55 protein-coding genes and 1 riboswitch (2 of these 56 cut by a window edge) are annotated in these 56067 nt (G+C 67.2%); of the genes, 26 read left to right on the plus strand and 29 right to left on the minus strand.

From position 1 onward, the window contains the following. The 12 genes from purD to G474_RS0110620 all read right to left on the minus strand — a co-directional run. On the minus strand, positions 1-215 hold the beginning of the coding sequence (gene purD, locus G474_RS0110570) for a phosphoribosylamine--glycine ligase (RefSeq protein ID WP_026686948.1). The gene continues 1063 nt to the left of window position 1, outside the view; the window shows 215 of its 1278 coding nt (coding positions 1-215); its start codon is at positions 213-215; its stop codon lies off the left edge, out of view. A gap of 19 nt (positions 216-234) precedes the next feature. Further along, the gene (locus G474_RS24430; protein WP_084513708.1) at positions 235-513 is read right to left on the minus strand and encodes an excalibur calcium-binding domain-containing protein; all 279 of its coding nucleotides are present in this window, start codon (positions 511-513) and stop codon (positions 235-237) included. 9 nt (positions 514-522) lie between these two features. Further along, on the minus strand, positions 523-2115 hold the full coding sequence (gene purH, locus G474_RS0110575; RefSeq protein WP_026686949.1) for a bifunctional phosphoribosylaminoimidazolecarboxamide formyltransferase/IMP cyclohydrolase: 1593 nt from the start codon (positions 2113-2115) through the stop codon (positions 523-525). Between the two features lie 11 nt (positions 2116-2126). Continuing rightward, positions 2127-2363 (minus strand): helix-turn-helix domain-containing protein, encoded by a 237-nt coding sequence (locus G474_RS0110580; RefSeq protein ID WP_026686950.1) that lies wholly within the window; start codon positions 2361-2363, stop codon positions 2127-2129. Then, positions 2360-3376 (minus strand): tRNA dihydrouridine synthase DusB, encoded by a 1017-nt coding sequence (gene dusB, locus G474_RS0110585; protein WP_026686951.1) that lies wholly within the window; start codon positions 3374-3376, stop codon positions 2360-2362. Before dusB ends, G474_RS0110580 begins: the two co-directional genes overlap by 4 nt. Before the next feature lie 216 nt (positions 3377-3592). Beyond that, the gene (locus G474_RS0110590; RefSeq protein ID WP_026686952.1) at positions 3593-5137 is read right to left on the minus strand and encodes a hypothetical protein; all 1545 of its coding nucleotides are present in this window, start codon (positions 5135-5137) and stop codon (positions 3593-3595) included. 108 nt (positions 5138-5245) lie between these two features. After that, positions 5246-6403: an FAD-dependent oxidoreductase gene (locus G474_RS0110595; RefSeq protein ID WP_026686953.1), complete on the minus strand. Its 1158-nt coding sequence runs from the start codon at positions 6401-6403 to the stop codon at positions 5246-5248. Next, on the minus strand, positions 6396-7685 hold the full coding sequence (locus G474_RS0110600) for an aminopeptidase P N-terminal domain-containing protein (RefSeq protein WP_026686954.1): 1290 nt from the start codon (positions 7683-7685) through the stop codon (positions 6396-6398). The genes G474_RS0110595 and G474_RS0110600 overlap by 8 nt, the downstream gene beginning before the upstream one ends. After that, entirely contained in the window at positions 7682-7900 is a 219-nt protein-coding gene (locus tag G474_RS20430) for a hypothetical protein (protein WP_043464036.1), read from the minus strand. Before G474_RS20430 ends, G474_RS0110600 begins: the two co-directional genes overlap by 4 nt. Further along, entirely contained in the window at positions 7897-8166 is a 270-nt protein-coding gene (locus G474_RS24155; protein WP_245589345.1) for a hypothetical protein, read from the minus strand. The genes G474_RS20430 and G474_RS24155 overlap by 4 nt, the downstream gene beginning before the upstream one ends. Positions 8167-8498: 332 nt before the next feature. Then, positions 8499-9164 (minus strand): N-acetylmuramate alpha-1-phosphate uridylyltransferase MurU, encoded by a 666-nt coding sequence (gene murU, locus G474_RS0110615; RefSeq protein WP_211228106.1) that lies wholly within the window; start codon positions 9162-9164, stop codon positions 8499-8501. Positions 9165-9181: 17 nt separating this feature from the next. Continuing rightward, a complete protein-coding gene (locus G474_RS0110620) occupies positions 9182-10207 on the minus strand; it encodes an aminoglycoside phosphotransferase family protein (protein ID WP_051282213.1) in 1026 nt (341 codons plus the stop codon). 97 nt (positions 10208-10304) lie between these two features. Between G474_RS0110620 and G474_RS20440 the strand changes: the two genes are divergently transcribed. Genes G474_RS20440 through rsmA form a run of 4 tightly spaced genes read left to right on the plus strand, consistent with a single transcriptional unit; the run spans position 10305 to position 15928 of the window. Next, positions 10305-12809 (plus strand): LPS-assembly protein LptD, encoded by a 2505-nt coding sequence (locus tag G474_RS20440; RefSeq protein ID WP_051282214.1) that lies wholly within the window; start codon positions 10305-10307, stop codon positions 12807-12809. A gap of 4 nt (positions 12810-12813) precedes the next feature. Next, on the plus strand, positions 12814-14115 hold the full coding sequence (locus G474_RS0110630; protein ID WP_026686957.1) for a peptidylprolyl isomerase: 1302 nt from the start codon (positions 12814-12816) through the stop codon (positions 14113-14115). Next, positions 14112-15113, plus strand: coding sequence for a 4-hydroxythreonine-4-phosphate dehydrogenase PdxA (gene pdxA, locus G474_RS0110635; protein ID WP_026686958.1), 1002 nt, complete (start codon positions 14112-14114; stop codon positions 15111-15113). Before G474_RS0110630 ends, pdxA begins: the two co-directional genes overlap by 4 nt. Beyond that, positions 15110-15928, plus strand: a complete 819-nt coding sequence (rsmA, locus tag G474_RS20445) for a 16S rRNA (adenine(1518)-N(6)/adenine(1519)-N(6))-dimethyltransferase RsmA (protein ID WP_051282215.1) — start codon at positions 15110-15112, stop codon at positions 15926-15928. Before pdxA ends, rsmA begins: the two co-directional genes overlap by 4 nt. A gap of 46 nt (positions 15929-15974) precedes the next feature. On the opposite strand, the gene G474_RS0110645 is transcribed toward rsmA, so the two are convergent. The 6 genes from G474_RS0110645 to hemC form a co-directional block, all read right to left on the minus strand. Further along, complete coding sequence (locus tag G474_RS0110645) at positions 15975-16169, minus strand: YgaP family membrane protein (RefSeq protein ID WP_026686959.1); 195 nt, start codon at positions 16167-16169, stop codon at positions 15975-15977. 88 nt (positions 16170-16257) lie between these two features. After that, positions 16258-16497 carry a hypothetical protein gene (locus G474_RS0110650; RefSeq protein WP_026686960.1) on the minus strand — a complete coding sequence of 80 codons (240 nt, stop codon included), beginning with the start codon at positions 16495-16497 and terminating at the stop codon, positions 16258-16260. A gap of 24 nt (positions 16498-16521) precedes the next feature. Then, positions 16522-17706, minus strand: a complete 1185-nt coding sequence (locus tag G474_RS0110655) for a heme biosynthesis HemY N-terminal domain-containing protein (RefSeq protein ID WP_026686961.1) — start codon at positions 17704-17706, stop codon at positions 16522-16524. 4 nt (positions 17707-17710) lie between these two features. After that, positions 17711-18754 carry a uroporphyrinogen-III C-methyltransferase gene (locus G474_RS0110660; RefSeq protein ID WP_043464039.1) on the minus strand — a complete coding sequence of 348 codons (1044 nt, stop codon included), beginning with the start codon at positions 18752-18754 and terminating at the stop codon, positions 17711-17713. Next, positions 18751-19557: a uroporphyrinogen-III synthase gene (locus G474_RS0110665; RefSeq protein ID WP_043464042.1), complete on the minus strand. Its 807-nt coding sequence runs from the start codon at positions 19555-19557 to the stop codon at positions 18751-18753. The genes G474_RS0110660 and G474_RS0110665 overlap by 4 nt, the downstream gene beginning before the upstream one ends. A 52-nt stretch (positions 19558-19609) precedes the next feature. Continuing rightward, positions 19610-20545, minus strand: coding sequence for a hydroxymethylbilane synthase (hemC, locus tag G474_RS0110670; protein ID WP_026686964.1), 936 nt, complete (start codon positions 20543-20545; stop codon positions 19610-19612). Here hemC and G474_RS0110675 point away from each other — a divergent pair, their 5' ends adjacent. Further along, positions 20546-21049: a thioredoxin domain-containing protein gene (locus tag G474_RS0110675; RefSeq protein ID WP_051282216.1), complete on the plus strand. Its 504-nt coding sequence runs from the start codon at positions 20546-20548 to the stop codon at positions 21047-21049. Here G474_RS0110675 and G474_RS0110680 read toward each other — a convergent pair whose 3' ends face one another. Together G474_RS0110680 and G474_RS0110685 are read right to left on the minus strand one after the other, a co-directional pair. Further along, complete coding sequence (locus G474_RS0110680; protein ID WP_026686966.1) at positions 21050-21844, minus strand: LytR/AlgR family response regulator transcription factor; 795 nt, start codon at positions 21842-21844, stop codon at positions 21050-21052. Beyond that, a complete protein-coding gene (locus tag G474_RS0110685) occupies positions 21814-22836 on the minus strand; it encodes a sensor histidine kinase (protein ID WP_245589346.1) in 1023 nt (340 codons plus the stop codon). Before G474_RS0110685 ends, G474_RS0110680 begins: the two co-directional genes overlap by 31 nt. A 68-nt stretch (positions 22837-22904) precedes the next feature. On the opposite strand from G474_RS0110685, the gene argH reads away from it, so the two are divergent. The 5 genes from argH (at position 22905) to G474_RS0110710 (ending at position 28116) form a co-directional block, all read left to right on the plus strand. Then, positions 22905-24296: an argininosuccinate lyase gene (gene argH / locus G474_RS0110690; protein ID WP_026686968.1), complete on the plus strand. Its 1392-nt coding sequence runs from the start codon at positions 22905-22907 to the stop codon at positions 24294-24296. Continuing rightward, complete coding sequence (locus G474_RS0110695) at positions 24289-25581, plus strand: protein kinase domain-containing protein (protein ID WP_026686969.1); 1293 nt, start codon at positions 24289-24291, stop codon at positions 25579-25581. Before argH ends, G474_RS0110695 begins: the two co-directional genes overlap by 8 nt. Before the next feature lie 229 nt (positions 25582-25810). Further along, positions 25811-26356, plus strand: coding sequence for an RNA polymerase sigma factor (locus tag G474_RS0110700; protein ID WP_211228102.1), 546 nt, complete (start codon positions 25811-25813; stop codon positions 26354-26356). After that, complete coding sequence (locus G474_RS0110705; protein WP_026686971.1) at positions 26347-27108, plus strand: hypothetical protein; 762 nt, start codon at positions 26347-26349, stop codon at positions 27106-27108. Before G474_RS0110700 ends, G474_RS0110705 begins: the two co-directional genes overlap by 10 nt. A gap of 261 nt (positions 27109-27369) precedes the next feature. Further along, on the plus strand, positions 27370-28116 hold the full coding sequence (locus tag G474_RS0110710; RefSeq protein ID WP_026686972.1) for a hypothetical protein: 747 nt from the start codon (positions 27370-27372) through the stop codon (positions 28114-28116). 319 nt (positions 28117-28435) lie between these two features. Here G474_RS0110710 and G474_RS0110715 read toward each other — a convergent pair whose 3' ends face one another. After that, positions 28436-29281, minus strand: a complete 846-nt coding sequence (locus G474_RS0110715) for a glycosyltransferase family 2 protein (protein WP_245589347.1) — start codon at positions 29279-29281, stop codon at positions 28436-28438. Positions 29282-29324: 43 nt separating this feature from the next. On the opposite strand from G474_RS0110715, the gene waaC reads away from it, so the two are divergent. Both waaC and waaA read left to right on the plus strand, forming a co-directional pair. Further along, positions 29325-30299 (plus strand): lipopolysaccharide heptosyltransferase I, encoded by a 975-nt coding sequence (gene waaC, locus G474_RS0110720; protein WP_026686974.1) that lies wholly within the window; start codon positions 29325-29327, stop codon positions 30297-30299. Positions 30300-30339: 40 nt separating this feature from the next. After that, positions 30340-31596, plus strand: a complete 1257-nt coding sequence (waaA, locus tag G474_RS0110725; RefSeq protein ID WP_026686975.1) for a lipid IV(A) 3-deoxy-D-manno-octulosonic acid transferase — start codon at positions 30340-30342, stop codon at positions 31594-31596. On the opposite strand, the gene G474_RS0110730 is transcribed toward waaA, so the two are convergent. Genes G474_RS0110730 through G474_RS22780 form a run of 7 tightly spaced genes read right to left on the minus strand, consistent with a single transcriptional unit; the run spans position 31577 to position 40131 of the window. Continuing rightward, positions 31577-32887, minus strand: a complete 1311-nt coding sequence (locus tag G474_RS0110730; protein ID WP_026686976.1) for a TolC family outer membrane protein — start codon at positions 32885-32887, stop codon at positions 31577-31579. The genes waaA and G474_RS0110730 overlap by 20 nt on opposite strands. A 10-nt stretch (positions 32888-32897) precedes the next feature. Beyond that, positions 32898-33221 (minus strand): rhodanese-like domain-containing protein, encoded by a 324-nt coding sequence (locus G474_RS0110735; RefSeq protein ID WP_026686977.1) that lies wholly within the window; start codon positions 33219-33221, stop codon positions 32898-32900. After that, positions 33221-33874, minus strand: a complete 654-nt coding sequence (locus G474_RS0110740; protein ID WP_026686978.1) for a protein-L-isoaspartate O-methyltransferase family protein — start codon at positions 33872-33874, stop codon at positions 33221-33223. The genes G474_RS0110735 and G474_RS0110740 overlap by 1 nt, the downstream gene beginning before the upstream one ends. Positions 33875-33934: 60 nt before the next feature. After that, positions 33935-37057, minus strand: coding sequence for an efflux RND transporter permease subunit (locus G474_RS0110745; RefSeq protein ID WP_026686979.1), 3123 nt, complete (start codon positions 37055-37057; stop codon positions 33935-33937). After that, entirely contained in the window at positions 37054-38094 is a 1041-nt protein-coding gene (locus G474_RS0110750) for an efflux RND transporter periplasmic adaptor subunit (protein WP_043464046.1), read from the minus strand. Before G474_RS0110750 ends, G474_RS0110745 begins: the two co-directional genes overlap by 4 nt. Continuing rightward, the gene (locus G474_RS0110755) at positions 38091-38756 is read right to left on the minus strand and encodes a TetR/AcrR family transcriptional regulator (RefSeq protein ID WP_026686981.1); all 666 of its coding nucleotides are present in this window, start codon (positions 38754-38756) and stop codon (positions 38091-38093) included. The genes G474_RS0110750 and G474_RS0110755 overlap by 4 nt, the downstream gene beginning before the upstream one ends. Positions 38757-38814: 58 nt before the next feature. Further along, positions 38815-40131, minus strand: coding sequence for a carbonic anhydrase (locus G474_RS22780; RefSeq protein WP_245589348.1), 1317 nt, complete (start codon positions 40129-40131; stop codon positions 38815-38817). A gap of 126 nt (positions 40132-40257) precedes the next feature. Continuing rightward, positions 40258-40359, plus strand: a riboswitch (TPP riboswitch). 73 nt (positions 40360-40432) lie between these two features. Between G474_RS22780 and thiC the strand changes: the two genes are divergently transcribed. After that, positions 40433-42349: a phosphomethylpyrimidine synthase ThiC gene (thiC, locus tag G474_RS0110765; protein ID WP_026686983.1), complete on the plus strand. Its 1917-nt coding sequence runs from the start codon at positions 40433-40435 to the stop codon at positions 42347-42349. Positions 42350-42418: 69 nt separating this feature from the next. Here the strand turns inward: thiC and G474_RS20455 are convergent, their stop codons facing one another. After that, a complete protein-coding gene (locus tag G474_RS20455; RefSeq protein ID WP_043464049.1) occupies positions 42419-44698 on the minus strand; it encodes a hypothetical protein in 2280 nt (759 codons plus the stop codon). A gap of 242 nt (positions 44699-44940) precedes the next feature. Between G474_RS20455 and G474_RS0110775 the strand changes: the two genes are divergently transcribed. The 13 genes from G474_RS0110775 to G474_RS0110835 form a co-directional block, all read left to right on the plus strand. After that, positions 44941-45645, plus strand: coding sequence for an NAD(P)H-dependent oxidoreductase (locus G474_RS0110775; protein WP_026686984.1), 705 nt, complete (start codon positions 44941-44943; stop codon positions 45643-45645). Positions 45646-45716: 71 nt separating this feature from the next. Next, positions 45717-46277 carry a YqgE/AlgH family protein gene (locus tag G474_RS0110780; RefSeq protein ID WP_026686985.1) on the plus strand — a complete coding sequence of 187 codons (561 nt, stop codon included), beginning with the start codon at positions 45717-45719 and terminating at the stop codon, positions 46275-46277. 4 nt (positions 46278-46281) lie between these two features. Further along, complete coding sequence (gene ruvX, locus G474_RS0110785; RefSeq protein ID WP_026686986.1) at positions 46282-46719, plus strand: Holliday junction resolvase RuvX; 438 nt, start codon at positions 46282-46284, stop codon at positions 46717-46719. Continuing rightward, positions 46691-47203: a bifunctional pyr operon transcriptional regulator/uracil phosphoribosyltransferase PyrR gene (gene pyrR, locus G474_RS0110790; RefSeq protein ID WP_026686987.1), complete on the plus strand. Its 513-nt coding sequence runs from the start codon at positions 46691-46693 to the stop codon at positions 47201-47203. Before ruvX ends, pyrR begins: the two co-directional genes overlap by 29 nt. Further along, positions 47196-48155 carry an aspartate carbamoyltransferase catalytic subunit gene (locus G474_RS0110795; protein ID WP_026686988.1) on the plus strand — a complete coding sequence of 320 codons (960 nt, stop codon included), beginning with the start codon at positions 47196-47198 and terminating at the stop codon, positions 48153-48155. The genes pyrR and G474_RS0110795 overlap by 8 nt, the downstream gene beginning before the upstream one ends. Before the next feature lie 2 nt (positions 48156-48157). Beyond that, positions 48158-49411, plus strand: coding sequence for a dihydroorotase (locus tag G474_RS0110800; protein ID WP_026686989.1), 1254 nt, complete (start codon positions 48158-48160; stop codon positions 49409-49411). A gap of 141 nt (positions 49412-49552) precedes the next feature. Next, a complete protein-coding gene (locus tag G474_RS0110805) occupies positions 49553-50935 on the plus strand; it encodes a sigma-54-dependent transcriptional regulator (protein WP_026686990.1) in 1383 nt (460 codons plus the stop codon). After that, the gene (locus G474_RS20460; RefSeq protein WP_051282217.1) at positions 50923-53049 is read left to right on the plus strand and encodes a cache domain-containing protein; all 2127 of its coding nucleotides are present in this window, start codon (positions 50923-50925) and stop codon (positions 53047-53049) included. Before G474_RS0110805 ends, G474_RS20460 begins: the two co-directional genes overlap by 13 nt. Positions 53050-53310: 261 nt before the next feature. Continuing rightward, positions 53311-53748, plus strand: coding sequence for a hypothetical protein (locus tag G474_RS20465; RefSeq protein WP_043464053.1), 438 nt, complete (start codon positions 53311-53313; stop codon positions 53746-53748). Positions 53749-53873: 125 nt separating this feature from the next. Further along, the gene (locus G474_RS0110820) at positions 53874-54620 is read left to right on the plus strand and encodes an SAM-dependent methyltransferase (RefSeq protein WP_026686991.1); all 747 of its coding nucleotides are present in this window, start codon (positions 53874-53876) and stop codon (positions 54618-54620) included. A 189-nt stretch (positions 54621-54809) separates the two neighbouring features. Then, a complete protein-coding gene (locus G474_RS0110825) occupies positions 54810-55277 on the plus strand; it encodes a hypothetical protein (protein ID WP_026686992.1) in 468 nt (155 codons plus the stop codon). Positions 55278-55407: 130 nt separating this feature from the next. Next, positions 55408-55815, plus strand: a complete 408-nt coding sequence (locus G474_RS0110830) for a PilZ domain-containing protein (RefSeq protein ID WP_026686993.1) — start codon at positions 55408-55410, stop codon at positions 55813-55815. 12 nt (positions 55816-55827) lie between these two features. After that, on the plus strand, positions 55828-56067 hold the beginning of the coding sequence (locus G474_RS0110835) for a peptidoglycan DD-metalloendopeptidase family protein (RefSeq protein WP_026686994.1). 570 nt of this gene lie beyond the right edge of the window; the window shows 240 of its 810 coding nt (coding positions 1-240); its start codon is at positions 55828-55830; its stop codon lies off the right edge, out of view.

Consider the following 56067-nt stretch of genomic DNA (forward strand, 5'->3'; position numbering starts at 1 on the left):
GCTTCCGGGCCGACCACGGTGAGGTGCACCCCGTTCTGTTCGGCAAAGTCAGCCAGCGCCACCGGATCGGTGATATTCACGTTTTCCAGCTCATCTTCCCGGGCCGTGCCGGCATTGCCCGGCGCCACATAAACCCGTTGCAGGCCCGGCGTCTGCGCCAGGCGCCAGGCCATGGCGTGCTCGCGGCCGCCGGAACCAATGACCAGTAGTTTCATGGAGAAATCCTTATTTTTGTTACCTGCACCACTGCTTTTCGCAGGGAATACCGTCGTTATTGCCATCCATTTTGGTGCCAGGACAATGCTGAAGAAACCACGTTGCTTCAGCGCAAGATGTCATTTGGGAGCAATGCGTACGGCCATCGCAGCTATAACTACTACTTGCTGCTGTATCCAACTGTTGCCCAGCAACAGGAAGGGTATCGCCAGCCCACGCTTCCTGCTTGTCCCGAAATTTGCCATAGGTTTGCCATCCTATGGCTCCAATAATCAACAAAACGACCAGCTTCCTCATCGCAGTAAATTAATGCCTGAAGTGGCGAGCACCAGTAAACACCATGGCGATGCCGTGTTCGTCGGCCGCGGCGATGACTTCCTCGTCGCGCATGGAGCCGCCCGGCTGGATCACGGCGACGGCGCCAGCTTCGGCGAGCACATCCAGGCCGTCGCGGAACGGGAAGAAGGCGTCCGACGCCACGACCGAACCCTTGAGCTCCAGGCCGGCGTTCTGGGCCTTGATGCAGGCGATCTTGGTGGAATCGACGCGGCTCATCTGGCCGGCACCGACGCCCAGGGTCATGCCGCCGCCGCAGAAGACGATGGCGTTGGACTTGACGAACTTGGCGACGCGCTCGGCGAAGAGCAGGTCTTCGATCTGGCGCAGGGTGGGCTGCACCTTGGTCACCACCTTCAGGTCCTTGACCTGGGCGGTGAAGTCATCGGCGGTCTGCACCAGCAGGCCGCCGCCGACGCGCTTCAGTTCCAGCTTGTTCAGGTCACGGCCCAGGGGCACGACCAGCACCCGCAGGTTGGCCTTGGCGGCCAGGGCGGCCTTGGCTTCGGCGGTGAAGGAGGGGGCAATCAGCACTTCGACGAAGTGCTTGCGCTCGTTCATGGCTTCAACGACTTCGATGCCCACTTCGCCGTTGAAGGCGATGATGCCGCCGAAAGCGGAGGTGGAATCGGTCTGGAAGGCCTTTTCGTAGGCGCCGAGCAGGTTGGCGTCGATGGCCACGCCGCAGGGGTTGGCGTGCTTGATGATGACGCAGGCGGGGGTGTCGAAGGCCTTGACGCATTCCCAGGCGGCGTCGGAATCGGCGATGTTGTTGTAGGACAGTTCCTTGCCCTGCAGCTGGGTGTAGTTGGCGATGCTGCCCGGCAGCGCGATGGTGTCGCGGTAGAAGGCGGCTTGTTGGTGCGAGTTTTCGCCGTAGCGCAGGGTTTCGACGCGGTCGAAGGCCAGTTGCAGCTTGGCCGGGAACACGGCCGGGATCGGCGCGGCGGCTTCCGGTTGGGCTTCCGCGCCTTCGTCGAGGCCGGTCAGCCAGTTGGCGATCATGCTGTCGTAGCGGGCGGTGTGCGTGAACGCCTTCTTCGCCAGGTTAAAGCGGGTGCCGAGTTGCAGGGCGCCGCCGTTGGCCTTCATTTCGTCGAGCAGCGGGGCGTAGTCAGCCGGATCGGTGACGATGGCCACACCAGCGTAGTTCTTGGCCGAGGAACGGACCATGGCCGGGCCGCCGATGTCGATGTTCTCGATGGCGTCGGCCAGCGTTACGCCGGCCTTGGCGATGGTGGCGGCGAAGGGGTAGAGGTTCACGCAGACCAGGTCGATCATCGGAATGCCGTGCTGTTCGATGGTCGCCATGTGTTCGGCGAGATCACGCCGGGCGAGGATGCCGCCATGCACCTTCGGGTGCAGGGTCTTGACGCGGCCGTCGAGCATTTCCGGGAAGCCGGTGTAGTCACCGATTTCGGTGACGGCGAGGCCGGCGTCGCGCAGCATCTTGGCGGTGCCGCCGGTGGACAGCAGCTTGACACCCTGGGCGGCGAGGCCCTGGGCGAATTCGAGAACACCCGTCTTGTCGGAGACGGAAATCAGCGCTTGCTTGATGGTCATGGCGTGAGTCTTCAGATCAGTTGGAATTCGGTGAGTTTCTTGCGCAGGGTGTTGCGGTTGATGCCGAGCATCTCTGCTGCCTGGGTCTGGTTGCCGCCGGCCTGTTTGAGCACCACTTCAAGCATGGGCCGCTCGACGCTTTTCAGGACCATGTCGTAGATGGCCGTGGGCTTTTCCCCGTCCAGATCGCGGAAATATTTTTCCAGGGCCCCCAGGACGCAGGCCGCGATGTCTTGTTGCTGGCTCATGCTGCCAGTTCCTCCTCTGCTTCGTATTCGAGATGTTCGGACCGCTCTGCCAGGTGGTGGAAGAAGTCGTTCACTGCCTGCTGCTGCAGGTCTAGGTCGGGCAACTGGTTCATGGCCTTCCGGAAGGCGGCCGAACCAGTGAGGCCCTTGGTGTACCAGGAGATGTGCTTACGGGCCACCTTCACGCCCGTATCTTCCCCGTAGAAAGCGTACAGCTCCTGCAGGTGGCCCATGAGGATGGCGTGAATTTCATCCACCCGGGCCGGGGCCAGCTTTTCACCGGTCTTCAAGTAATGTTCGATTTCCCGGAACAACCAGGGCCGGCCCTGGGCGGCGCGGCCTATCATCACCCCATCGGCCTTGGTGTAGTCGAGCACGAACTTGGCCTTCTCGGGGGTGGTGATGTCGCCGTTGGCGATCACGGGGATGCGGATTTCGGACTTCACCTGGGCGATGGTGTCGTACTCGGCCTCGCCGGTGTACTGGTCGGCCCGGGTACGGCCGTGGATGGCCACGGCGCGGATGCCCGATTCCTGGGCGATGCGGGCGATGGTGGGAGCGTTCTTGTTCTGGCGGTTCCAGCCGGTGCGGAACTTCAGGGTCACCGGGGTATCGGGGACGGCGCCCACCACGGCTTCCAGAATGCGCGCCACCAGGGCTTCGTCCTGCATCAGGGCGGAGCCGGCCATGACGTTGCAAATCTTCTTGGCCGGGCAGCCCATGTTGATGTCGATGATCTGGGCGCCGTTGTCCACGTTGTGGCGGGCCGCCTCAGCCATCATGGCCGGGTCGGCCCCGGCGATCTGCACGGAAATGGGCTCCACTTCCCCGTCGTGATTGGCCCGGCGTATGGTCTTGGCGCTGCCGTACAGGAGCGAGTTGGACGTAACCATCTCGGACACGGCCAGACCCGCGCCCAGCTGCTTGCAGAGCTGCCGGAAAGGCCGGTCGGTAACGCCCGCCATGGGGGCGACGAACAGGTTGTTGCGCAGGGTAAAGCCGCAGAATTCCATCAGGATGGCGCCGGTGATGCAGGTGGGGAAGGGGGCGGATTGTACCCCAGCGGGCGCCTAAAAAATAGTCAGAAACCCTTCAAGCAGAAAACCCCGTTTGAACCCCCAAGACCCGGATAACACCGGAGGAAGCCCCTGCCCGGGGCGGCGACCCACTCCGGCTATCGGGTCAGGCGGGCTTGCCTGGCCCGATAGCCACAGGGGCGAGGATTAGGTTTAGTCCCGGTAGCTGACCCGCTCGAAGTCCGCCCCGGACTGCAAGCGCCCCACCAGCCGCAGACGCCGGCTGCTGCCGTCGTAGAGCTCCAGCATCTGCTCCCCCTGGGTCTGGTAGAGCCCCACGGGCAGGACCAGGCTGGGGGGAGCCCCCAGAGCCTCCATGCCCGGCAGCAGGAAGGCGCGCTGGAAGAAGGCCTGGCGCCCCTGGGAGCGGACGGCCACGGCCCGGGGCCTGCCGGGCAGCAGGGTCAGCCCCACCATCAGGCTGCCGTCCTGGCACTGGATCAGCCACTGGACCTGGGCCAGGAGGAAATCGCAGCCATCGTGGGGGCGCAGGGTCAGCAGCTGGCCGTGGGCCACCTTGGCGAACGGCGGCTGCAGCAGCAGGCGGAAGCCGGTGGGGGAATGATCCAGCAGGAGCCCCGCATGGGCCGGGGCCAGCTCCTGGTCCCAGAGCAGGAAATCGATGTCTTCCCGATTCCAGTTCACCCCGCCATCCGCCCTGATCAGGGCATGAATCTGCTGCAGCCCCATGCCCACTTCGACCACCCCCGAATCCATGGAGCGGGGAAAGCGGCGCCCCAGGGGGCGCGGGAACCAGGCCTTGAGCAGGTGATGACGCAGGGTTTCCAGACGCTGCCGGTCCAGCTCTCCCAGCCCCGGGGGCAGCAAGGCCGAGTCCCGGCCGCTCTGCTTGAGCTGGCAGATGAGCTCGGTGCATTCCAGGACCCGGTAGCGCCCGGCCTCACCCTCCAGCTCGGACAGGAACTGCAAGGGCAGATCCGCCTGCAGATCCACCAGGGCATGGGGCAAGCCGCCCTGATCGGCCCCCAGGGGCTGCAGACTCACCAGGGGCGCCCAGTGGTCGGCCAGCATCCAGATCAGGTTGAAATCCCCCAGGCTGCGCCCGTAGGGACTGGCCAGATCCAGCAGCAGCAGGGTCACATAGGCATCGATGCAGCGCTGGCTGCGCCCTTCGATCTCCGCCAGGGGCTTTTCCACCCGGGCTTCGGCCACGCCCAGGGCCTCGGCCCGGGCATAGAAGTCATTAGCCTGGCGCCAGAATCCTTCGGGCAGCTGGCGCCGGGCCAGGAAGTGGTCCCGGCCACAGAGGGCCAGGTAATGCAGGCAGCGGTGCAGGAGGCTGGCCACCCGTTCTTCCTGCAGCCGGGAATCCAGCTGCTCCCCGAGCACCCGACCGAGACAGGCGCCATAGGCATCCACCACCTTCTGCCAGATGCCGGAACCGCGCCGGAAGTGGGTTTCTTCATCCTCGTTGAGCTGCAGGGCCTTGCCCTGATAGAGCCTGGCCTGGGCTTCGCGCACGAAATACAGGGGTTCGGCCGCATGTTCGAGGAGCACGAACAGGGGTTCGGCCCCCAGTTCGGAATGCAGCAGGCCATCCAGGAATCCATGCAGCAGCACCTCGGCCCGGGGCGGGTCCCCCAGGGGCAGCTGCGCCAGGAAATCCAGGCCCTCGTCCAGGTCGCTGAACAGAGGATCTCCCGGGGGGGTATCGATGGCAGGCAGGGCTTGGAGCATGGTGTCGGCGGGTGCAAACCCGGGGAGCAGGAATGGACCGATGCTAAACCCATGCAAAGCGACTATGCAATATGGCTTTCTGCCTATGCACCAGGCCCCAGGCCGGATTCAGGGCCAGGCCCGGGCGCCCCAGATCATGCGCCGTGCCACGAAATCCCGGGCCGGCGGCAGCAGGTCCAGGGCCAGCAATCCCAGCCCCCGGACCCAGCGCAGGGGCGGCAGGTTGTTGGAGAACAGGCGCACCACCTGGTCGGTAAAGAAGGCGCCACCGCTCCGGTCCAACCTGCGGCTGGCGGCATAGGCGGCCAGGGCGGGCGCGGCACCGGGATCGTCGCCCCCGGCGAACAGGCATTCAGCCAGCTGCCAGGCGTCCCGCAGGCCCAGGTTGAAACCCTGTCCGGAAACCGGGTGCAGGGTCTGGGCGGTATTGCCGATCCAGACTTCGCGTCCCTGAACCAGTTCGCGCCGCTGGCGCAGGGCCAGGGGAAAACGATCGCGCCGGCCCACGGCGGTGAAGCCGAAGCGGCTGCCGAACTGCTGCGCCAGGGCCAGGAGGAAGGCTCCGTCATCCAGAGCCATCAGGGCATCCGCCTTGGCAGGGGGCACGGTGAACACCACCGAGAAGCCCTGCTCCAGGGGCAACAGGGCCAGGGGGCCGTCCGGGGTGAAGCGTTCCCAGGCCCGGTGACCATGGGGCTGGTCCGGAATGGCATCGCAGATGATGGCCTGCTGGCCGTAATCATCCACCTGCACGCCGGGGTCATCCCCGGGGGTGCCCTCCGCATGGACCACCAGCCGGGCGCGGATGCGCCGGGTCTGCCCCTGGCGTTCCAGGGTCGCCACGGCTCCGTCGACCTCGGGCTCCAGGCTGACCAGCCCCGTTTCGTCCAGGCATGCACAGGCGGGCAGTTCCCCCACCCCAGCCTGCAGGCGGGCGGCCAGGTCCTTGTAGCGCACCACGTAACCCAGGGCCGGCAGGCCGTATTCGGCCCGGTCCATCAGGGTGCGGCCAAAGCCGCCTTTCTGGGAAACATGGATGGTCTCGATGGGCGTGGCGGCCCGGGCCGGCCAGGCGTCCAGGGTTTCCAGCAGCTGGCGCGCCCCGTGGGACAGGGCCAGGGCCCGGGGGTCGGCGGCCTGGGCGGCCAGGGGCCGCTTGTCCACCAGGGTCACCCGCCAGGGGCTGTCCCGGAGCGCCAGGGCCAGGGTGGCCCCCACGGGGCCGGCGCCGATGATCAGGATGTCCGTCTGTTCCAGTTCAGCCATGGGCCATGACCTCCTCGATTTCCGCCACCGTCTTCGGGGCGCTGGTATAAACCCGGCAGCCCTCGGGAGTGACGATCACGTCGTCCTCGATACGGATGCCGATGCCGTGCAGGTGTTCCGGCACATCGGCCCCGGGGCGGATGTAGAGACCGGGTTCCACGGTCAGCACCATGCCCGGGGCCAGGGGCATCCAGTCCTCGCCGGACTTGTATTCCCCCGCGTCGTGCACGTCCAGCCCCAGCCAGTGGCCGGTACGGTGCATGTAGAAGCGCTTGTAGGCGCCGGATTCGATGATCCCGTCCACGCTGCCCGTGAGGAGCTGCAGGTCCGCCATGCCCTGCACCAGCACCCGCACCGCCGCATCATGGGGCGCCATGAACCCGGCTCCGGGCCGGGTGGCGGCGATGGCGGCGGCCTGGGCCGCCAGGACGATCTCGTAGCAATCCTTCTGGGCCGCGCTGAAGCGGCCATTGACCGGGAAGGTGCGGGTGATGTCGGCGGCGTAGCCCTCCAGCTCGCAGCCCGCGTCGATCAGCACCAGACTGCCGTCGGCGAGCAGCTTGTCGTTCTCCACGTAATGGAGGATGCAGGCGTGGGCGCCGCCAGCGACGATCGGGTTGTAGGCGTGGGCGGAGGCGCCCCGACGGCGGAATTCATAGGTGAGCTCGGCTTCCAGCTCGTACTCGGCCAGGCCCGGCCGGCAGGCGGCCATGGCCCGGGCATGGCCGGCGGAGGCGATGTCGGCGGCCCGCTGCATGATCTCCAGCTCCGCCTCGTCCTTGGTGAGGCGCATGGCGTCGAGGACCTGGCGCAGGTCATGGATGGCCGTGGGCGGCCGCTTGCCGGCCCGGGCCTGGCTGCGCACCGCGTTCAAGGCCTGGCCGATGCGGGCGTCCCAGTCCGGATCATGGCCCAGGGCGTGCCAGAGGACGGGACGGTCCGCCATCAGCTGCGGCAGCTTCTCCTCCAGGCTGGTGATGGGCCAGGCTTCGTCGAAGCCGAAGGCCAGCCGCGCCGCCTCGGGACCGTAACGGAAACCGTCCCAGATTTCCCGCTCCTCGTCCTTCTCCCGGCAGAACAGGATGGACCTGCCGCCCGCCAGCACCAGCACCGCCTCGGGCTCGGGAAAGCCGGTCAGGTACCAGAAATAGGAGTCGAACCGGTAAGGGTGGTGGGTATCCCGGTTACGCACCTGCTCCGGGGCCGTAGGAATGAGGGCGATGCCATCACCTACCTGCGCCAGGAGGCGTTGGCGGCGGGCAAAAAAATGGGCGTGTGTCATGAAGTTTTGTGGTCCGCAGCGTGTTCTTGCTCGGACGTGACAGGCGTTGAAATTTGATCGGGTTGCAACAACTCAAGCACTCCGTTTTGACTGATGACCAGCGCCGTGGCTGTTTGGCGGGCAATTTCCCGGGCGCGCAGCGCGGCGCGCTGCATCGCACCAACGGAAAGACGCAGGTCTTCATCCAGGGCAGTTTCAATCGAGGCTCGGTTCATGGGGTTTTTTCGCTCCAATCCAGCAGGGTGGGAGTCAAGCCGCTGTTATCGTAAAGCATCCAGGCATCGACCCGAGGCGCGTAATGGTGATGAAAGTTTTCCAGGCCGGCGTGATAGCGACGACGGATCACCGGCTCGGGAATATGGTGCCCACCCTGGCGAACCCGTTGCGCAACCCGGGCGACAGCCTCCTCCGGACTCTCGAGACGCAGGAATATGAGCTTGACGCGATAGCCTGCCGCCTGCCAGGCGCTGATGTAACGCAAGTAAATGCGCCCCGACAGGGTCGGTTTCAAAGGCAAAGCTTGCCCGCGCCGCAAAATGGCGGGCCAGCCCCTGCAGCATCAGGCGGGCCGCCGGCAGGGCTGCAGATTCGGGAGAAAAAGGGGCAAGCCCTGCTGCAATCAAGTCTGCATTGACGAAAACAGGGCAGCTGGCCTCATTGGGCAAAAACTCCCGGGCAAAAGTCGTTTTCCCCGCCCCGTTTGGCCCGGCAATGATCAGGACTCGTGGCGCCCGGCTCACCGCGCACACACCGAAAACCTCCGCAGAGGTGCCGCTCCGCAGACAACATCCACCTGGCGCCGGCTCGGGGAAATCATTTTGAAAGCAGCTCTTGATCGAGCTCCCTCAGCCGTTCCGGCGTGCCCACATCCACCCAGCGGCCCCCGTGCCGTTCGCCGCTCACCTGGCCCGCGTCGGCGGCTGTCCGCAGCAGGGGCGCCAGCTTGGCGGGTTGGTCCGGGTCCAGGCCGGCGAACAGGGCCGGGACATAGATGCCGATGCCGGCAAAGGTGAGGCGGCCAGCCTCCTGGTTGCCCACCCGCCCATCCACCAGGGCGAAGTCGCCGGCCGGGTGGTGGGGAGGGTTATCCACCAGCACCAGGTGCGCGAGCCGGCCCTGCATGTCCAGGGCCAGGGCGGCGGCCGGGTCCCAGTCGCAGAAGATGTCGCCATTGAGCACCAGGAAGGGCTCATGCCCCAGGAGCGGCAGGGCCCGGGCGATGCCGCCGGCGGTTTCCAGGGCCCCCGGGGGTTCAGGCGAGTAGCGGATATCCAGGTCCCAGGCGCCGCCGTCACCGAGGGCGGCGGGAATCTGCTCCCCCAGGTGGGCGTGGTTGATCACCACCTGACGGCAGCCGGCCCGGGCCAGGCGCTCCAGGTGCCAGACGATCAGGGGTTTGCCGCCCACGGGCAGCAGGGGTTTGGGCGTGTGGTCGGTGAGGGGCCGCATGCGTTCGCCGCGGCCCGCTGCCAGGATCATGGCGCGCATGTGTGGGCTCAGAAGGTCAGCCCGGCTTCCAGGGGCTTGTCTTCCAGTTCGTCCAGGAGGATCAGCAGGGGCTTCAGGGCGATGTAGCGCCCCGCCACCTTGCGGGCATAGCCGATGAAACGGGGCAGGTCGGTGCTGTAGTTTTCCTTGCCGTCCCGGTACTTGAGGCGGCAGAAGATGCCCAGCACCTTCAGGTGGCGCTGCAGGCCCATCCACTCGTAGGCCTGCCAGAATTCGCCGAAATCCTCGGGCACCGGCAGGCCGGCGGCCCGGGCCTTTTCCCAGTAGCGCACCACCCAGTCGATTTCCTGCTCCTCGTCCCAAGAGATGAAGGCGTCCCGGAACAGGGAAACCACGTCATAGGTGATGGGGCCATAGACCGCGTCCTGGAAATCCAGCACGCCGGGCACCAGGCTGGCCTCGCTCTCCACGACCATCAGGTTTCTCGGCATGAAGTCCCGGTGCACGAACACCCGTGGCTGGGCCAGGGCAGAATCCACCAGCAGCTGGAAGGTGTTGTCCAGGGTCTGGCGCTGCTTGTCAGTAAGCTCCCGGCCCAGGTGGCGGCCGATGTACCACTCGGGAAACAGGTTCATCTCCCGGCGCAGCAGGGCCTCGTCATAGGGGGGCAGCACGTCCGGGCGGGAGGCCAGTTGCCAGCGCACCAGCACGTCCAGCACCGGACGCATCAGGGTGTCGGCCAGGGCCGGCTCGGCGTTGAAGGCGGCCAGGTAGCCGATGCGCCCCAGGTCGGTGAGCACCAGGAAACCGCTCTCCAGGTCCTCGATCTCCACCTTCGGGCCATGGATACCGGCCTCGGCCAGGAGCCCGGCCACCTGCACGAAGGGGCGGCTGTTCTCCTTGTCGGGCGGCGCATCCATCAGGATGCGGGTGCTGCCGTCCGGCAGGGTGAGGCGGAAATAACGGCGGAAGCTGGCGTCGGCGGAGGCCGGGGCGATGCCGATTTCGGCACCGGGATACAGGGGGGCGACGCGGGCGGCCACCCATTCTTGCAGTTGTTTGTCGCGGGACATGTGGACCGGAAGGGTTCGATGTAAAATGCTGCGATTCTAGCACCGGGCAACGCCCGTTCTGCCCCAGGCCCACGCTCCCTGCCCTGAACCTTTGCCCATGACCGGACATCCCCGCCGCCGCCTCGCCCTCCTGCTCGCCTGCCTGTTTTCCGGCGGCCAGCTGGCCCAGGCGGCGCCCTCGATGGCCTCCAGCCTCTCCCTCACCAGCCCCCAGCCCGAACTGCCGTCCGGGGACGAGCCTTCGCGCCTGGTCCCCGTCATGCCCGACCGGCTGCCGGACCGCTTCCGGGACCAGGCCGTAGCCGCCCCCCTGGCCCTGCGCCAGAGCCGCAGCCTGCAGGCGCCGCCCCCGGGGCAGCGCCCCGCCCAGATCAGGCTGGCCAGGGCCGGAGACAGGAAGAAAGACAAGGAGAGCCGGCCCTCCTTCATCATTGCCGACCGGATCGAGGGCCAGACCGACACGGCCACCCGGGCCGAAGGCAATGCGGAGCTGCGCAAGGCCGACACCCTGCTGTTTGCCGACAAGCTCACCTACCGCCCCCTGGAAGACGAAATCGAGGCCGAAGGCCAGGTACGCCTGACCCAGGAAGGCGCCGAGGTGAGCGGCCCCTACCTGAAGCTCAAGCTGGCAGACCAGGTGGGCTACTTCGACCAGGCCGAGTACCAGATCAGCCGCATGGTCAGCAACACCAACAACGAGAATTCCCCAGCCCCCGGCCTGGCCACGCCCCTGCCGGCCCTGCCCCAGCGCCTGAGCACCGCCTACGGTCAGGCGGAACGCATCAATTTCGAGGGGGAGAACCAGTTCCGCATCGAACAGGGCACCTACTCCACCTGCAAACCCGGGGAGATGGACTGGTTCGCCAAGAGCAGCGAGATCAAGCTCGATTACGACCGCAACCGGGGCGAATCCAGCCATACCGCCGTGTATTTCAAGGACGTGCCCTTCATCTACACGCCCTACCTGGATTTCCCCCTCAACAACCAGCGCAAGTCGGGGATCCTGGCTCCCTCCTTCGCCTCATCCACCCGTACCGGTTTCGACTTCTCGATTCCCTACTACTGGAACATCGCCCCCAACTACGACGCCACCTTCACCCCCCGGGCCATGGTCAAGCGCGGGATGCAGCTGGGCACGGAGCTGCGCCACCTGGGGGAATACAGCAACACCGAGGCCCAGTTCGAGTACATGTCCCGGGACAAGGAGTTCGGCGACCGGCGCTATGCCTACAGCCTCAAGCACGCCCAGGCCCTGGGCTACGGCTTCAGCACCAGCATCAACTGGAACGGGGTTTCCGACGACGACTACTTCACCGACCTGTCCTCCCGGGTGGTACAGACTTCCAAACGGCAGCTGCCCAAGGAATTCAACCTGGGCTATGGCCAGGCCTGGTGGAGCGCTGGCCTGCAAACCCTGCGCTACCAGACCCTGAACCCCAGTGACAAGGATGCCATCAACCAGCCCTATTTCATCGAACCCCGCATCAACTTCAATGCCCGGGTGCCTGAATGGAACGGACTGGACCTCCAGGCCATCGGCCAGTACACCAAGTTCACCCATCCCACTGCCGAGCAGGGGGAGCGCACGGTCTTTTACCCCCAGCTGTCCCTGCCCTACATCCAGCCGGGCTACTACATCACCCCCAAGATCGGCGTGCATGCCACCCGCTACCAGCTCTCCCAGCGGGCCGAGGGCCTGCCCGACAGCCTGCAGCGCACCCTGCCCATCTTCAGCCTGGATGCGGGGCTGATCTTCGAACGGGACACCGAGCTGGCGGGCAGCAACTGGACCCAGACCCTGGAGCCCCGGCTCTACTACCTGCACGTCCCCTACAAGGATCAGAGCCGCTACCCCCTGTTCGACACCAGCCTGGCCGATTTCAATTTCAGCCAGATCTTCAGCGAGAACCGCTTCAGCGGCTATGACCGGGTGGCCAACGCCAACCAGCTCACCGCCGCCCTCACCAGCCGCCTGATCGATCCCAGCACCGGGGCGGAACGCCTGCGGGCCATGATCGGCCAGCGCTACTACTTCTCTGACCCCAGGGTGGGGCTGCCCGGGGAAACCCTGCTGCAGGACAAGTTCTCCGACTTCCTGGCCGCCTTCTCCGGCCAGGTGGCGCCCAAGACCTATGTGGACATGGCCTGGGAGTACGACTTCAACCGTTCCAGCAACGAACGCTTCTCCCTGGGCGCCCGCTACCAGCCGGCCCACGGCCAGGTGATCTCCGCCGCCTACCGCTACAACCGGGGCGCCGTGGAGCAGAACCAGGGCACCATGGATCAGATCGACCTGGCAGCTCAATGGAACCTCTCGGGCCGTTGGCACGTGGTGGGCCGCTACAACTACGCCTTCGACAGCTCGCGGCTGGTGGAAGGCATTGCCGGGCTGGAATACAACGCCGGCTGCTGGGTCGGCCGCTTCGTGGCCCAGCGCCTGGAGTCCACCGCCGGCTCCCCCAACACCAGCTTCTTCTTCCAGCTGGAACTCAACGATTTCGGCCAGATCGGCTCCAATCCCATCCAGATGCTGCGCCGCAGCGTTCCCGGTTACAGCAAGATCAACGAACTGCCCTCGGGCAGCCTCCTGAGTGACGAGTAAACCCATGCGCAAACCCCTCAGCACCGCCCTGTTCCTCCTGGCCGGCCTGCTTGCCGCCCCCCAGCTCCAGGCCCGCTCCCAGGTGGTGGAAGCCGACCGGATCGTGGCCGTGGTCGGCAGTGACGCCATCACCTTCTCAGAGCTCCAGGCCCGGCTCCAGTCGGCCCTGGCCCAGCTGCAGCGCCAGGGCACGCCGCTGCCCCCTCAGGAGGTGCTGGAACGGCAGATGCTGGAACGCATGATCATCGACCGGGCCCAGCTCCAGGCGGCAGCGGAACTGGGACTGCGGGTGGACGACCAGCAGCTGGAACAGACCATTGCCCGCATTGCCGCCAACAACAAGCTGACCCTGGCCCAGTTCAAGGCCGCCCTACAGAAGGACGGCATCCCCTACGCCCGGTTCCGGGAAGAAATCCGCGATGAAATCACCATCTCCCGCCTGCGGGACCGGGAAGTGGACAGCCGCCTGGTGATTTCCGACGCCGAGATCGACAACTTCCTGACCCAGGCCGGGACCTCCGGCAAGCTGGAGGAGTACCAGGTCGCCCACATCCTCATGCGCGCCCCCGAATCGGCCAGTCCGGAGCAGCTGCAGAAGCTCAAGACCAAGGCGGAAGGGGTGTTGAAGCGCATCCGCAACGGTGAGAACTTCGCCGAACTGGCCGCCGCCTATTCCGACGCCCCCGACGCCCTCCAGGGCGGCAACCTGGGTTGGCGCACCCTGGACCGGATGCCCGGCATGTTTGCCGAAGCCGCCGCCAAACTGCAACCGGACGGGGTCAGCGAACTGCTGCGTTCCCCCAACGGTTTCCACATCGTCAAGCTGGTAGCCAAGCGGGGCGGCGACAAGGCCGACGGCGGCGTGCGCCAGACCCGGGCCCGGCACATCCTGATCCGGGTCAGCGAGGTGGTTTCCGAAGCCGACGCCCGGCGCCGCCTGGAAGACCTGCGCGAACGGCTCAAGCATGGGGAAGACTTCGCCGAACTGGCCCGCCTCTATTCCCAGGACGGTTCCGCCGCCAAGGGCGGAGAACTGGGCTGGGTCAATCCCGGCGACACGGTGCCCGAATTCGAACGGGGCATGGATGCCCTGCAAGAAGGGGAAGTGAGCCCGGTGATCCAGTCCCCCTTCGGTTTCCACATCATCAAGGTGGAAGAGCGCCGCACCCAGGACATGAGCCAGGAAAAGCAGCGGCTGGCCGCCCGCCAGGCCCTGCGCGAACGCAAGATGGACGAGGCCTATCAGGACTGGCTGCGTCAGCTGCGCGACAAGACCTACGTGGAATACCGCCTGGAAGAACAATGACCCGCCCCCTGATCGCCGTCACCTCGGGGGAACCGGCGGGCATCGGCCCCGACCTCTGCCTGCGCCTGGCGGAAACCGACTGTGGTGCCCACCCCCTGGTGCTCTGCGACCGGGACCTGCTGGCGGCCCGGGCGGCCCAGCTCAAGCTGCACGTGGCCCTGCGCGACTATGTGCCCGGCCGCGCCTACCTGCCCGGGGTCCTGGACGTGCTGCACCGCCCGCTGGTGGCGCCCTGCCAGGCCGGCCACCTGGATCCGGCCAACGGCCCCTACGTCCTGGGCCTGCTCAACGCCGCCCTGGGAGGCTGCCTGCATGAGGAATTCGATGCCATGGTCACCGCCCCAGTGCATAAGGGAGTGATCAACGAAGCCGGCATCCCCTTCACCGGCCACACGGAATACCTGGCCGAAAAAACCCGCACCCCGAAAGTAGTCATGATGCTGGCCGGCGACACCGGCCGCGGCCCCCTGCGGGTGGCCCTCGCCACCACCCACCTGCCCCTGCGGGAAGTGGCCGACGCCATCACCCCGGCCAGCCTGACCCAGGTGATCCGCATCCTGCACAAGGACCTGCAGCGCAAATACGGGCTGGCCACCCCGCGCATCCTGGTCACCGGCCTCAACCCCCACGCCGGCGAAGGGGGGCACCTGGGCCGGGAGGAACTGGACGTCATCGCCCCGGTGCTGGAACAGCTGCGCCAGGAAGGCCTGCAGCTCATCGGCCCCCTGCCCGCCGACACCCTGTTTACCCCGCCCATCCTGGCCCAGGGGGACGCAGTGCTGGCCATGTACCACGACCAGGGCCTGGCGCCCCTCAAGTACGCCACCTTCGGTAAGGGCATCAACGTCACCCTGGGGCTGCCCGTCATCCGCACCTCGGTGGACCACGGCACCGCCCTGGACCTGGCCGGCAGCGGCCGCGCCGACCCGGGCAGCCTGTTCGAGGCGCTCCGGGAAGCCGCCCGGATGGCCCAATGCGCCCCGCGAAAGACTTCATGAAATCAGACAAGCACCGCCCCCGCAGCCCCTCCGCCCAGGCAGGCCACGCGCCGCGCAAGCGCTTCGGCCAGAACTTCCTGGTGGACCGGGGCATCATCGCCGCCATAGTCCAGGCCATAGACCCCCGCCCCCAGGACACCCTGGTGGAAATCGGCCCCGGCCTGGGGGCCCTCACCGAACCGCTGATGCAGAGGCTGGAGCATCTGCACGTGGTGGAAATCGACCGGGACCTGATTGCCCGCCTGAAGAAACTCCACAGCCGGGAGCGCCTCACCATCCACGAAGGTGACGCCCTGGCCTTCGACTTCGGCAGCCTCGGCCCCCGCCTGCGGGTGGCCGGCAACCTGCCCTACAACATCTCCACCCCCCTGCTGTTCCACCTGGCCTCCTTCGCCGAACAGATCTGGGACATGCACTTCATGCTGCAGAAGGAAGTGGTGGAACGCATGGTGGCCGCACCGGGGGATTCCGCCTATGGCCGCCTGTCCGTGATGCTGCAGTACCGCTTCTACCTGGACTGGCTCATCGACGTGCCGCCGGAAAGCTTCGACCCGCCGCCCCAGGTCCAGTCCGCCGTGGTGCGCCTGATGCCCAAACCAGCCGCCGAACTGGAAGCCCGGGATCCGGACTGCCTGTCCCGAGTGGTCAGCGCCGCCTTCTCCCAGCGCCGCAAGATGCTGCGCAACACCCTGAAGCCCCTGTTCAGCGACACCGAACTGGAACAGCTGGGCATCCCCCTCACCAGCCGCGCCGAGGAACTCCCCCTCTCCAGCTTCGTGGCCCTGGCCAACCTTCTGGCCGCCCGACAGCCATGAAAAAACCCGCCATCAGGCGGGTTTTTTCATGGCAAGAAGAAAAACTTCAGTCCTTCTTCAGGGGGCAGGTGTTCAGGCCCAGGAGGGGATACAGGGGGCACCAGCCCATCAGGCCGGTGGCCAGGGGGACGATGCCGATCCAGGCCCAGATGGGGCCGCCCAGGGCTGCGGCCCAGACGATCAGGGCCAGGCCCACGACGATGCGCAGGATTTTGTCGATACCGCCAACATTGGGTTTCATGCAAGACTCCTCGGAAAATGGGTTGGGAAGCTGCAATGTACGCGCCGGCCTGCACCATGGTCTGTAACCTGGGTTACAGAGCCCGATCCTACTTCAGCTTGCCCCGCACCACCCGCACCCGGGTTGCATCCTTGATGCTGACCTGGCCACCGTTGCCGCTCAGGTTGCCGCAGGTGCAGGCCGCCTTGATGTGGGGCACGGAACTGACGATGCCGGTGCAATCCAGGCATTCGTAGTAGATGTCACCGCCGGTGGGCAGGGCATCGGGGGCCGGTGCCGGCTCCAGGGCGTAGAAATTGTAGATCTTGCGCATGTCGATGTTGAGCATTTTGTCCCCTCCTTGTTGAATTATTCAGTGGCCGTCCAGTTCCGCCGCCAGGCGGAACTGGCGGTTGGCCGCCTCGGTCTCCCCCAGGCCATCGAGCAGGCGGGCCAGGGCCAGATGCCCGGCGCGGCTGGGGCCCAGGGCCAGGGAAGCTTCCAGATAGCTCCTGGCCTTGCCCCACAGCTTCTGGCGTTCGCACATGCGCCCCAGGGCCAGGAGCAGCCGGCTGTCGTCCGGATGCTGCAGCAGCCAGGCGTCAGCCCTGGCGATGCGGGCCGTCAGGGCCCGGCCTTCGGCACAATCCAGGCGGCCGTAGAGATCGGCCAGTTCCGGCGACCATTCCGGGCCGGACAGAGCCTCTTCCACCAGACCGGCGGCCGCATCGTCCTGGCCCAGGGCCTGCAGGCTCCGGGCCGTGGCCAGAACTAGGCGCGGGTCCCGCTCTTCCCGGGGCAGGGCCTGGAAATACTCGAGCAACTGGGCCCCGTCCCCCTGGCGCTGGCGCAGGGCTTCCTGGTGGGTCTTGCGGCGGATTTCCCGGGCCGGCTCCGGCTGCAAGCCGCCCCGCTTTTCCAGCTGGCGCAGCAGCTTCAGCACGCCGGCCACATCCCCCAGCCCCTGGCGGGCGCGCAGTTCCAGGCGCAGGGCGGCGATGTGGCGCCCATGCTGTTGCTGCAACTGCTGCAGATGGGTGAGGGCGAGCTGGAAATCCCCCAGCTCCACGGCCATCTCCGCCCCCAGCATCAGGGCCGCCGCTTCGCTGCCGGGCGCCGCTTCCCGGGCCCGCTGCAGCCAGAGCTCCACCTTTTCCGCCTCGCGCATGCGCTGGGCGGCGCGGGCCGCGATCAGGGCTGCCGTACCCGGAGCATGGCCCGCCTGCCAGGCGGCATCGGCCCGGCGCAGGGCATGACCGAAACGGCCTTCAAAGAGCAGGCGGATGGCCTCTTCCAGCACCCGGGCCACCTGCTCCCGCTGCCGCTGTGCCCGGTAGGCCCGGGCCCGGGCCGGCAGGCCCAGGGTCAGCCCCAGGCCGCGCACCAGCGCGTAGCCCAGGGTAAATAGCAGCAGCAGGCCGAGCACCAGCAGGTTGAGGCTCAGCTCCACCCGCCAGGGAGGCAGCACCAGGAGGGCGAAACCGTCGTTGTGGCGGGCCAGCAGGGAAGCCGCCACCGCCAGGAAAGAGAGGCCAAGGAACCAGAACAGGCCGCGCATGGGCTTACCGCTTTTCCCGGCCGGCCTTGAGGGTCTGCAGGGCAGACAGGCTGTCGTTGAGGCTGGGGAATTCCACCGCGATGTCGGTGGCGGAAAGCTGCTTCAGGGCCGCCAGGGCCGCCTGCACGGATTTTTCCTCGGTGTTGAAGTACTGCTCCAGCCAGCCGTGGGCCACCTTCAGTTCGTTGCGGAAGGTCCACTGGTCCCGGGAGAGCAGGGCCAGCCGGGCGTTGAGCAGGCGCAGCTTGATGTTCTCGCGCAGGATCAGGCTCTGGTCCACCGACAGCAGCACCGGCTCCTGGCGGTCGAAGCGCTGGATGCGCACCAGCCCTTTCAGCTCCTGCCAGCCTTCCTGCAGCAGTTTCGCCCACCAGGAGGCCGGCTCCTGGGGCGCGCCATCGGCGGCCGGCGCCTTGCTGCGGGGTAGCAGCTCCATGGCCAGGGGCAGCTTGTCCACCCCGACGATGACATTTTCCAGGCGCAGGTTCATGCCCGGCACATCCACGAAGGGAGTGGCCCGCAGACGCTCCAGGTCCCGGGCCAGGGTGCGCCGCAGGGGCAGAAACTGGGGCCGCTCCAGACGCGCCAGGCGCTCGTCGGCGGCCTGCAGGGCGAGGATGGCGGCCTGGACGTTGCCGGACAGCTGCAATTGCTGCACGGCGATGTTGATGCCCTGTTCCGCCTCGGCCAGCAGGGCGTCGTCCCGGCTGATGGCGGCTTCCTGGTAGAGCCCCCGCAAGGCGTCGGCCTGTCCCTGGAATTCCCCCAGGCGCGCTTCCAGGGCGCCGTACTTGCGCTGCAGTTCGGCCGTCTGCTCCATGGCCTTGCCCACCAGGGTGGCGCTCTCCTTCACCGTCTGCTCACTCTCGGCCAGGCGCCGGGCCAGTTCCTGCTGGGTGTCGGCAAGGCGGGAACGGGTTTCGAACCACTGCCAGAAAGCCAGGCCCAGCACCGCCAGCACCACCCAGAACCAGGGGTTGCGCCAGAAGGGCAGACGCGGCGGACAGGGAGCAGGCAGGGGCACGGGAAATTGGGAAGATTCACTCATGATTGCGGCCAATTATAAGCGCACAGTCCGGCTAGCAAACCGGCATCCGCGGCCTCCGTCAACACCACCCGGGTAAACCCGGCGGCGCTGGCGCCGGCGGCAATGCGGGCATGGGGCACGAACAGGGGCAGGTCCAGCAGGCGCTGGCGCGGCCCGGCTGCGGGCACCAGCGCCAGGAGATGGGCCAGGGCCTCGCTGCTGGAGAGGATCAGGGCATCCAGGCCGCCCGCCTCCAGGCGGGCGAGGAATTCCCCGCTCCCGGCGCCGGGACCGCTGCGGCTGTAGCAGGCCAGCCGCTCCACCCGGGCGCCCCGGGCGGCCAGGGTATCCCCCAGCAGTTCCCGGCCGCCATTGCCGCGCAGGATCAGCACCCCCTGGCCCGCCACCTGGGCCGGAGCCAGCTCAGGCAGTTCCAGCAGGGCTTCGGAATCGAAGCGGGTCGCAGGACAGAGGCAGGAAGCTATGCCCGCCGCTGCCAGGGCCCGCACCGTGCCCGGCCCCACGGCCACGGCCTGCAGGGTGGGCGGCCAGGGCCTACTGGCCAGCAGCGTCGGCAGGGCGTACTGGACGGCATTGGGGCTGACGAACACCGCCAGACGGAATTCCCCGAGCCGGGCAGCCACCTGCTCCAGGGGCGCCGGATCGGGGGCGGGCCCGATTTCCAGCAGGGGAAACAGCAGGGGCAGGCCGCCCTGGGCGGCGATGGCATCCGCCAGCTCTCCCGCCTGCTGCCGGGGCCGGGTGACGACGATGACCCGGCCCTGCAGGGCTCCGGAGCCGGCGGCCGGGCGCACTCCGGTCATGGGGTCCCGCCCGCCGGGGCCGGGAGAAAAGGCGCCCGCATGGGGAAATGTCCTACTTGCAGGCGGCCAGGCTGGCCAGGATGGCATCCGCCCCCTGACGCCGCAGCTCCTCGGCCAGCTGACGGCCCAGGGCCTCGTCGGCGGCGGGGTCGCCGCGCACCTCGCCGCTCACCATGCGGCTGCCGTCCGGGGTGGACACGAAGCCGCGCAACCAGAGCTGGCCCTGGTCAAGGATGGCGTAGCCTCCCAGGGGGACCTGGCAGGAGCCTCCCAGGGCCCGGGAAAAGGCCCGCTCGGCCTTGACGCAGTGGGCGGTTTCCGGATCGTTGAGGGGAGCCACCCAGGCGACCGCGTCGCTCCGGCCCGCCAGCACCTCGATGCCCAGGGCGCCCTGGCCGGGAGCCGGCAGGGACTGCTCGGGGGTGAGCACGGCCTTGATGCGTTCCTTGAGCCCCAGGCGGATCAGGCCGGCAGCGGCCAGGATGATGGCGTCGTACTGACCTTCGTCGAGCTTCTTCAGGCGGGTGTCCAGGTTGCCACGCAGGCTCCGGATCTCCAGCTGCGGGTAGCGGGCCCGCAGGATGGCTTCCCGGCGCAGGCTGGAGGTGCCGACCACGGCCCCGGCAGGCAGCTCGTCCAGGCCGGCATATTTGTTCGAGACAAAGGCATCGCGGGGATTTTCCCGGGCGGAAATGACGGGCAGCAGGAAGCCCTCGGGCATCTCCATGGGCACGTCCTTCATGGAATGCACGGCCAGGTCGGCCCGGCCTTCCTGCATGGCCACTTCCAGCTCCTTGATGAACAGGCCCTTGCCGCCGATCAGGGCCAGGGGCCGGTCGAGGATCTGGTCGCCCTGGGTGGTCATGCCCAGAATGACAACCTCGGCACCGGTATGTAGAGTGGAAAGGCGGGCCTGGACGTGCTCGGCCTGCCACATGGCGAGGCGGGACTCCCGGGAGGCGATGACGATGCGGGAAGGAGAGGACATTTGCGCGAAACCCTGAAAAGAAGAGGATGGCTGGCCGCCCTGGGCGCTGCCGCAGCCGGTCTGTGGGGGAGCTGGATTCTAGCATGGCCCCTGGCAGCCGCTGCCGCCGGGCCCGAGGCCCGCCTGACTCCGGCCGCCGACCTGCAGGCCGAGGCCCGGGCTGCCGCCCATAGCGGTTTTCCCCTGGTGCTGATGTTCAGCCGCCAGGACTGTCCCTACTGCATCACCGTGCGCCGGGACTATCTGGCGCCCCTGACCCGGATTCCCCGCTTCAAGCAGGTGCTGGTGCGCCAGATCGACCAGGACCGGGATACCCCCCTACGGGATTTCCAGGGCCGCCCCACCACCCACGCGGCCTTTGCCGCCAGCCAGGGCATCCGCCTGGTGCCGGTGGTGAGCTTCCACGGCCCCGGAGGCGAGGCGGTGGCGGAGGCCATCGTCGGCGCCCGCCTGCCGGATTTCTATCAGAGCTACCTGGAAAACGCCCTGACCGGCCAGCCCTGATCAGGCCCCGGCCTGCTCCCGGGCCACGGCCCACTGGCGCCGGCTCACCGGCAGCTTCTCGGGCAGGTCCCGCAACAGGGCCCAGCCATAGGCGTCCCCATCCTCCTGGGCCCGCTCGAAGCCTGCCAGGGCCAGACGCGCCACCAGGGCCCCCCGGTGCAGGCGGATGAAACGCTCGGGATACTCCTCCTCCAGGTGGGTGAGGGTCTCGTCGAGCACGTATTCCCGCTCCCGGGTGCGGGCCGTCACGTACTTCAGGTCGGCCTTGAAATACAGCACCTCGGCCACCGGCACCAGCAGCAGCCGGCCCCGCTCGTGACAGGGCAGATGGCTGCGGCCGCCGCGCAGGCGCTGCCCCAGGGCCTGGAGCCGGGTCGCATCCGGCCCCGGGCGGCGCAGCCTGGCCTTGTCCAAGGCAGCCTGAAGACGCTGGGCCCGCACCGGCTTGAGCAGGTAATCCACCGCATCCAGCTCGAAAGCCTGGACCGCGTGGTTGTCGTAGGCGGTGGTGAAGATCATCGCCGGCACCTGCTCCAGCCCCGCCAGATGCCCGGCCAGCTCCAGCCCGTCCATGCGCGGCATGTGGATGTCGGCCAGAACCACGTCCACCGATGCCTCTCCGGCATGGTTCTGCAGCCATTCCAGGGCCGCCAGGCCATTTTCCGCCTCGCCCAGGACCCGGGTCGGACAGACCGGGGCCAGATCCTCCAGCAGGGTGCGCAGGCGGACCCGGGCCAGGGGTTCGTCATCGACGAGCAGCAGGTTCAGGGGCTGGGTTTCTTGCAGTGACGGCATGGCAGTTCGATGGTGACTTGGTAAAGGGGGCCGCTGGGACCGTGCTCCAGACGGGCTTCCATATCGTAGTACAGGGCCAGACGCTCGCGGATGTTGCCCAGGGCCATGTGGTTGCCCCGCCCGGAAGCGCCCTCGGCGAGGGGATTGCTGATGTGCAGCACCAGGGTTTCCCCCTTCATGTTCAGTTGCACCCGGATCTCGCCGCCCCTGGCCGAGGGTTCGATGCCGTGGTGCACGGCGTTTTCCAGCAGGGGCTGCAGCATCAGGGGCGGCACCAGGGTTTCCAGGGGCACCGCATGCACCTCCCAGGACACCTGCAGCCGCTCCCCCAGGCGCAACTTTTCCAGATCCAGGTACTGGCGCCCCAGGGCGATCTCGTCGGACAGGGGCACCAGCTCCCGGGGCTCCCGCATCAGGGCACGGAACAGCTCGGCCATCTCTTCCAGGGCCGTTTCGGCCCGGCGCGGATCGCTGCGGATCAGGGCCATCACCGTGTTCAGGGAGTTGAACAGGAAATGGGGGCGGATGCGGGCGTTAAGGGCCTGGAGCCGGGCCTCCTCGACCCGGGGCGAGAGGGCCCGGGCGCGCAGCTCGAAATAGAGCAGCAACAGCCAGGCCGCCCCCAGGGCCAGGAGCAGGGTCCGCCCCAGAGCGTCCAGCCCCCCTTCGGTGAGCCCCAGGAAGCGCCAGGCGTCCCAGAGCAGGGCGGCGCTCAGCGCCGCCAGCAGCAGCACCAGCCCCTGGCCGATGCGGGCCGGACAGCGCCAGAGCAGGTCCCGACCCAGGGCCAGCAGACCCAGGTTGAGGAGCAGCAGGGGCTCCACCCAGGCGGCGCTTTCCACGAAGGTGGGCAGCCAGCCCTCCAGGCCGCGGGCGTGGATCAGGGCGCCGGCCAGGGCCAGGCCGTTTATGCCCAGCATGACCCGCAACAACACGCCCAGATTGCGCCAGTCCGGCAGGGGATGCCCCGCGTTTTGCCGTATACTGCTCACGATTCAGGCACCTCGGTTTGCCGCCTCTTTTTTCATCCCGACATTCTAGCCGCAAGCATCCCTATAGCATGACAACTTCGCAAAGCTCCCAATACACCTGGGCCGGCCGTTTCTCCGAGCCCGTTTCCGACCTGGTCAAGCGCTACACCGCCTCCGTGGATTTCGACCAGCGCATGTGGCGCCAGGACATCCGCGGCTCCCTGGCCCACGCCAGGATGCTGGCCAAGCAGGGCATCATCGCCGCCCAGGACCTGGCCGACATCGAACGGGGCATGGCCCAAGTCTGGCAGGAAATCGAATCCGGCCAGTTCGAATGGTCCCTGGACCTGGAAGACGTGCACCTCAACATCGAGAAGCGTCTCACCGCCCTGGTGGGTGACGCCGGCAAGCGCCTGCACACGGGCCGCTCCCGCAACGACCAGGTGGCCACCGACATCCGCCTCTACCTGCGCGACGCCATCGACGACATCGTCACCCTGATCGGCCAGTTCCAGGCCGCCATCGTCGCCCTGGCCGAGCGGGAAGCCGCCACCCCCATGCCCGGCTTCACCCACTTGCAGGTGGCTCAGCCGGTCACCTTCGGGCACCACATGCTGGCCTACTTCGAGATGTTCGAGCGGGACAAGGAACGCTTCGGTGACTGCCGCAAACGCACCAACCGCCTGCCCCTGGGCGCCGCCGCCCTGGCCGGCACCACCTACCCCATAGACCGGGAATTCGTGGCCGCCGAACTGGGCTTCGACGGGGTCTGCCTGAACTCCCTCGACGCGGTGTCCGACCGGGACTTCGCCATCGAATTCTGCGCCGCCTGCGCCCTGTTCATGACCCACATCTCCCGCCTGTCGGAAGAGCTGGTGCTGTGGATGAGCCCGCGGGTGGGCTTCATCCAGATCGCCGACCGCTTCTGCACCGGCTCCTCGATCATGCCCCAGAAGAAGAACCCGGACGTGCCGGAACTGGCCCGGGGCAAGACCGGCCGGGTGTACGGCCACCTGACGGCGCTGCTGACCCTGATGAAGTCCCAGCCCCTGGCTTACAACAAGGACAACCAGGAGGACAAGGAGCCCCTGTTCGACGCGGTGGACACGGTCACCGACACCCTGCGCATCTTCGCCGACATGATGGGCGGCATCACCGTCAAGGCCGAGGGCATGCTCCAGGCCCTGACCCAGGGCTTCGCCACCGCCACCGACCTGGCCGATTACCTGGTCAAGAAGGGCCTGCCTTTCCGGGACGCCCACGAAGCCGTGGGCCACGCGGTCAAGGCCGCCGAGCAGAAGGGTGTGGACCTGCCTCAGCTCTCCTTGGCCGAACTGCAGGCCTTCTGCCCCCAGGTGGAGGCGGACGTGTTCGCCGTGCTCACCGTGGAAGGGTCGCTGGCCTCCCGCAACCACATCGGCGGCACCGCCCCCGAACAGGTCCGGGCCGCCGTGGCCCGGGCCCGGCAGCGTCTTGGCTAGGACCGCCTCCGCCCAGAAGAAACTGGGCAAGTATGAACTGATCCGGGAACTGGGCCGGGGCTCCACCGGCATCGTCTGGCTTGCCGCCGACCCCTTCGCCCAGCGCCAGGTGGCCATCAAGGTGGCCACCCCGGAAATCCTCAAGGACCCGGTCAAGGGCCGCCTCTACACCCACCTGTTCCTCAACGAAGCTTCCCTGGCCGGCAAGCTCAATCATCCCCACATCGTGCAGATCTACGATGCGGTGGTCACCGACAAGCTCTGCTACATCGTCATGGAGTACGTGGCGGGCAGCACCCTGGAAACAGTCTGCCAGCCCGGCCACCTGCTGCCCCTGGACCAGGTGGTGGAAATCGGCTTCAAGTGCACCCGGGCCCTGGAATTCGCCTTCCGCCTCGGTATCACCCACCGGGACATCAAGCCCGCCAACATCCTCCTCACCCCCGAGGGGGACATCAAGATTTCCGACTTCGGCGCCGCCCTGGTGAACCACTCGGACCGGACCCAGGTCTCCGGCGTCGGCTCCCCCGCCTACATGTCGCCGGAACAGGTTCAGGAAGAACCCCTGGACCACCGCACCGACATCTATTCCCTGGGAGTGGTGCTCTACGAGCTGCTGGCCGGGCAGCGGCCGTTCCAGGCCAGCTCCGATTACAACATGATCTACCAGATCATCAACAGCACCCCCACCCCGGTGGAGCAGTTGCGCCCGGACATCCCCGCCGCCCTGGCCCGGATCGTCCGGCGGGCCATGGCCAGGGAGCTGGATCAGCGCTACCCCAGCTGGGCCGAGTTCTCCCGGGATCTGGCCGAGGTGGCCAGGGAGGAACTCTCCGGCCCCAGCCAGAACTTCCCCGATGCGGAAAAATTCGACTCCCTGCGCCGCCTGCCCTTCTTCCGGGACTTCTCCGACGTGGAGCTGTGGGAAGTGCTGCGCTTTGCCGACTGGTCCCGGGTCAAACCCGGGCAGCGCATCATCAGGGATGGGGAAAAGGGCAACTTCTTCTGCTTCCTGGTCCAGGGGGAGCTGACCGTCACCAAGCAGGGCAAGATGCTGAACCTGCTCACCCCCGGGGACTGCTTCGGGGAAATGGCCGTGTTCAGCCCCCACCGCCGCACCCGGGGTGCCGACGTCACCGCCCTCACCGAAGCCACTCTGATCAGCATCCGCGGCGAGGCCCTGTCCCGGGCCTCGGAAGCCTGCCGCATGCATTTCTACCAGGCCTTCCTGCTGGTCCTGGCAGAACGCCTCAACCTGGCCAACCAGCGGCTGGCGGCGTTCTAGGCCACAAGTCGCCTAAGCAGAAGGTCAAGCATGGAGTTGTCCACCATTTCCTCCCATGCGGGCAATACCCTGGTCGGATGCACCTGCAAGCTGATGTCGGAAGGGTAAGGTACAGGCACGCCGTGCGCCGGCCGCAGTGTAAGATCGCCGATCCCTTTCCCGGCCTTTGACCCCGTTTTCCATGTCCCAGCGTTTACCCGAAGCAGATTCGAGAACCGACGAGGGCCTGATGCTCGCCTACCGGGACGGCGACGCGGCGGCGTTCGAGGTCTTGTACGGACGCTGGCGGCGGCGTTTGTACCGTTATCTGACACAGCAATGCGGGCAAGCAGGGGTGTGCGACGAGCTGTTTCAGGACATCTGGCTGCGCGTGGTCAATGCCCGCGCCCAGTACGAGCCGACCGCGCCCTTCCAGGCCTGGCTGTTCCGCATCGCCCACAACCGCCTGATGGACCACTGGCGCACGACGCGGCGGACACCGGTCGAGGCGCTGACCGAAGCGGATGACGAAGATGCCGACCGGCTCGCCACCCTGCCAGCGCCGGACGATTGCCGGCCGGAGCAGCAGGCCGAGCGCAAGGCGCTGGCCGGGCACCTGGTAGCGGCGGTGCGCGCCCTGCCGGACGCGCAGCGGGAGGCCTTCCTGCTCGCCGAGGACGGCGGCCTGAGTCTGGAGGAAATCGCCCGCATCACCGAGGTCGGGCGGGAAACGGTGAAGAGCCGCTTGCGCTACGCGATGGGCAAATTACGACAGGAGTTGGCGAAATGGCGATGAAACCGGACGACCAGGAAATCGGCGCCCTCTACCGCGAAGGCGGCGACGACGCGCCTTCCGCCCAGCTCGACGCCGCCATTCTGCAAGCGGCGCGCGCCGCCGTGGCCCGGCCCGCCGCAACCGCCGGCTGGCGCCGCTGGCGTCTGGGCCTGCCGGTTTTTGCCTCGGTACTGATGGTGGCCATGCTCGGCCTGTTGCTGCGTCCGCAAGCCCCGGATGCGCCGGGAATCGGCCCGGTCGCACTGAACGAAGCCGCGCCGCCGGCCGCGACAGCCCGGGGGCTAGAAAGCCCGGCCCAGGAGCCGGCGCCCGCCGCCACAAATCCTCCGGCCAGCGCCCCCTTACCCGCCGCCAGCCAGACGCGCACGGCCGAAGCTGCAATACCCCAAGCCGCCGCCAAGATCAGCGCACCGATGGCCGAGCAGGAAGAAGCGCGCTCGTCGCCCCCCACGGCCCGCGCCCCGGCCGAATCCCGGATGACGGCAACGGCCGATGCCGCCGCTCCGCTGCCGGAAAAGACGGAAAATGTGGAGAAGGCGGCAACGGCCGCCCCGGCCGCTGCACTCGCCGCCCCCGCCCGTCAGAGCGCCCCGGCGCAAGCCGTGCGACCGGCCGGCGAATGGCTGGCGGAGATCCAGAAAATGCTCGATCAGGAACGCATCGACGAAGCCAAAGCCAGCCTCTCAGCCTTCCGCAAGACCTATCCGGACACGCCGCTGCCGCCGGGCATACGCCAGCGCTTGCAGCCGTAGAAGCTGCGCCTTCCCGCAGCAGGCTCGGTTCGCCGCTGACTGGCCTGCTTGCAACCCCTCCCGGCCTCCCCTTGTCAGGGGAGGAGAAAACCACGGGTACCTGGGCCAAACTCCCTCCCCTGACAAGGGGAGGGCTGGGGAGGGGTTGGCGACTGACCGGTGATCGCGGATCGCTGCCAAAAATATTTTTCACCGCTTAACCCCATTCGTTTTCAGCCAGCGTTTTACCGGGCGTCTTTCCAACCACACAGGATGCCTATCATGAAAAAGCTGCTTGGCCGACTCGCCGCCACCCTTGCCCTCTGCACCGCCGCCGCCACGGCGACGGCCGCTGTTTACGCCGATATCCGCATCATCAACCGCAGTACCGGCGAAACCCTGCCGATCTACCGCCACCAGGGCCAGCTCTGGGTGGCCGGCAAGCCCGGCGACCGCTACGCCATCCAGGTCAGCAACCGCTCGGGCGGCCGCCTGCTCGGCGTGGTTTCGGTCGATGGCGTCAACGTCATCAGCGGCGACACCGCCGCCACCAACCAGCGCGGCTACGTGCTCTCGCCCGGCGGCTCGGTGGATATCGCCGGCTGGCGCAAAAGCGATCAGGAAGTCGCGGCCTTCTACTTCACGGCGCTGGACAACTCCTACGCGGCGCGCACGCGCCGCCCGGACAACGTCGGCGTGATCGGCATCGCCGCCTTCCGCGAATACCAGCCGCCGGTAGTGATGAACGAAATGGCGGCCGATTCGGCCGAGGTCGCAAGACGCAGTGCGGCGCCTGCCGCCGCCCCGATGGCCAAGGCGGAAAGCCGGCTGGGCACGGGGCACGGCGAACGCATCCATGCGCCGGTACAAAGCGTCGAATTCCAGCGGGCCAGCAGCACGCCGGACGAGATCATCACCGTGCGCTACGATTCCTACGCCAATCTGGTCGCCCGCGGCATCATTCCCGCCCCGCGCCGCCAGCCGGTACCGAACGCTTTCCCCGGCAACTACGTGCCCGATCCGTCCTGAACGCTTTTTGCCCGCCTCAGCGGGCAAAGCCTTGCCCATCAAGCGCCATCCGCCGGCCCCCGCCGGATGGCGTCAGCCACGTCAGGAAGACGGCCAGGGCACGTTCACAGCAAGGAGCTGGCGGTGAGGCAGTGCAAGGCGCCGCGCGCTGTACAGCGCTGCAGCAGCAAGCAGCAACGCCGCAATGCGCCCCGCCAGACCCTTGCCTTCGGGTTTGCCGTGGCGGGCGGTCGCCGGCCTTGCTTGGCTCGGGGATGGAACAAACACTCCCCGCGCCTTACCGCCCATCCCGCCGGCTACTGTGAACGCGCCCTGGTTTTCAGACGCCCGGTTTCTGCTGCTGCAGTTCCCGCAGTTTGGCGTACTTGATGAAGCTGTTGCCGCAGCCGATGGCGATGTGCACCAGACCCGGCAGCCCGTCCCGGAATCCCTGGCGCAGCAGGTAGAACTTGCAGAAGCGGAACAGGGGGCTGATCAGAAGGTGCAGCCAGCTGGCCCGCTTGCCGGCAGCAAAGGCCCGCTCGGCGGCCAGGGTGGTGTAGTCGTTCTGCTTGGCCAGATAGCGCTCCAGACGCTCGGCCGAATCGTGCAGCAAATCCGCCCCCAGGCGGCCGCAACGGGCGCCTTCCTGGAGCACCACTTTCTCATGCACCGGATCGAAGGACCAGCGCCCCTGGCGCCGGTCGAAAAGGCGCAGACTCCAGTCCGGATAGCCCTCGCCATGGCGCAGGTAGCGCCCCATGAAGCGGTTGCAGCGGGGAAACTGCCAGGCGGCACAGGCCGGCTGCACCAGAGCCGCCTGGATCGCCTGGGCCAGCTCCGGCGTCAGCTGCTCATCCGCATCCAGGCACAGGACCCAGTCATTGGCGGCCTGCTCCACGGCGTACTGCTTCTGCCGCCCGAAACCCAGCCACTCCTGGAAGATCACCCGGGCCCCCAGCTCCCGGGCCAGGGCCACCGTGTTGTCGCTGCTGCCCGAATCCACCACCAGCACCTCGGCGGCGAAGGGCACGCTGGCGATGCAGGCCGGCAGCTGCGCCGCCGCATCCTTGGTGATGATCACCAGGGACAGGGGCTCCGGGCGGGGGGCATCGGCCAGGACCTGTGCCCCGGGCGGTTCAGGGTCGGCGGCGATGGCGGCAGGGATGTCGGGGCTGTCGGACACGGTTCGCTATAATGCAGGCCTTCGAAGCCGCCATTCTAACCTCATGCCCGGCACCAGCCGTCCTCTGCGGAACATCCTGCTGATCAAGACCTCCTCCCTGGGAGATGTGATCCACAACCTGCCGGTGGTCAGCGACCTGCGCCAGCAATTTCCCGACATCCGCATCGACTGGGTGGTGGAAGAGAGCTTCGCCGCCATTCCCCGCCTGCATCCGGGCGTCGGCGAAGTGATCCCGGTGGCCCTGCGCCGCTGGCGCAAACGGCTCTGGTCTCCGGCTACCTGGAAGGAAATCGGGGCCGCCCGGCGCCAGCTGGGCGCCAGCCGCTACGACGCCATCCTGGACACCCAGGGGCTGCTCAAAAGCGCCCTGATCGCCCGCCAGGCCCAGGGCCCGCGCCTGGGCCACAACCGGGATTCGGCCCGGGAGCCCCTGGCCAGCCGCTGCTACGATGCAGCCTTCTTCGTGCCCAAGACCCTGCATGCGGTGGAGCGCAACCGGCGCCTGGCCGCCGCCGCCCTCGGCTATTCCCTGAGTCCGGAGCTGGACTACGGCATCGCGCCCCCCCGGCAAGGCATCAGTGGCACCTCGGCGGTGCTGCTCAGCGCCACCAGCCGGGACGACAAGCTGTGGCCGGAAATGCATTGGGTGAACCTGGGCCGGGCCCTGGCCAGCCGCGGCCTCACGGCGCTGCTGCCGGGCGGCAACGCCAGGGAACGGGAACGGGCCCGGCGCCTGGCCACCCAGATCCCTGGAGCCCAGGCCGTCCCGGCCATGGGCCTGGCCGACCTGGCCGCGATGCTGGCCCACGCCCGCCTGGTGGTGGGGGTGGATACCGGCCTGTCGCACCTGGCCGTGGCCCTGAACACCCCCACCGTGGCCCTGTACACGGCCACCGACCCGGGCCTCACCGGGGTCCTGGGCCAGGGCTGGCACCGCAACTTGGGCGGCCGGGCCCAGGTGCCCTCGGTCCAGGAAGTACTCAATCAGCTGGCCCCCCTGCTGCCCCCGGGAAACTGAGATGAACCTCCCCTCCCCCACGCCCGGCAGGCCGTAAGCCATGGCCCGGATGCTCTACTGCCTGCTGCTCTATCTGGGCGCGCCCCTGGTCTGGCTGCGCCTGCTGTGGCGCAGCCGCCGCCAGCCCGAATACCGGCAGCACCTGGGCGAGCGCTGGGGCTTTTTCGGTCAGCCCCCGGGGCCGGAACCGCTGATCTGGCTGCACGCCGTGTCGGTCGGCGAAACCCGGGCCGCCCAGCCCCTGATCCAGGCGCTGCTGCAAGCCTGGCCCGGACACCGGCTGCTGCTCACCTGCATGACCCCCACCGGCCGGGCCGCCGGGGCCGAACTCCTGGGCGACGATCCCCGGGTGCTGCAGGCCTACCTGCCCTACGACTACCCGGGCGCCATGGCCCGCTTCCTGGATCATTTCCGCCCCCGCCTGGGGGTGCTGATGGAAACGGAGATCTGGCCCAACCTGATGGCCGCCGCCGCCCGGCGTCAGCTGCCGGTGGTGCTCGCCAATGCCCGCTTGTCCCGCCGCTCGGCCCGGGGCTATGCCCGCATCGCCGCCCTGGTGCGCCCGGCCCTGGAACGGCTGGCCGCCGTGGCAGCCCAGAGCGAAGCCGACGCCAACCGCCTGGCCCTGCTAGGCGCGCCCCGCATCAGCATCTGCGGCAACCTGAAATTCGACGTGAGCCCGGCCCCTGCGGCCCTGGCGCTGGGCGAGACCTGGCGCGCCGCCCTGGGCTCCCGCCCGGTCTGGCTGGCGGCCAGCACCCGGGAAGGGGAAGAAGTGCTGCTCCTGGAGGTACTGGAACGGCTGCAGCGGCCGGAGCTGCTGCTGGTCCTGGTGCCCCGCCATCCCCAGCGCTTCGAGGCCGTGGCCCGCCTGGTGCGGGAGCGGGGGCTGCGCCTGGCCTATCGCAGCCAGGGGCTGCCGGGAGCGGAACACCAGGTCTGGCTGGGGGACAGCATGGGGGAAATGGCGGCCTATTACCGGCTCGCCGACCTGGCCTTCGTGGGGGGCAGCCTGCTGCCCCTGGGCGGTCAGAACCTGATCGAGGCGGCCGCCTGCGGCTGCCCGGTGCTGACCGGGCCCCACACCTTCAACTTCGCCCAGGCCAGCGCCGATGCCGTGGCGGCAGGCGCAGCCCGGCAGGTTGCAGATGCCGGGGAACTGGAAACGGTGCTGGGAGAACTGCTGGATGCCCCCGCAAAACGGGTGGCCATGGGACAGGCGGGCCGGGACTTCGCGGCGGCGCACCGGGGTGCGACGGCCCGCACCCTGGCCCTGATCACTTCAGCAGGGCGTTGATTTCCTGCAGGTCGGGTTCATCCAGGGAGCCCACGGCCCCCTTCAGACGCAGGCGGGCCATCAGGGTGTCGTGGTAGGACTTGGCCAGGTCCCGGCGGGTGACGAACAGTTGCTGCTCGGCATTCAACACGTCGATGTTGATGCGCACCCCCACCTCGTAGCCCAGCTTGTTGGATTCCAGGGAAGCCTTGGAGGAAGCATGGGCCGCTTCCAGGGCCTTGATCTGGGCCAGGCCGTTCACCACCCCCAGGTAGCTCTGGCGGGCGCTCAGGGCTGCATTGCGGCGGGCTGATTCGAGGCTGGACATGGCCGCCGTGTAGCCGGCCGCCGCTTCCCGGGCTTTGGAGGAGACATAGCCGCCCTGGTAAATGGGCACGTTGAGCTGCAGCCCGATGCTGTTCACGTCGGTTTCCACCCGGGCGCTGCCGCCCGAGCTGGAGATACCCTTGCTGCGGCCGCTGCTGGCCACCAGATCCAGGGTGGGATAGTGGCCGGCGCGGGCCTTTTCCGCTTCCTTGCTGGCGATTTCTGCATTGTGCTGCTGGATCTGCACCGCCACGTTGTCCTTCTGGGCCGCTTCGACCCAGGGGTCCATCCGGGCCGGCTGGGGCGGCAGGATGGGCTTGCTGGTATCCAGGGTGGCGAGGCTTTCGGGCACCTCGCCGATGATCACCCGCAGGGCCTCCCGCTTCACTTCCAGGTCGTTGGCACTGGAGATTTCCTGGGCCGTGGCCAGGTCGTAGCGGGACTGGGCTTCGTAGGTATCCACCACGGTGGAGGTCCCCACCTCGAAATTCTTCTTGGCCTGCTCCAGCTGCTGGGCGATGGCCACCTTCTGGGCCTCGGCCGCCTGCAGGTTCACCTGGGCGTTGAGCACGTCGAAATAGGCCTGAGCCACCCGCAGGATCAGGTCCTGGCGGGCCTGGACGAACTGGGCCTCGGCCAGGGCCACGGCCAGCTTGCCCTGGTCATAGGCCACCCAGTTCTGCCAGCGGAACACGGGCTGGGACAGGGACAGGGTGTAGGCATTGCTGTTGTACTGGCGCGCCGTGCTGACCCCGCCGCTGCTGATGTCGTTATCGTTCCAGGCGGTGTTGCCCGACAGGCTCAGGCTGGGCAGCAGGCCGGACAGGCCCTGGGGGCCCTTTTCCCGCCCGGCATCCAGGTTGGCCCGGGCCGTGGCGAACACCGCGTCGTAATCCTGGGCCTGCCGGTAGACCTGCAGCAGATCGACCGCCAGGGCGGGCGTGGCGGCCAACAACAGGGGCAGGAGCCAGGATGTCTTCTTCATTTTTGCCTCATCAATAACGTTTCATGGCCGGATCCACCGTCTGGGCCCAGGTATTCACGCCGCCGGAGAGGTTGTACACCTCCCCGAAGCCCCGGGACTCCAGGAACATGCCCACCTGCATGCTGCGACCGCCGTGGTGGCAGATGCAGACCAGGGGGGCATCCGGCTGCAGCTCCTGCAGGCGCAGGGGCACGCTGGCCATGGGCATCAGGGTGCTGCCGGGAATGTGGCAGTACTCGTGTTCCCAGGCCTCGCGCACGTCCAGCAGCTGGGGAGCGGGCCGGCTTGCATCGGCGAGCCAGGCCGCCAGTTCCGGGGCACTGAGATGACGCATCAGAAGCTGAAGGCCGGCTCGGCGCAGAAGTTTTCCAGCATCGGCACCACGGTTTCGAACATGTTGACCGTGTTGTAGATGCCTTCGGCGGTGCAGGTCACCAGCTGCGCCCGCATCACCGGCGCCGTGCCGACGATGGCGGCCAGCCGGCCACCGACGCGCAGCTGCTTCAGGATGGCCTCGGGAATGGCGGGAACGCCGCCGGAAATCACGATCACGTCGTAGGGCCCCCGGGCCGCCAGGCCCCGGGCGCCGTCGGCGGTTTCCACGGTGACATTGGTGATGCCGGCCCGGGTCAGGTTGCCCCGGGCCACGTCGGCCAGCTCGGCGTTGATTTCCACGCTCACCACATGCTCCGCCTTGGCGGCCAGCAGGGCCGCCATGTAGCCGCTGCCGGTGCCGATCTCGAGCACCTTGTCGGTGGGCTTGACGCTCAGTTCCTGCAGCAGCCGGGCTTCAACCCGGGGCGCCAGCATCACCTGGCCCTGCCCCAGGGGCAGCTCCAGGTCCACGAAGGCCAGGGACTTGCTGGCGGCAGGCACGAATTCCTCCCGCTTGACGGTAAACAGCAGGTCCAGCACGGACTGATCCAGCACCTCCCAGGGGCGGATCTGCTGCTCGACCATGTTGAAGCGGGCTTGCTCGATGTTCATAGGGGTCTCCAAGGCGGAAATATTAGCACGATCTAATATACGGATTCTGGTAAAGCCGGATTATAGCGCAGCCGCCTCCGTTGCCGCCCCAGGCCCCGGGACCTTGTACCAGGCCGCGTAGAGGGCCGGCAGGAACAGCAGGGTGAGCACGGTGGCCACCAGCAGCCCCCCCATGATGGCCACCGCCATGGGCCCCCAGAACACCTGGCGGGTAAGGGGCAGCATGGCCAGGATGGCCGCCGCCGCCGTGAGCATGATGGGTCGGCAACGACGCACGGCGGCACCGACGATGGCCTCCCAGGCGGGCTTGCCGGCCTGCTCGTCCCGTTCGATCTGATCCACCAGGATCACCGAGTTGCGCATGATCATGCCGAACAGGGCGATCACCCCCAGGTTGGCCACGAAGCCGTAGGGCGCATTGAACAGCAGCAGGGCCAGGGCCACGCCGATCAGCCCCAGGGGGGCGGTGAGCAGGACCATCACGGTACGGCCCATGCTCTGCAGCTGGATCATCAACAGGGTAATCACGGCCAGGAGCATCACCGGCATCACCGCCTTGATGGAGCTTTCCCCCTTGGCCGACTCTTCCACCGAACCGCCCACCTCGATCCGGTAACCGGCAGGCAGGTTGGCCTCCAGGCTGCGGATGCCGGGCAGCAGATCCCCGGTGATCTCGGCCGGCTGGCGCGAAGCCCGGCCCTGGTCGCGCACGTCGGCGCGCACCGTCAGCACCGGCAGCCGGTTGCGGCGCCAGATCAGGGCGTCCTCCAGCACCGGCACCAGCTTCACCACCTGGACCAGGGGGATGCTACGCCCGTCGGCCAGATGGATGTCCAGGTCCTGGAGCTCGTCCAGGCTGCCCGCCTCGCCGGGGGCCGCCCGCATCACCACATCCACCAGCCGGTCCCCCTCGCGCAGCTGGGTCACCGTGCGCCCCTGGAGCAGGAACTGCAGGAAGGAGGAAAGCTCCTGGGCGGAAATCCCCAGGGCCCGGGCCCGGTCGTGATCCACCTCCAGGCGCACCCCCTTGGCCATCTCGTTCCAGCTGAAATTGACGTTGTGCAGATGCGGATGGGCCCGCATCAGCTCCGCCACCCGGGCCGCCATGTCGCGCAGCTGGGCCGGGTCCTCCCCCATCACCCGGAACTGCACCGGATAGCCCACCGGCGGCCCGTTCTCCAGCCGCAGCACCCGCAGCCGCACGCCGCTCCAGGCGGCATCGGCAAAGGCGGCCTCGAGCTTCTGCTTCAACCGCTCCCGGGCCTCCAGGCCGCCCGTGGTGATGACGAACTGGGCGAAATTGTCGTTGAACAGCTGCTGGTCCAGGGGCAGGTAGAAGCGGGGGCTGCCTATCCCCACATAGCTCAGGAAGAACTTCACGTCCTCGCCCCCGGCCTGGCGCAACAGCGCCTCCACCCGGCTGGCCTCCTGGCTGGTGGCCCGCAGGGAAGCCCCTTCGGGGAGCCACAGGTCCACCAGCAGCTCGGGCCGGCTGGAGGCCGGGAAGAACTGCTTCTGCACCGCCGTGGCGAACACCCCCATGGACAGGACGAACACCACCAGGGTGGCCGCGATGACCCGCCAGCGATGCACCACGCACCAGGTCACCAGGGCCCGGAAGCGGCGGTAGAAGGGTGTGTCGTAGATGTCTTCCTCGCTGTGGCGGCTGGCCCGGGCCCGGAGTTTTTCCGGGTTCAGGAGCCGGGAACCCAGGTAGGGGGTGAACACCACGGCCACCACCCAGGACACCAGGAGGGCGATGGTGACCACGGCGAAGATGGAAAAGGTGTATTCCCCGGCGGCGGAACGGGCAAAGCCCACAGGCATGAAGCCCGCCGCCGTGATCAGGGTGCCGGTAAGCATGGGAAAGGCCGTGGAGGTGTAGGCGAAGGTGGCGGCCTTGAAGCGGTCCCAGCCCTGCTCCATCTTCACCACCATCATTTCCACGGCGATGATGGCGTCGTCCACCAGCAGCCCCAGGGCGATGATCAGGGCCCCCAGGGAGATGCGCTGCAGGTCGATGCCGAACACCGCCATGAACAGGAAGGTCACCGCCAGCACCAGGGGAATGGACAGGGCCACCACCGCCCCGGTGCGCAGCCCCAGACTGAGGAAGGAAACCGCCAGCACGATGGCCACGGCTTCCCCCAGGGACTGCATGAAGAGCTGCAGGGAAGAGGCGACGATTTCCGGCTGGTTCGCCACCTGGTGGATGTCCAGCCCCAGGGGCAGCTGCGCCTGGAAGCCGGCCACGGCCGCAGACAGGTGCTCGCCCAGGCGGATCACGTCGCCGCCCCGGGCCATGACGATGCCCAGGCCGATGGCCTCCCGGCCGTTGTAATACATGCGCGGCTCCGGGGGATCGGCGAGGCCCCGCTGCACCCGGGCCACGTCCCCGAGCCGGAAGCTGCGGCCCTCCACCACCAGGGCGATGGCCTCGATGGCTTCGGGGGACTGGAAGTTGCCGGGCACCCGCAGGCGCACCCGGTCCTGGGCGGTCTCGAAGTAACCGGCCGCCGTCATGGCGTTCTGGCGGGCCAGCACATCGGCCACGGCCTGGACCGAAATGCCCAGGTTGGCGAGCTTGGCCCGGGAAAAGTCGATGTGGATCTTCTCCCCCTGGACGCCGATCAGCTCCACCTTCTTCACGTCCGGCACCTGGTACAGGACCTTGGCCAGCCGGTCCGCCTCCCGGCGCAGGGCGGCCAGATCGAAGCCGTCCCCGGTGAGGGCGTAGATGCTCACCATGGTGTCCCCGAACTCGTCGTTGGCAAAGGGTCCCAGAACCCCCTGGGGCAGGTTGCCGGCCATGTCCCCCAGCTTCTTGCGCACCTGGTACCAGGAATCGGGCACCGCCGCCTTGGGGGTGTAGTCCTTGAGCTCCACGAACACCATGGACTCCCCGGGCTTGGAATAGGAGCGCAGTACATGAACCCAGGGGGTTTCCTGGAGCTTCTTCTCGATGGCCTCGGTGACCTGCTGTTCCACCTCCCGGGCGCTGGCCCCGGGCCAGAGGGTGCGCACCACCATCACCTTGATGGTGAAGTCCGGGTCTTCCGCCCGGCCCAGCTTGAAATAGGACAGGGCGCCGGCCAGCATCAGCACCACCATCAGGTAGAGCACCATGGACGGATGGTGCAGGGCCCAGGCCGACAGGTTGTAACGCCCCGGGTGGTATTTCATGGGCGGCGTTCCTGGGGCTGGATCTGTTCCCCGGGCGCCAGCTTGTGGGCCCCCGCTACCACCACCCGTTCGCCGCCCTGCAGGCCGCCGCCGATGCGGGCATAGCCTTCCTCCCAGGCCAGCACCTGCACCGGGCGCAGGCTGACCTTGTCATCCTGGCCCACCACCCACACGGCGGGCTGGTCCCCCTGCTGGAAGATGGCGCCGCCGGGCAGGCGCAGGCCCGCGCCCGGCATGTCCACGCTGACGGTGGCGCTCATGCCCAGCTTCAGGGCCGGGTCGGCCGATTCGATGCGGACCCGGACCGGATAGGTCCGGGTGGCGGCATCGGCCACGGCGCCGATTTCCCGGATCTGCCCCGGGTAGTCGCGCTCCCCGTCAGCCCACAACCGCACCTGGACCCGGTCCCCCACCCGCAACTTGCCCATGCGGGATTCAGGCAGGTCGAAGGCCGCCTCGGGCTGGTCGGGGCGGGCCAGGCGCAGCACGGTCTGGCCCGGGGCCACCACCTGCCCCACTTCCGCCTCGACCCGGGCAATCACCCCGTCCTGGTCGGCCAGCAGATCCGTGTAGCCGCGCTGGTTGCGCGCCAGCTCCGCCTGGGCCCGGGCCGCCTTGAGGGCGGTTTCCTTGCCGTCCAGGGCTGTCTGGCTGACGAAGTTCCTGGCCTTCAGGGTGCGGTAGCGCTCCGCCTCGGCCTGGGCCAGGCTCAGCTCCGCCTCCACCGCTGCCAGGTTCAGGGCCTGATCGGCGGGGTCCAGACGCGCCAGCACCTGGCCGGCCCGAACCGGACTGCCCACATCCACCAGCCGCTTCTGCAGCTTGCCCCCCACCTGGAAGGCCAGGGGGGCTTCGGTACGGGAGCGGATGGTGGCGCTGTAGCGCTGCTGCCCCTGACCGCCGTCATCCGCCACCCCCTGGACCAGCACCGGGCGGGGCGGCAGGGGAGGCGGCGCCTCCTGGCCGCAGGCGCCCAGCAGCCAGGGCAGGGTCAGAAGCAGAGGCAGGGAAAATCCTGAAGAAGGTGGCTTGATCATGCGGTGCTCCCGGGCTGGCGCAGCAGCCCCTGCAAGAGCAGATCCAGATGGGTCTGCAGGTAGAGGCCGGGCTCGTGCTGGGGCATGTCCCCCAGCACCCCGTGTATCGAGTGACGCCAGATGGTCAGCATCAGCACCGGCGCCAGCACCAGGTCCACCGCCGTGGCCAGGGGCATGGGGCGGAATTCGCCGCTGTCCATGCCTTCCTGCAGCACCTGGGCCAGCAGCCTGCGGCCCCGGTTGATCACCTGCTCATGGTAGAAATGCACGACCCCGGGAAAGTTGCGGGCCTCGGCGATGATCAGCTTGGGAATGCCCCCGTAGGGGGTGGCGCCCACCAGCTCCCACCAGCCCAGGACCAGGGCCCGCAGCAGTTCGGCCCGGCAGCCCCGGTGGGCGGCGATCATCGCCTCCCCCTCTTCCAGGGTGGGCAGGATGCCCTCCCGGACCACCGCTTCGAACAGGGCTTCCTTGTTCTCGAAATAGAGGTACAGGGCCCCCTTGGAAACGCCGGCCAGACGCGCCACATCCTCCAGCCGGGTAGCGGCAAAACCATTGTCCACGAACAGGCGCAGGGCGGCCGCCGTCAGCTCGGCCGGACGGGCTTCCTTGCGGCGCTGGCGCGGCCGGGGGGACGCGGCGGGAACAGGGGGAGAGGACATGACGGGGCAGAATTACTGACTCAAAAGTCAGTAATTCTGCCCCGGCCGGCAGGCCCGGTCAATCGTTCGGGCGGGAAGACTTGATCAGCCGCCCCTGGAGCGGCTGCAGGGGCCGGGCATTATGGGGATGGAGACGGGCCAGGATGGCGTCCTGATCCGGGGAAATCTGCAAGGCTTGCTGCAGTACCACCCAGATCACCCCTTCACTGCAGGGCGGCGTGGTCAGGGACCCCATGTAGGTGTGATAGCCCCGCTGCTCCGGCAGCAACTGGTTCAGGTCTATGGTGGCAGCAGGAGGCGTCACCTCCAGGCCCGGCTCCAGGGGCAGGTAGTTCCACAGGGTCTGGATCAGCGGATGGGGCTGCCCCAATTCCAGCAGCACCGCCACCACCAGGCGCTCGCCGTCGAAGGCCTGGTGCTCCAGATGCACGCCCACATCAAAACTGCGCCCGTTGATGCGCTCCTCGGCCGGCCGGTGGAAGACGATGCGCTCCAGCTCGTAGTTCTTGCCCAGCAGGCTGAGCCGGTTACCGTCCACCCGGACCTGGATGCCATGCCCGGTGTCACTGATGGCGAAATGGGAGGGGCGATAGTCGAAGGCTATGGGTTCCAGATCCACCCCTATGCCGTCGCGGATGTCGATGGGGGACTGGCGCGTTCCCTCGCTGCACAGGGAGTAGCCGGGCTGCACCCGGGCCCAGTGTTCGGGACCGCCCGGCCCCGAGTAGGCCCAGCTGGCGGGCCGGGGCGGCTCGGGCATGACCTCCAGGGCCGGCTTGGCCTTGCTGCGCGGGGAAGAACCCCTGGCATAGACGGTCTTGGTACTCCCGCTCACGGGCTTGCCCGTGACCGTCTTGATGGCCTCCAACTGCTTGCGGATCATGGCCTCATTGGACTGGCGCAGGGCGGCGGCCGCAGCGTTGGCCTGCTCGGCCACCTTCATCGCCTGCCCCCGGCTGCCGGGAGGACGGCAGACCTCGCGCAGCACCTTGTCGTCCAGAGTGCCGCTGCGCACGGGCATGAAGGCGGCATCCTTCATTTCCTCGTCCCGCAACACTTCCTCGCTGGCCTTGATGAAGCTGCGCCGGATGGTGGCGCCGGCCCGCTGGCTGCAGTCGTAGCGGGTGGTGGTCTGGATGAACTTGTAGCTTCCGCCGCTACGGGCATCGACGATTTCCTTGTCCAGCACCAACCGCCCGGTGGCCAGCACCTTGCCGTCCTTTTCCCGCTGGATGCTGGCCGTATCCACCTCGATGGAACGCCCCTTGTCGCTGGCAATGGGCCGCCAGATGCTGGTCGCCAGGGCCGGAGCAGCGGCCAGCAGGAGGCTGGCGGCCAGTCCCAGGACGAGGGGTGATTTGATGTTCATGGTCATGGTGCGATTCCGGAGCACGAATATTCCTTTTCGGCAGCTCGGGCAAATACTTGATGCTCCAGCCCAGACGGGGCGCCGTCCCGGGCAGGAATCATTGCGTAAACATGGCCTTTACAGTAACTTCGGCCCCCTCGTTAGGGGTGCGCCGCCGGTCAGCCGGCAGCGCTGAGACAGACCCTTCGAACCTGTACGGGTCATGCCGGCGTAGGGAAACGAATCGGGGTGCCCGAACTTTCCTCCTTCCCTGCGCGTCTGAAACAGTTTTCAGCCCGTCCCCGCCCGCTTTGCCGCAAGGAAGACCATGAACGCCAACGACCAATTCATCGCCGCCGCCGCTCAGGTGGACAGCGCCGCCGTCCAGCCCCTGCCCAACTCCCGCAAGATCTACGTGCAGGGCTCCCGGCCGGACATCCAGGTCCCCATGCGGGAAATTTCCCAGGACGACACCCCCACCGGCTTCGGCGGCGAGAAGAACCCGCCCATCTACGTCTACGACTGTTCCGGCCCCTATACCGACCCCAACGCCAAAATCGACATCCGTTCCGGCCTGCCGGCCCTGCGCCAGCAGTGGATCGAGGAGCGGGGCGACACCGAGGTGCTGCCCGACCTGACCAGCGAATACGGCCGCATCCGCGCCGCCGACCCGGCCCTGGACGAACTGCGCTTCCCCGGTCTGCATCGCAAGCCCCGCCGCGCCAAGGCCGGCGCCAATGTGAGCCAGATGCACTACGCCCGCAAAGGCATCATCACCCCGGAAATGGAATACGTGGCCATCCGGGAAAACCTGAACCGCCAGCAGTACCTGGAAAACCTGAAGAACTCCGGCCCCCAGGGCGAGAAGATGGTCAAGCTGCTAACCCGCCAGCACAAGGGCCAGGATTTCGGCGCCGCCATTCCCCAGGAGATCACCCCGGAATTCGTGCGTTCCGAAGTGGCCCGGGGCCGCGCCATCATCCCCAACAACATCAACCACCCGGAAAGCGAGCCCATGATCATCGGCCGCAACTTCCTGGTGAAGATCAACGCCAATATCGGCAACTCCGCCCTGGGTTCTTCCATCAGCGAGGAAGTGGACAAGATGACCTGGTCCACCCGCTGGGGCGGCGACACGGTGATGGATTTGTCCACCGGCAAGAACATCCACGAAACCCGGGAATGGATCATCCGCAACAGCCCCGTGCCCATCGGCACCGTGCCCATCTACCAGGCCCTGGAGAAGGTGAATGGCAAGGCCGAGGAGCTGACCTGGGAAATCTTCCGCGACACCCTGATCGAGCAGGCCGAGCAGGGCGTGGACTACTTCACCATCCACGCCGGCGTGCTGCTGCGCTACATCCCCATGACCGCCAACCGCATGACCGGCATCGTCTCCCGCGGCGGCTCCATCATGGCCAAGTGGTGCCTGGCCCATCACAAGGAAAGCTTCCTCTACACCCATTTCGAGGACATCTGCGAAATCATGAAGGCCTACGACGTGGCCTTCAGTCTCGGTGACGGCCTGCGTCCCGGCTCCATCTATGATGCCAACGACGAGGCCCAGCTGGGCGAGCTGGAAACCCTGGGCGAACTCACCGACATCGCCTGGAAGCACGACGTGCAGACCATCATCGAAGGTCCCGGCCATGTGCCCATGCACATGATCAAGGAGAACATGGACCTGCAGCTGAAGCACTGCAAGGAAGCCCCCTTCTACACCCTGGGCCCCCTGACCACCGACATCGCCCCCGGCTACGACCACATCACCAGCGGCATCGGCGCCGCCATGATCGGCTGGTACGGCACCGCCATGCTCTGCTACGTCACGCCCAAGGAACACCTGGGCCTGCCGGACAAGAACGACGTCAAGGAAGGCATCATCACCTACAAGCTGGCCGCCCACGCCGCCGACCTGGCCAAGGGGCACCCGGGCGCCCAGATCCGCGACAACGCCCTGTCCAAGGCCCGCTACGAGTTCCGCTGGGACGACCAGTTCAACCTGGGCCTGGACCCGGACAAGGCCAAGTCCTTCCACGACGAGACCCTGCCCAAGGAATCGGCCAAGGTGGCCCACTTCTGCTCCATGTGCGGCCCCCACTTCTGCTCCATGAAAATCACCCAGGACGTGCGCGACTTCGCCGCCCAGCAGGGCATCGGCGAAGCCGAGGCCCTGGAGAAGGGCATGGAGGTGAAGGCAGTGGAATTCGTGCAGAGCGGGGCGGAGATTTACCGCAAGATTTGATCTCCCCGGCAATGGCATTCCGGACAGGCGGCCATCCCGGCCGCCTGTCCGCTTCAGGCATCCAAGCCCTCAGCGCAGGGAAACTCCCGGGGCAGGAAAATCAATTTTCCTCAGTACCTCCAGTCCTTTGGGAACCCCCGGATTCTGGGGAGTGCGGAACTCCCAGACGGAACCATCTCGTTTGACGGCAACCGCGTAGGCGTCGTAGCCGCTGCCGACCGGGAACAGCTGCGTGAAACCCTTGCCCAGATCAGCAGGAGCCTGGGTAAAGATTTCATTGCGGCTCCACCCACTGGAATGCAGCCAGTTTCCCCAACCCACCAGCTGCCCATCCTGCTTCAGGGCCAGAACGATGACATCATCAGGAGGGCGAGGAAAGTCTCCCGCATATCCCACGGCCACTGCTTCCTTGTAACCACAACCCAGCGGCTCCATCCGGGTCCGCCTGCCCCGCTGGTAGCTTGCCCAGAGGCTGCCGTCTTCCTTGACTCCGACGGCGTACATGTCTGCGGCCCAGTGGATGGAAATGTAGCCCGACCCGATGTTCTTCGGGCCCCGCTCCTGGCCACTCTCCGCATAGTCCACGGCTTTCAGGGACTCTCCCCAGGCCCATAAGGAACCATCGGCCCGGAAAGCCATGTCCACGTTCTGACCGGTCAAACGGGAAAACCCGCCTCCCATGCGCAACCAATGCTCTGAATCGGGAGCCGGCACATCCTCCCGCGCGCCCCCCCAGACCCAGAGGCTGCCGTCCCGCTTCAGCATCTGCAACTCCTGATGCGTTCCGCGCCCGATCTCGACAACACCGGTCGCCACCGTGAAGGGAGAGACCGGCGTCCGCACACTCCAGAACCCCAGTGTTCCGTCACGCCCCACGGACCATAGTTCCCCGTCCCGGTCCGCCAACGCCCGGGATTGATGGAGCGAGAGGTTGAGCCGCACCGGTTTCTGGCCATCGGAACAAGCTCCGCCAACCCAACTCACCAGAGTCCCATCCTTGAGCACTCCGACTACACCAGAAAACCTGGCGGCATCCATCCTGGCAACCTGGGCGCCGATGATGATGGGCGGCGGCTTGTTGCGCCAACTGGCATCCCAGCACCACAGAGCGCCACTGCTATCCAGAAGCAGGGTTTCATCGTTGAACCTTCGCACATCAATGACCTTCGCCTTTCCTGCCGGAGGATTCCCGGCAACGGAATCCTGCTTGCAGGAAAACTCCTGAGAGCCAGGTTCCAGAACATCTCCTTCGCCTAACAGCAGGCTCCGGCCATAGTCATTGAGCAAGGGGCGCAGTTCTTCCAGGGAGTAGCTCTGGACAAACGGGCGCCCGGATTTCCCCTCACGACTGTCGCGACAGCTCCAGATTGTCCAGAAACGCCAGCGCCCATCGGCGTCCGGCTCCATGCCCCAGTAGCGACTCCAGTCCCTTTCGGCATCCGCCCTGGCGCAATGCATGAGGAAATCCCCGTCCAGACTCGACGAAGGCTTGCAATGGACCCCGTTGCGCTTGCAATCCGGACTGACTTCCAGCTGCTCCTGCCGGACGATGTTCCAGCCTCGTTGCAACTTCGCCGAGCGGAAGCGTTTTGCCATGGTTTTCGCTCCTGCGGGAGTCAGCAGATCAGCTGCCTCAACCCTGCGCCCGTTCCACAGGTCGAAAACTTCCTTGCTTTCTCCCGAACTACAGGAAGAACCGCAGCCGGCTGAATAAACGTTCAGCACCAGGATCCGGCCATTGTTGATCATGGTGGAGAAACGGATTTCATCCGGCGAGCTGCGCTCACGGCTCCGGTACTCCTCCAGCAAACCTGGCAGCCCATCATCCAGATGCTTGGGTGCCGCCACATCAAAAAAGCCACCGAATATCTGATCATTGATCAGACGTCCCACTTTGGGTGGATCGGTTTCCACAAAGGGAATGGAAAAATCTGGATAGTTTCTCGCCCCCTTGGGCTGGGCCATGCCAAGCTCCAGGGCTCTGACCACGGTGGATTCCGGCCTGGGATAATTTGGAGAACACTGGGATACCAGCCCCAGGAGGAAGGCATTGCGTTCCCGGTAAGCATCAGCCGCCAGACTTGCCTCCGGAGCCCCCTTGCCGGGAATTTTCCTCAGCCCGGCAACCCATTTCCTTTGCGTCGCCCGGACATCCAGCCCCTCAAAAAGCGAGGGGCAACGGGTCTCCAGGTAATCGTAGGAAAACCCCAGTTCATCATCAGCACGCGATAAATCCGGATTTCCGCAGATCAATTTCTCCACCGGCAGCCGTGCCCGGGCGCAATCGAAACTGGCTGCATGCCCCAGGGATGCGCCCAGGAGCATCAAGAAAACCAGTACACCCTTCATCGACCACCTCCACAAGACGAGAAAAACCCAACAGCAGGAACCCCATGCTGACAGATTCACACGGAATATTCATGCCACAAACCGGAAAACATCCTCCCGCCCGTGAGCAGAAGCTCACATCCACTTTCGTGAGTAAGCTCCGCTAGGGATGCCCCCTTCCAGGCACCCCCTTTGTCGTCACCGTTCTTCGTTGATATCAGGAATGGCCTACCATGCTCCCTTTCCCACCTCACTCCCCACCCATGAAATGCCTGATTGTCCATGCCCATCCGGAACCCCGTTCCTTCAGCTCGGCCCTCAAGGAAGCCGCCCGGGAAACCCTGAGCCTCCAGGGACATGAAGTGCAGCTTTCCGACCTCTACGCCATGGGCTTCAACCCGGTGGCCTCGGCTGACGATTTCCTGGAACCGGCCAATCCGGATTATTGCGTCTATGCCCTGGAACAGCGGCATGCGGTCCAGCATCACAGCCTGAGCCCGGACATCCAGGCCGAACTGGACAAACTCCTGTGGTGCGACCTGCTGATCCTCAACTTTCCCCTGTACTGGTGCTCCACCCCGGCCATCATGAAGGGCTGGATCGACCGGGTGTTCGTCTCCGGCCTGGTCTATGGGGGCAAGCGCTTCTACAACCGGGGCGGCCTCGCGGGCCGGCGGGCCCTGGTCAGCGTCACCCTGGGCGGCCAGGTGCACATGTTCCAGCCCGAGGGAATACACGGCCCCTTGCCCGAACTGCTGAAGCCCCTGCTGCAGGGCACCCTGGCCTACGCCGGCTTCCAGGTACTGCCGCCCTTCATCGGCTGGCACATCCCCTACCTCACCGATCCGGAACGGAGCCAGATTCTCGAACAATGGCAACAGCGCCTGAGGCACCTGGAACAGGACGTTCCCCTGCCCATGCCCAGCCTCCAGAACTTTGACGAGCAACTGCGCCCCCGCAAGACCTGAACCCCGCCCACGCGAGCCAGAAACCGCACTTTCTGCGCCACCCCGGCAGAAGCAGGCTAAAATCCGGCCCCATGGAAAGCGTCAATCTCACCCACCATTTCCTCATCGCCATGCCGGCCATGGTGGATCCCTACTTCAACCGGACCCTGGTCTACGTCTGCGAGCACAACGAGCAGGGGGCCCTGGGGGTGATCGTCAACCGGCCCATAGACCTGACCCTGGCGGGCCTATTCGAGAAGGTGGAGCTGGAACTCAAGGTCGAGGAGCTGGCCCGGCTGCCCGTGTATTTCGGCGGCCCGGTGCAGACCGACCGGGGCTTCGTGCTGCACCGGCCCCGGGGCAGCTGGCAATCCACCCTGCGGGTGAGCGAGGAAATCGGTCTCACCAGCTCCAAGGACATCCTCACCGCCATCGGCGCAAGCGGCGAACCCCGGGACATCATCATGACCCTGGGCTATGCCGGCTGGGGCGCCGGACAGCTGGAAAACGAGCTGTCCCAGAATTCCTGGCTGACCGTGCCCGCCGACGCCCAGATCCTGTTTGCCATGCCCCCCGAGGAACGTCTGCCGGCGGCCATGCAGAAGCTGGGCATCAGCTTCTCCCAGCTTTCCGACGTGGCGGGACACGCCTGAGCGGATGGGCACTGTCCTCGCCTTCGATTACGGAGAAAAGCGCATCGGCGTGGCCGTGGGCGAAACCGCCCTGGGCCAGGCCCATCCCCTGGAAGTGATCAAGGCCGGCAGCGAAGCCGAGCGCCTGGCCGCCATCACCCGGCTGGTGAAGGAGTGGCAGCCGGAGCTGCTGGTGGTGGGCCGCCCCACCCACGCGGACGGCACCCCCCACGAGATGACCCTCCGGGCCCACGCGTTTTCCCTGCTGCTGGGAGGCCATTTCGGCCTGCCGGTCCAGGAAGCCGACGAGCGGCTCACCTCCCGGGACGCGGAAACCCGCCTGCGGGAAACAGGCCGCAACGCCAAGAACATGAAGCCCCTGCTCGATGCAGTGGCTGCCCAACTGATCCTGCAAACCTGGTTCGATTTCCCCCATGACCCTACCCCCCTTCCCCCTGCCTGACGCCGAAGCCCAATGCCGGGCCCTGGCCGACCTGATCCGGCCCCGGCTGACGCCGGACACCGCCCTGGTGGGCATCTACAGCGGCGGCGCCTGGATTGCCGAGCGCCTGTCGCAGCTGTTGCAACTGCCGGAAGAAGCCGGCCTGATCGACATCTCCTTCTACCGGGACGATTTCGCCGAGAAGGGCCTGCATCCCCAGGTGCGCCCCACCCAGATTCCCTTCGATGTGAACGGCCGGCGCCTGATCCTGGTGGATGACGTGCTGTACACGGGCCGCACCACCCGGGCCGCCCTGAACGAACTGTTCGACTATGGCCGCCCCGCCGCCGTGGAGCTGGCAGTGCTGGCCGACCGGGGCGAACGGGAACTGCCCGTGGCCCCCACCTACTGCGTCTGGAACCTGGAACTACCGCGCCAGACCTGCCTGACCCTGGGCCGTGACGAAACCGGCCTGCTCTCCTGGAGGGTTGAAGACCATGCATAACCCGCAGCTCAACAGCAACGGCGAACTGATCCACCTGCTCTCCATCGAGGGCCTGCCCCGGGGCATCCTCACCCACATCCTGGACACGGCCGCCTCCTTCCTGGGGATCACCGACCGGGAAGTGAAGAAGGTGCCCCTGCTGCGCGGCAAGAGCGTCTTCAACCTGTTCTTCGAGAACTCCACCCGCACCCGCACCACCTTCGAGATCGCCGCCAAGCGGCTCTCCGCCGACGTGCTCAACCTGGACATCACCCGCTCCTCCACGGCCAAGGGGGAGACGCTGCTGGACACCATAGACAACCTCTGTTCCATGCACGCCGACATGTTCGTGGTGCGGCACGCCTCCAGCGGTGCCCCCTACCTGATTGCCGACCACCTGAAGCGGGTGGGCCGGGACGACATCCACGTGGTCAATGCCGGTGACGGGCGCCACGCCCACCCCACCCAGGGCCTGCTGGACATGTACACCATCCGCCACTTCAAGAAGAACTTCGAGAACCTGCGGGTGGCCATCGTCGGCGACATCCTGCATTCCCGGGTGGCCCGCTCCGACATCCACGCCCTGACCACTCTGGGAGTGCCGGAAGTCCGCGCCATCGGCCCCCAGACCCTGCTGCCCACCGACCTGGGGCGCATGGGGGTGCAGGTCTACCACGACATGAACGAAGGTCTCCGGGACTGCGACGTGGTGATCATGCTGCGCCTCCAGAATGAACGCATGAACGGCGCCCTGCTGCCCTCGGCTGGCGAGTACTTCAAGCACTACGGCCTGACCCCGGCCAAGCTGGCCCTGGCCAAGCCCGACGCCATCGTCATGCACCCGGGCCCCATGAACCGGGGGGTGGAAATCGACTCCGCCGTGGCTGACGGGCCCCAGGCCGTCATCCTCGACCAGGTCACCTTCGGCATCGCCGTGCGCATGGCGGTCATGAGCATACTGGCAGGGAATTAAAGATGAAGATTGCAATCACCAACGGTCGCCTGGTGGACCCCAAGCACCAGATCGATGCCCGCCAGGACCTGTACCTGGCCGACGGGCGGGTGGCCGGCGTCGGCCAGGCTCCCGCGGGCTTTCAGGCCGAGCGGGAAATCGACGCCCGGGGCCTGGTGGTCTGCCCCGGCCTGATCGACCTTTCGGCCCGCCCGGGCAAGCTGGAAACCGAACTCAAGGCCGCCGTGGCCGGCGGCGTCACCACCCTGGTCTGCCCCCCCGACCTGGACCCGGTGCTGGACGAGCCCGAGCTGGCCGAGCGCCTGGTGCGCCAGGCGGCGGACCTGGGGCTGGCCCGGCTGCTGCCCCTGGGCGCCCTGACCCAGAACCTGGAAGGAGAGCGTCTGGCGGAAATGGCCGGCCTGCGCCAGGCCGGCTGCATCGCCTTCTCCCAGGGCAAGCGCCCGGTGCTGGACACCCAGGCCCTGCTGCGCGCCTTCGAATACGCCGCCACCTTCGGCTACGCCATCTGGCTGCAGCCCCAGGACTACTACCTGTCCCGCAACGGCTTCGCCCACGACGGTGAAGTGGGCAGCCGCCTGGGCCTCACCGGCATTCCCGTCAGCGCCGAGACCGTGGCCATCGCCACCTACCTGACCCTGGCCGCCGACACCGGGGTGCGCCTGCATCTGCGCCGCCTCTCCTCCGCTGCCGGCATGGCCATGGTGGCCAAGGCCCGGGCCGAAGGCGTGGCCGTCACCTGCGACGTGGGGGTGCACCACCTGCACCTGTCCGAGCACGACATCGGCTTCTTCGACACCCACGCCCGCTTCGACCCGCCCCTGCGCAGCCTGCGCGACCGGGACGGACTCTGCGCCGGGGTGGCCGCCGGCACCGCCGCCCTCTGTTCCGACCACACTCCCCTGGACCAGGACGACAAGCTGGTGCCCTTCGGTGAAGCCAAACCCGGCGCCACGGGCCTGGAACTGCTGCTGCCCCTGACCCTGAAATGGGCTGCCGCCGCCAAGCTGCCCCTGAACGCCGCCCTGGCCCCGGTCACCAGCGCCCCCGCCGCCATCCTGGGGCGGGACGACCTGGGCCACCTGGGCCTGGGAGCCCAGGCCGACATCTGCCTGTTCTCCGCCGAAGAGCCCTGGCGGGTCACCCCCCACAACCTCAGGAGCGCCGGCAAGAACACCCCCTTCCTGGGCTACGAGATGGCGGGCCGCAACAAGGCCACCCTGGTGGCCGGCCAGGTGGTATTCGACGCCCTCTGAGCTCCGGGGCCTGGCGCCGCCGCGATCCGCCCGGGTCACGGCGGCCCCGGGCCTGAGCCCGCTGCCCCCGGCCCGGGGAGGCCCTCGGCCCGGGCTATAATCGGCCCGCTCCTTACCTCCCGTCCTCGCCGCACGCAGCCCATGACCCAGCCGCCCCAGCCTCCCGCTTCCTCCGCCGGCGCCGCCAGCGAAGCGCCGATCAAGCCCTCGGTCCTGGTGGTGGACGACGAGATGGGCATGCGCAATTTCCTGGCCCGCACCCCGGCCCTGCGCAGCTGGCAGGTGGAAACCGCCGAAAGCGCCGAAGCGGGGGCCGCCCGGCTGGCGGCCCAGCACTTCGACCTGATCATTCTGGACATCGCCCTGCCCGGCAAGTCGGGCCTCACCTGGCTCAAGGAGCTCAAGGCCGCCGGCTTTCCCGGCGACGTGATCCTCATCACCGCCTTCGCGGACATGGAAACCGCCATCGACGCCCTGCGCGCCGGGGCCTCGGATTTCGTCCTCAAGCCCTTCCGCATCGACCAGATCGTCAATGCCATCCAGCGCTGCTTCGAACGCACCCGCCTGTCCCGGGAAAACTTCCTGCTGCGCCGCCAGCTGGCGGCCCGGGACGGGGAGCGGGACGACATCATCGGCAGTTCCGAGCAGATGGGCCGCCTGCGCGCCCTGGTGCACCGCATCGCCCCCACCCCCTCCACGGTGCTGATCCAGGGGGAATCCGGGGTCGGCAAGGAACTGGTGGCCCGGGCCCTGCACCAGCTTTCGCCCCGGGCCGACCGGCCCTTCGTGGCGGTGAATTGCGCCGCCATTTCCGCCGAGCTGATCGAATCGGAACTGTTCGGCCACGTGAAGGGCGCCTTCACCGGCGCCAAGGATGCCCACAACGGACTGTTCTACTACGCCCACGGGGGCACCCTGTTCCTCGACGAGATCGGGGAATTCCCCCTGGGCCTGCAATCCAAGCTGCTGCGCGCCCTGGAAGAGCGGCGCATCCGCCCGGTGGGCAGCCAGCAGGAAGTGCCCGTGGATGTCCGGGTGGTGGCCGCCACCAACCGCAACCTGAAGCACGAGGTGGAACAGTGCCGCTTCCGCCAGGACCTGTTCTACCGCCTGGAGGTGGTGACCCTGACCGTGCCCCCCCTGCGGCAACGCAGCGGCGACGTGCCGGAGCTGGCGGCCCTGTTCATGGACCGGCTGTCCCTGCAGCTGGGCATTCCGCCCCTGCTGATCACCCCGGAAATCGCCCGGGCCCTGAGCAGCCATGCCTGGCCCGGCAATGTGCGGGAACTGCGCAACTTCATCGAACGCTCGCTGCTGTTCGGCGAGTTCCCCCTGGACACCCTGGATGCCGGCCCGCCCCAGGACAGCGGCCGTCAGCCCCCTTCCCTGCTCCTGGCCGAGGTGGAAAAACAGCACATCCTGGCGATCCTGGCCCAGAGCAACGGCAACAAGGTCCGGGCAGCGGAGCTGCTGGGCGTGTCGCGCAAGACCCTGGACCGGAAATGCGCTGAATGGAGCAGCTAGCCCGGCCCGGCCCCATCGGGCGGCTGCGGCAACGGCTGGCCAGCTCGGTCCGCCTCAAGCTGCTGGCCCTGGTGCTGGCCCCCCTGCTGCTCGGGGTACCCCTGCTGCTGCTGATCGTCTGGATCTGGGGCACCCATGGCTACGACCAGCTGCTGGTCAACAAGGTCAGCTCCGACCTGGTCACCGCCCGCCAGTATTTCGACCGGGTCCAGCACAGCGTGCGCATGGACCTGGAAGGCTTTGCCGGCTCCCAGCGCCTGGCCCTGGCCCTGGAACAGCCCCCGGGCCCGGCCAGCGAAACCCTGCTGCGCAGTGCAGCCCAGGCCCAGGGCCTGGACTACCTGCTGCTGCTGGACGCCCAGGGCCGGGTGCTGGCCGGCAGCGCCACCCTGCAGGGCAGCGACCGCAGCGCCCTGGCCGTGGTCCACGAAGCCCTGGCCGGGCGCAGCCTGCAGGGGCTGGAAGTGTTCTCCCCGCACCAGCTCCAGGCCCTGGACCCGACCCTCAGGGAACGAGCCCGACTGGAGCTGATGCCCACCCGGCACGCCAGCCCGACCCCCATGCAGGTGGAGGAACGAGGCCTGATGATTCAAGCCGCAGTGCCCATCCTCGACCTGGAGGGCAAGCTCCGGGGACTGCTCGAAGGCGGCGTGCTGCTGAACGGCAACCAGGGCATCGTGGACCGCATCAACACCATCGTCTACCAGGAAGCCTCGCTACCCCTGGGCAGCCAGGGCACCGCCACCCTGTTCCTGGGCGATACCCGCATCGCCACCAATGTGCGCCTGTTCGAAGGCCGGCGGGCCCTGGGCACCCGGGTCTCCCAGGCCGTGCGTCACAAGGTGCTGGAGCAGGGTCAGGTCTGGCTGGGCTCCGCCTTCGTGGTGGATGACACCTATGTGTCCGGCTACGAACCCCTGTTCAACCTGGCCGGAGAGCGGATCGGCATGCTCTACGTGGGCTTCCTCGAAGCCCCCCTGCAAACCGCCCTGCACAGCGCCCTGGCCGGGCTGTTCCTGCTGTTCCTGGTGGTTTCCGGACTGGGCACCCTGACCGCCCTGCGCTGGGCCCAAACCATCTTCCGCCCCCTGGAGCGCATGAACCGGGTCATGGCCCGCATCGAAGCCGGAGAGGAAAGCGCCCGGGTCGGCCCCACCCGGAGCCGGGACGAACTGGGCCACCTGTCCCGGGCCTTCGACCACCTGCTCGACTCCCTCGCCGCCCGGCGCACGGAAATCCAGCGCGCCGCCGACGAGCTGGACCGCAAGGTGGCCGAGCGCACCGCCGCCCTGGAAGAGGCCAACGCCACCCTGCGCCGGGCCCAGCAGCAGCTGGTGATGAACGAAAAGCTCACCGCCATCGGCGAACTCACCGCCGGGGTCGCCCATGAGATCAACAACCCGGTGGCCGTGATCCAGGGCAACCTGGACCTGCTCGAAGACATCCTGGACGAACACGCCGCCCCGGTGCAGGAAGAAATCAACATCATCCACGCCCAGACCCAGCGCATCCGGGCCATCGTCACCCGGCTGCTGCAGTTCGCCCGGCCCGGGGACTTCGCCGGCTATGCCGAAGCCACCGACGTCAACAGCGTGGTGGCCGACTGCCTGGTTCTCACCCGCCACAACCTGAACCGGGCTGACGTGCAGGTGATCACCCAGCTCGACGCCAGCACCTCCGTGGAAATGAGCCGGGGCGAACTGCAGCAGGTCCTGATCAACCTGATCATGAATGCCATGCAGGCCATGCCCGGCGGCGGCACCTTGACCGTCAGCAGCCGCGACCAGGCCAGCATCCGGGAAGACGGTGACGGTAGCGACACCGACGACGCCCCCGGCGTCATCGTCCAGGTCCGCGATACGGGCCAGGGCATCGCCCCCGGCGACATGGACCGCATCTTCGACCCCTTCTTCACCACCAAGAAACAGGAAGGCACCGGCCTGGGCCTTTCCATCAGCTACGCCATCATCCAGCGCTACGGCGGCCGCATCACCGTAGACAGCATCCCCGGCGAACACACCACCTTCACCCTCTGGCTACGCCAGCAGGCCCGCTACACCGAACAAGCCTCCGCCCCCATGTTCGCCGCCCGCTTCCTGAAGCAGGGGGAGTAACGACCGGGGCAGGGGCCGCCCGACCGCCACCACGCCCGCCAGACACCCGGCGATACAACACGTAGCGACAAAGGCCCGAACAAACAGGCCGCATCCCTCGACATGCCCCCCGCCCGGGCCCTATGCTCACGTGCTGAAAAACAAAAGCCCGCCTGTTGCTCGGAGCAGCCGCTCCGACAGAGTCATCCCCAAAAACGAGACGCCTAGTATTGGGAACGAGAGCGAGCTCCATGCAGTGCAGCCCCTCATCCCTTACCCGTCATGACCAGAATCTTCGTCTACAGCCTTCCCGAATATCTTCGCCCCTGGAAGCTTGCCACGCTGGCAGTCGGTGTCCTGCTGCTCATCCTTGGATCGTTTTATACCCCGGCGCCTGATTGGGATATTCCCATCAGCCTGATCATGGCCTTCTTCACCTACCTGACCGCCCCCTGGAGCATGCGCGTTCTTCTGGAGCGGCAATGGCGCTACTGGCCGGCCATGCTCTTCGCGACCTGGTTCTCGGTGGACGGTTGCTACGCGCTCTATTGGTACTTCAGGGAGCCTGCGGTGCTTGCCCTCATGCGGGATGTGAATTTCCCTGCCTCCCTGTCCCTCTACGGCATGTGTGGCGTGATCTGGCTGTATCGCGGCAGCTTGCAGGACTTTCACGCCGAGCTGCGCAGCCAGCTCAAGCCGAAACCTTCGGAGAAGCGATGAAACCGGGAAGCCAACTGGATGGCCGGGACGCTCCCCGCCGCCACTCCCGCCATCAGGGAACCGCTCCGGAGCAGCGCAAGCAGCCGGTTCGCCCCCCCTCATTCAAACAAACAGGAGACTCCCCCATGGACATCCCGCGCATCTTCAACATCACCGAAAGCGCCCACCGCATCCACAACCCCATCACCCCCGACAAGCTCGCCAGCCTCGGCGCGGCGCTGCGCCTGGAAGCCGGGACACAGGTACTGGATCTAGGCAGCGGCTCCGGGGAAATGCTGTGCACCTGGGCCCGGGATCACGGCATCGTCGGCACCGGCGTAGACATGAGCCAGCTATTTACCGAGCAGGCCAGACAGCGGGCCGAAGCCCTCGGCGTGGCCGACCGGGTCAGCTTCATCCACGGCGACGCTGCAGGCCATGTGGCCCATGAGCCGGTGGATGTGGCCGCCTGCGTCGGCGCCACCTGGATCGGCGGCGGTGTGGCCGGGACCCTGGCGCTGCTGGCCCGCAGCCTGCGCCCCGGGGGCATGATCCTGATCGGCGAACCCTTCTGGCGCCAGCTGCCGCCGACGGAAGCCGCGGCCCAGGGCTGCCTGGCCCATGGAATCTCCGACTTCCAGCTCCTGCCGCAGCTGCTCGCCTCCTTCGGCAACCTGGGTTACGACGTGGTGGAGATGATGCTGGCCGACCAGGACGGCTGGGACCGCTATGAGGCCGCCAAGTGGCTCACCATGCGCCACTGGCTGGCCGCCAACCCCGACGACGAGCTGGTCCCGGTAGTGCGCGCCCAGCTGCACAACGAACCCGTGCGCTACGCCACCTACACCCGGGAATACCTGGGCTGGGGCGTGTTCGCCTTGATGCAGCGCTGAGACGCAGCACCTTCTTCGCAAGTTACCTACGGGCGCTCCAGAATAACCGGGTCCATCTCAGAAAGAAGTCCTGGCTTTTATCCCATCGACGCTGACGTAAGCCTGAGCTGGCCTTGCACCATGGCCCCTGACAGCCCATACCGATTTCCGGCAAACTAGCAAAATGCCACCTGCCACGACAGCTCCCCGATGACCTTCGCCTTTCCGGACAATCCCGCCGCCGGTCCCTGGTTGCTGGCGCTGGCCGGGGCCATCTTCGTCACCCTGGTGGTCTGCGTGCCCCTGGGCATCCGGCTGTCGCGCCGGTTTGCGGCGACCATCGCGGCGGCCCTGCCGCCGGATTTCGACAGCTACCAGGCCATGCCCTGGCGCTTGTACCGGCTGGAGCACGGCATGGCCCTGATCGCCATCGGGGCGGCCCTGGTGCTGTGCCTCTGCATTCTCCTGTCGTCCCTGGCCGGGGTGTCCAACGGGCCGTTCTTCTACGGGGCCCTGCTGCTGGTGCCCCTGCCAGGCATTTCGGTGCTGCTGCAGCTGAGCCGCAAGCAGTGCCGGCTGTGCGGCAGGCCTCTGGCGGTGTACTTCCGGGAAGAACCGGAGCGGGAAACAGCAGAGCGGGTGCATTTCTGCAGCCACTGCCGGATACGGGTACCCTAGGCCGGACGGGACACGCAGACAGATTTCCCCCCCGTCATCGGCGCTTGATGTGATAATCGTTGTCGATTAAACAAAAGCGTCAGCCCATCCCGAGCCCTTTCCGCCGGGAGTCCGACTGAGCCGGCTGAAAATGAAAGATCGGCGCCAACATCCCCGTTATCCCGCCCGCTGGCGGGTCATCATCCACTGCCACTGCCATCGGGACATGCAGCAGAAAGCCTTTGACGGGCTGACTTCGGACATTTCCCTGGGCGGCATGTGCATCCACTCCTCCCACAACCTGTGCACTTCCCGGGAAATGGATCTGACCCTCCTGGTGCCGCCTCTGCAGGTGGGCGGCAAGCACCATCAGCTGAAGATTCGGGCCAGGGCCAACCATACGGTGCTGGTGGGGGAGGCGGACGTATTCCGCACCGGCATCCAGTTCGTGGGCATCAGCGAGCCGGACCGGGAGTGCCTGAAACACCACCTGGAAACCCGCTTCGGCTTTTACCCCATCGGCGGCCTGCCTCAGGCCGAAACCGCTGCCGCCCCCTGAAAGCCCTGTTCCATGCGCTGGTTGCCCCTGCTGTTGCTGCTTTGCTGCGCCCCCCTGCGGGCCGAACTCCAGGCCCAGGCCGTGCCCGGCGGCGTGGCCCGCCTGGAGCTGGGCCCCGCCGGCGAGCCCCGGCCCCAGCTCTGGCTCGGGGAACAACCCTTGGCCGTGGTGGCTCGCCAGGGCCGCTGGCAGGCATTGGTCGGCATTCCCCTCGATACCCCGGCCGGCTCCCTCACCCTGCGCCAGGGCCCC

Origin of the sequence: Azovibrio restrictus DSM 23866, from assembly GCF_000429665.1 — a bacterium.
GTDB lineage: Bacteria > Pseudomonadota > Gammaproteobacteria > Burkholderiales > Rhodocyclaceae > Azovibrio > Azovibrio restrictus.

Coding starts and splice junctions, on each gene's coding strand:
- G474_RS24430 (WP_084513708.1), bottom strand. CDS start 513: ATGAGGAAGCTGGTCGTTTTGTTGATTATTGGAGCCATAGGATGGCAA.
- purH (WP_026686949.1), bottom strand. CDS start 2,115: ATGACCATCAAGCAAGCGCTGATTTCCGTCTCCGACAAGACGGGTGTT.
- G474_RS0110580 (WP_026686950.1), bottom strand. CDS start 2,363: ATGAGCCAGCAACAAGACATCGCGGCCTGCGTCCTGGGGGCCCTGGAA.
- dusB (WP_026686951.1), bottom strand. CDS start 3,376: ATGGAATTCTGCGGCTTTACCCTGCGCAACAACCTGTTCGTCGCCCCC.
- G474_RS0110590 (WP_026686952.1), bottom strand. CDS start 5,137: ATGCTCCAAGCCCTGCCTGCCATCGATACCCCCCCGGGAGATCCTCTG.
- G474_RS0110595 (WP_026686953.1), bottom strand. CDS start 6,403: ATGGCTGAACTGGAACAGACGGACATCCTGATCATCGGCGCCGGCCCC.
- G474_RS0110600 (WP_026686954.1), bottom strand. CDS start 7,685: ATGACACACGCCCATTTTTTTGCCCGCCGCCAACGCCTCCTGGCGCAG.
- G474_RS20430 (WP_043464036.1), bottom strand. CDS start 7,900: ATGAACCGAGCCTCGATTGAAACTGCCCTGGATGAAGACCTGCGTCTT.
- murU (WP_211228106.1), bottom strand. CDS start 9,164: ATGATCCTGGCAGCGGGCCGCGGCGAACGCATGCGGCCCCTCACCGAC.
- G474_RS0110620 (WP_051282213.1), bottom strand. CDS start 10,207: ATGTCCCGCGACAAACAACTGCAAGAATGGGTGGCCGCCCGCGTCGCC.
- G474_RS20440 (WP_051282214.1), top strand. CDS start 10,305: ATGACCGGACATCCCCGCCGCCGCCTCGCCCTCCTGCTCGCCTGCCTG.
- G474_RS0110630 (WP_026686957.1), top strand. CDS start 12,814: ATGCGCAAACCCCTCAGCACCGCCCTGTTCCTCCTGGCCGGCCTGCTT.
- pdxA (WP_026686958.1), top strand. CDS start 14,112: ATGACCCGCCCCCTGATCGCCGTCACCTCGGGGGAACCGGCGGGCATC.
- rsmA (WP_051282215.1), top strand. CDS start 15,110: ATGAAATCAGACAAGCACCGCCCCCGCAGCCCCTCCGCCCAGGCAGGC.
- G474_RS0110645 (WP_026686959.1), bottom strand. CDS start 16,169: ATGAAACCCAATGTTGGCGGTATCGACAAAATCCTGCGCATCGTCGTG.
- G474_RS0110650 (WP_026686960.1), bottom strand. CDS start 16,497: ATGCTCAACATCGACATGCGCAAGATCTACAATTTCTACGCCCTGGAG.
- G474_RS0110655 (WP_026686961.1), bottom strand. CDS start 17,706: ATGCGCGGCCTGTTCTGGTTCCTTGGCCTCTCTTTCCTGGCGGTGGCG.
- G474_RS0110660 (WP_043464039.1), bottom strand. CDS start 18,754: ATGAGTGAATCTTCCCAATTTCCCGTGCCCCTGCCTGCTCCCTGTCCG.
- G474_RS0110665 (WP_043464042.1), bottom strand. CDS start 19,557: ATGACCGGAGTGCGCCCGGCCGCCGGCTCCGGAGCCCTGCAGGGCCGG.
- hemC (WP_026686964.1), bottom strand. CDS start 20,545: ATGTCCTCTCCTTCCCGCATCGTCATCGCCTCCCGGGAGTCCCGCCTC.
- G474_RS0110680 (WP_026686966.1), bottom strand. CDS start 21,844: ATGCCGTCACTGCAAGAAACCCAGCCCCTGAACCTGCTGCTCGTCGAT.
- argH (WP_026686968.1), top strand. CDS start 22,905: ATGACAACTTCGCAAAGCTCCCAATACACCTGGGCCGGCCGTTTCTCC.
- G474_RS0110700 (WP_211228102.1), top strand. CDS start 25,811: ATGCTCGCCTACCGGGACGGCGACGCGGCGGCGTTCGAGGTCTTGTAC.
- G474_RS0110705 (WP_026686971.1), top strand. CDS start 26,347: ATGGCGATGAAACCGGACGACCAGGAAATCGGCGCCCTCTACCGCGAA.
- G474_RS0110710 (WP_026686972.1), top strand. CDS start 27,370: ATGAAAAAGCTGCTTGGCCGACTCGCCGCCACCCTTGCCCTCTGCACC.
- waaC (WP_026686974.1), top strand. CDS start 29,325: ATGCCCGGCACCAGCCGTCCTCTGCGGAACATCCTGCTGATCAAGACC.
- waaA (WP_026686975.1), top strand. CDS start 30,340: ATGGCCCGGATGCTCTACTGCCTGCTGCTCTATCTGGGCGCGCCCCTG.
- G474_RS0110730 (WP_026686976.1), bottom strand. CDS start 32,887: ATGAAGAAGACATCCTGGCTCCTGCCCCTGTTGTTGGCCGCCACGCCC.
- G474_RS0110735 (WP_026686977.1), bottom strand. CDS start 33,221: ATGCGTCATCTCAGTGCCCCGGAACTGGCGGCCTGGCTCGCCGATGCA.
- G474_RS0110740 (WP_026686978.1), bottom strand. CDS start 33,874: ATGAACATCGAGCAAGCCCGCTTCAACATGGTCGAGCAGCAGATCCGC.
- G474_RS0110745 (WP_026686979.1), bottom strand. CDS start 37,057: ATGAAATACCACCCGGGGCGTTACAACCTGTCGGCCTGGGCCCTGCAC.
- G474_RS0110750 (WP_043464046.1), bottom strand. CDS start 38,094: ATGATCAAGCCACCTTCTTCAGGATTTTCCCTGCCTCTGCTTCTGACC.
- G474_RS0110755 (WP_026686981.1), bottom strand. CDS start 38,756: ATGTCCTCTCCCCCTGTTCCCGCCGCGTCCCCCCGGCCGCGCCAGCGC.
- G474_RS22780 (WP_245589348.1), bottom strand. CDS start 40,131: ATGACCATGAACATCAAATCACCCCTCGTCCTGGGACTGGCCGCCAGC.
- thiC (WP_026686983.1), top strand. CDS start 40,433: ATGAACGCCAACGACCAATTCATCGCCGCCGCCGCTCAGGTGGACAGC.
- G474_RS20455 (WP_043464049.1), bottom strand. CDS start 44,698: ATGAAGGGTGTACTGGTTTTCTTGATGCTCCTGGGCGCATCCCTGGGG.
- G474_RS0110775 (WP_026686984.1), top strand. CDS start 44,941: ATGAAATGCCTGATTGTCCATGCCCATCCGGAACCCCGTTCCTTCAGC.
- G474_RS0110780 (WP_026686985.1), top strand. CDS start 45,717: ATGGAAAGCGTCAATCTCACCCACCATTTCCTCATCGCCATGCCGGCC.
- ruvX (WP_026686986.1), top strand. CDS start 46,282: ATGGGCACTGTCCTCGCCTTCGATTACGGAGAAAAGCGCATCGGCGTG.
- pyrR (WP_026686987.1), top strand. CDS start 46,691: ATGACCCTACCCCCCTTCCCCCTGCCTGACGCCGAAGCCCAATGCCGG.
- G474_RS0110795 (WP_026686988.1), top strand. CDS start 47,196: ATGCATAACCCGCAGCTCAACAGCAACGGCGAACTGATCCACCTGCTC.
- G474_RS0110800 (WP_026686989.1), top strand. CDS start 48,158: ATGAAGATTGCAATCACCAACGGTCGCCTGGTGGACCCCAAGCACCAG.
- G474_RS0110805 (WP_026686990.1), top strand. CDS start 49,553: ATGACCCAGCCGCCCCAGCCTCCCGCTTCCTCCGCCGGCGCCGCCAGC.
- G474_RS20460 (WP_051282217.1), top strand. CDS start 50,923: ATGGAGCAGCTAGCCCGGCCCGGCCCCATCGGGCGGCTGCGGCAACGG.
- G474_RS20465 (WP_043464053.1), top strand. CDS start 53,311: ATGACCAGAATCTTCGTCTACAGCCTTCCCGAATATCTTCGCCCCTGG.
- G474_RS0110820 (WP_026686991.1), top strand. CDS start 53,874: ATGGACATCCCGCGCATCTTCAACATCACCGAAAGCGCCCACCGCATC.
- G474_RS0110825 (WP_026686992.1), top strand. CDS start 54,810: ATGACCTTCGCCTTTCCGGACAATCCCGCCGCCGGTCCCTGGTTGCTG.
- G474_RS0110830 (WP_026686993.1), top strand. CDS start 55,408: ATGAAAGATCGGCGCCAACATCCCCGTTATCCCGCCCGCTGGCGGGTC.